The organism is Pseudomonas sp. Pseusp18, assembly GCF_059506005.1.
In genome coordinates, this window is the sequence record NZ_CP169240.1 from 3,146,688 (window position 1) to 3,204,358 (window position 57,671).

Here is a 57,671-nt window from a genome sequence, read left to right on the forward strand (position 1 = left end):
AGGGCAACTCGCTGAACTCGCCTTATCCGAGTCTGGCCGGACAGCCGGCCGCGTACCTGTCTGCGCAGTTGCACAACTTCGCCAGTGGGCAACGGGCTGCACCCAATATGGGGCCGTTGGCGATGACCCTCAGCCGCGATGATATTGATCTGCTGGCGAATTTCTATTCTCGGCAATCCGTCAGCGCGAATGCGGCTTTCAGCCCTGACGAAGGTCTGAAGGAAAAGGGCAAACAACTGGTGCAAACGAGAGGCTGTGCAGCCTGCCACGGTGGCCAGTTGATGGGGCACGACGCGTTTCCTCGCTTGGCCGCGCAAGGGCACGACTACCTTTTAGCGCAGCTCAACGCTTTTGCCACAGGTGAGCGCAATGAGCCCAGCGGCGCAATGAAAGCAATGGCGGCCGCGCTGTCAGCGGATGAGCGTAAGGCGATTGCCACCTACCTTGCCGCACTGGCTCCTCAACCCAAATAAATCATCAAATTTTCTGTCAGATGTATCGAGGCTATCGTTATGGAACCGAGAAATATTGTGCTGTGCCTTGCCTGTTTCTTGCTGCTCGCGAATGGGCTGACCTTCGGCATCAAGTTTCTTAAAAAAAGAAACCTGCTACTGGCTCTCGAGTGGTTTGTGGTCGCCTTTTCCGCGACAAACTTCCTGATATTTTTCCTCACCGGATCGGAGCATTCGTACCTCATTTCATACTTTTGCGATGCGTTCTCCAGAGCCTTCGGGATCCCGATCATTACGGTACTCGGGTTGATGGCGGTGACGCATACCTACAAGCCCTCAGTGCGCAAGGAACTCATGATGTTTGCCGGTGCCCTGGTGGGCACATTCGCTTTGATTTCCACCAAGGTTCTGATCACGCTCCTGCCGTATTTCTACGTGATGATGTGGGTGATGTTTTCGGTTTATCTGGTCTATTTCGCAGTGAGGCTCGCAAGCGCCGGAGAGTTCCTGCACGCGATCGGGGTGATATTTGGCATGCTCGCCTCACTGACCATTGCTTGCATTTATGACTTCTACAAAATCCCTGGGGACGACACTAACGTGCTGCTGAACTTCTATGTTCTTGCGCTGACTACTTGGGCTTATTTACTGGTGCACTTGTACTACGCGTATTGCGCCTTAGAGCGTTCGAAGAACTCAATGGCGCTTTTGCAGACACGCTGAGAGATATGTTTTTCAGGTATGCGAAGCCGCCATTCTGGCGGCTTTTGGCGTATGAAAGAGGAGGGCGGCGGGCATCCTTGCCCAGCGGGATCAGGGCACCAGATTCGCCAGATAGTGCGACAAGGCCTTGATATCCTCGTCGGACAACGCACCCGCCATAGCATTCATGGCTTGAGTCGGATCTTTGCGTTGGCCAACTTTGAAGGCTTTCAGTTGGTCCGTCAGATAAAGCTGCCCTTGTCCCGCGATGCGCGGAGCCAACGGGCCGCCAGACAATTTTTCGCCGTGACAGGCTGCACATCCATTGGCGACGACCACACGCTGACCTTGCTGTTGAAGAGCATCATCTTTCGTCGTGACTTCAGTTACGCCTGGTTTCTGTTCGGCGAAATAACTGGCCAGACGCTTGATCTGCTCATCTGTCAGATTCGCCGCCAGCGGACTCATCTGTGCACTGTGTCGGCGTCCTTCGGCAAACGCATGTAACTGGCTTTCGATGTACGCTGCGGACTGACCCGCAAGAGCGGCATACTGGGCGTCCCGCGGCTGGCCTCTTGCGCCATGACAGAGTGCGCAGGTGTCCTGCAATTGTGGCCACGCACCACCATCGGCCTGGTAATCAGCGTCATGCTGATCCACGGCATTCATAAAGCGGTATCCCGCCAACAGTTCTGGCCCATAGATCACTGTCGATCCCGCCAGCGCGGTTGTCACAGCGATTGCCCCAATCACGATAGTCCGCTTCATCAGACGTTCCTCCCCGGTTGAACCAACGCCTGTAGCGCTTCCATCGCCGCTCGATGGCCTGCGCGGATTGCGCCATCCATCGCCCCAGCCCAGATCTCCGCCGTTTCGGTGCCGGACCAGATCAGACGGCCAACGGCCGGGGTCAGGTATTCGCCCCATTGAGTCCAGAAACCGGGGGGCATTGGAGAAATGCAGCTCAGGGTCCATGGGTCGACTTTGCCCCAGTCCTGATCATGGAACTGGATCGGATGCAGGGCTTGCTCGCCCATAGCTTGGGCGTAGATCTCCGACAAGGTGTCCTGCGCCGCTTTGGGGTCATGGGGTAATTGCCCAGGCCTGATAAAGCCGCTCAGGACGCCCAGACTACCGTCCGCAGGGGAGTTGTCGTAGGCCCAGATCAGGGGGCCCTCCACTTGTACGATCTGCCCGTTAAGGCCTTGGTCTCGCCAGAACGGTCGCTCATAGACGTGTACGGTCTTGCGCATTGGCGCATGGGCCGGCCAACGTCGCTGCAGCTCGGCGCGCTCGGTTGGCAAAGGCGGATCGAAGATGATCTGATTGCACAGCGCCGGGCTCAGGGCGGCAATCACCTGCCGCGTGCGGATGATGCCCTGGTCGGTATGCAATTCGACGACATCACGATCCCAACCGACAATTTTGCGCACCGGACACGCCAGCCGGACTTTGTCACCCAGAGCCTGTGCCATCTTCAAGCTGAGGGTCTGAGAACCACCTACCAGCCGTGATTCCTGCGCGCCACCTTTGATGCCTTCGAGCTTTTCGAGGCGGCAGTCGGAGGAGTTGATCATCGCCAGGTAATGCAGCAGGCCCATGCCGGCCGGCGCCGTACCGAAGGTCAGACTCACGGACATGTTGAATCCGATCTTGTCTACGTTGCTGATGCCTTGTTCGGCTAGCCATTGGCCAACCGAGAGTTTGTCAAGCTCAGCAGCGTCCTTGGCTTTCCAGGGCGCTTTACTGGGAACACCTTCGGCCAGCTTGTTCAGTTTGCCGACGATTTCAGTGTTGGAATTCGGGCCATCGCTGACATCCTCTTGGATCTTTTCGTCGCCCATCAGATAAACCGCCTTGCCCTTGTAATAAGTAGGGAAGGTTGCGACATCGAGCTGCCTTGCCAGATCCGCAATCGATGTTTGGCCAGGACCGATCCATTGGCCGCCGGCCTCAGAGATGACGCCGTTGCCCAAGTCATGGTTGTACGTGCGGCCACCGACGCGATCGCGGGCCTCAAGGACTACAAACGACTCGCAGCCGGCGGCCTGAAGATCCCTGGCTGATGTAAGCCCGGACAGCCCCGCGCCCATGATCACCACGTCCAGTATCGAAGCGTCTGTCGCAGGTTCGGTTTGAGCCATGGCACGCCCACTGATGCCAAGTCCTCCGGCGAGGGCGGCGCCTCCGATCGCTTGCAATAACAATCGTCGCTGCCGTGATTGCGTCGACAGCTCATCGAGATCCGAATCCATCTTCACCTCCTTTTTCTATTTATAATTACAGATGTTATGTGAATATATGACGGAAGAGGTCTTCAGCAAAGTGAAATCGAGAGGATGGCGATAAAGAGTGGATTTGAGCGTAAGGAAGATGCAGATATGCTGGGTTCGCTCCCCGAATGAAGCGAACCTTGTTGATGGTATGAAGACAGGGTAGGGGGATTTATCGAGAGGGGCTGATCAGCGTGATGACGGCATCCATCAACGCCTTGCTGCGTTTGGGTTCAAATCGTTCCGGCTCGATCGGCAGCATCATCATCCAGCCGTCACTCAGTGCGCTGAGCTGGTCAGCGAGTAGATCGGCAGGAATGTCCTTGCGGATGATGCCTTGGGTTTGCCCCTTGGCCAGAATGGTCGCGAGATCCTCTCGGAATCGCGAGTAACGTTTCTGGATCACATCGGCAAACACTGGCTCGTGCCGGGCGTGGGCGAGCATTTGAAACAAGGCAAGCCAGCGGGCTGAGTCGTTGGCTTGAGTCAGGTTCAACCACTGCTCGATCATTGCCCTGACGTCGACTTTTTCTTGATCGGACTCCAGCAGATCGTCGAACTCGTCGAACAGACTCTGCGCGGCCGCAGTGATCATCTCTTCCTTGTTGGCGAAGTAGTAGGTCACGGCGCCAGTCGTGCAGCCAGCATGACTGGCGACTTTGCGCAGAGAAGTCCCGGCATAACCCTCCTGGGCAATCACCTCGATGGCAGCGGTCAACAGTTCTCCGCGTTTTTCCAGGCGATTGCCTACCGGGCGTCCTCGGCGTGGGGCGTGTGCGGAATCACTGTCAATGGGTTGCTGACGATCCGTGGAAGGCGCTTGGGCATCATGCATGAGAGAAAGTGATTCCGTTGGTTGAAGGCGTTGAGCCGACAGCGGCTGCGAACGCCATTTTGGCTTGGCATGTCGAGAACATGCAATCCTTCAGATTCGACCGCTATTAATCACAGCAACGGCTCGTACTTCCACTCGCAATCCGGGAAGTGCAAGTTGTGAAATACCGACAGCGGTCCACGCTGGATAGCGCTCGGGGAAGTACTCGTCCTTTACCTGCCCAAAGGCATGAACTTCACCCTGAAGATCCGTGTGGAAGGTCATCAACTCGACCACATCGGCCAGGCTTGCGCCTGCGGCCTCAAGGATGGTTCTCAAGGACTGAAACGCCAGATGGGATTGTGCCTGGATACCTTCGGCAGGAACCATGGACGCGTCGATACCGACCTGGCCGGACACCCAGATCATGTTCCCGACACGCGTCGCCTGGGAAAAATGGAAGGTGTCGTAGATGGCCTGGGTGTGACCAGGATTGATCGATTGACGCTGCAGGTCTTGAGTACTCATGGCGTTACTCCTCTTATATTAATTGGCGGAACGTTGGGTGGCGGAAAGGATCTCCGGCTTTCAAGGTCGACAGCTCCTCACTGAACAGCACGCCCTGTTGCGGGTAACCGGCGGCGCTGTGCTCTGGCAGAGGTCGAAAGGTTGCGTCGTCTCCAAAGAAACGGAAGACGAAGGTATGGCGGTCCGGGAAGGCTGCATCCACCGGCGCACCGCCGTGTAGCGAACCAGGATGCAGCAGGACGATATCGCCGGGCTCGGTGGCCCACGAAATGATGTCGAACGCCTTGGGATTGTTCTGACGCAGAGCCTCAATGTCAGGCAGACGCGGCAAGGCATCGCCGCCATGCAGAGGTTGCGTCGGATCATTTGGGTCGCGAAACGTGGTGCCGTCGTAACGCGGCCCTATGTGTGAACCTCGGACGATCTCCAAAGCGTTTTTCTTCGGGACCGATTCAAAACTGATCCAGGCATTGGCCCAGTGGTTTCCCGCCCACGGCAGGTAAGACGTGTCCTGATGCCAAAGTGTGCGAGATCCGCGCCCACCGGCCTTGAGAAATACTTCTTCGGCGAAATACCACACATTCTCCGAGCCCCAGAGCTGTGCAAACAGCTCGCCAAAGGGCAGGGAGGTCACCAGTTCTTCGAGACGGGCCTTGGCGACCGGATTCGCATTGTCGACGTGCGATTGTTGCTCAGTTCCGTCGAACATTCGGGTCGCATGAGGGCCATGATTCTCGACAGCCCAGTCGTAGGCTGCCCGGCACTTGGCCAATTGATCTTTGTTCAGAAAACCTTTGATCAGGACGGCCCCGTCTTCCAGGAACGCCTTTCGCACAGAGGGTTGCATGAGAGCTTTCTCCTCGAAAATGCCACTTGGCGATTTGGATGCTAGCAGTCACTCAGATTAAACACAACACCAGTTATGTTTAATCTATGGCAGCCTATAATGTCCTCCCGCCGGGAGATTCCTAGAGCTAGGTAAAGGCGTGCGGGTAGCCATTGCATGGTTCATGGCAAGCTAGATCGTAGATAGCAGAGATGGGCCAAAATGAACGGGGGGCAGAGGCCTGCTTTCGGCAAATAGCGGTCGTTAACGCCTTGCCCAGCTAGTGAAGCTCTCCGCAATGTCAGCCCCTTACTCGCTGATTCATACTTAAATGGGGTTTCAGAGCAATGCTTGGTGCATGGGTCGCTAGGAGCGTAATTTTCGACGGCGTCGCCAGACATTGGCCAATTCCTGTATGGCTGTCCTTGAAATCCGCGCACCAACCCATGCCGAAAGCCACAGATTTCACACAGCGTCGTGATTGCTGACATTCCTGGAAGCATTGTTCATGCAGACCGATTAGGTGCGACGGATGCGGCAAGATCAGTGCTAGACCTCTGAGATATCAAACGACTACTGGGCAGGCGATCTGCAAACAACTCCGGCAACGAAGAATTTCCGATCCCGGTATGAAAGCTGATGCGCATATTTAAATAATATTTTTTGGAGGATGCAGTGAGCAGAATTCACTAAGGGGCTGATTGTTCGGCTGTTTCATATTTAGCTGCTTATACGCATATTTAAATAATCTCGACAGTGCAACCGGGCCAATCCTGAAACATGATGTTACGTGTAATGTATATTATGTTAAATGATGTGTCTGGGCGGAACTTTCATAAAAGCACCGCCTGCACTCCTCAATTACTTGTCGCTCCACGAGCAAGGGTCTTAGCCAGCTCATTCGCTCGCCTTTGGATTGAGTTGGCGTATCTACTGATGGCTGGTGCTTCACATGGGCAATCACGGCTTGAACAATGTAAAACGGCGCCTACAAGCTGATGCTAGTCTTGATAGAGACACTGTCAGGCAGGTGCTGTTTGCGACTCCAGTGGAGTTGCCGGTTAAGCACGGGGGATTGAGCCAACACGCTTCGTATTGGCCGTGGGGGGACTAGTCGGCACTGTGCCGGCAGGATGGGAATTGTGAGTAGCCCCCAAACGATTCACCCGATTTGGCTCCGGCTGACCCATTGGGTCAACGTCATCGCTGTGTTCATCCTGGTGATGAGCGGCTGGCGTATCTATAACGCTTCACCGATTTTTTTCTTTCGGATTCCCGACAGCATCACCTTGGGTGGTTGGTTGGCGGGCGCACTGCATTGGCATTTCGCAGCGATGTGGATACTGGTCATCAACGGCACCCTTTACCTTCTGCTCAATGTGTTCTCCGGCCGCATCGCCCACAAGTTTCTCCCGATACGCCCTGCCGAAGTTTTGCATGATTGCCTGGCGGCCCTCAGGGGCAAGCTCGCCCATGCCGACTTGCGGCAATACAACTCCCTGCAAAAGCTCGCCTACCTCTTTGTCGTGCTCGATCTCATTGTGCTCGTGCTATCGGGTCTGGTGATCTGGAAACCGGTGCAGTTTCCGCTGCTGAGGGAACTGATGGGCGACTATGACTCAGCGCGCATCGTGCATTTTGTCTGCATGAGCCTGCTGGTGGCCTTTGCCGTAGTGCATCTGGTGATGGTGGCTCTCGTGCCACGCACCCTGATCGCCATGCTGCGCGGACGCTAACTCATGAACAGAAAAGTAGACGGGCTAGATGACTCCGTCATCATCAAATCGGTAGCGCAGGAACTTGATCTACCCGCACGCAGACAGTTTCTTCGTCATGCTTGGACACTGGGCGCAATTGCCTTGTTGACGGGTTGTCGGCTGGATGACAGTGATTCGGTGGAGTCCATGCTGAAAATGGTGTCGCGCTTCAATGACAAGGTACAAGCGGCTCTATTCGATCCGAGCAGGCTGGCACCGACCTACCCTGAGTCGATGATGACGCGCCCGTTTCCTTTCAACGCCTACTACGACCGCAACAGCATCCCGAACATTGACGGAGCTGCTTTCAAACTCGCGGTTGGTGGCATGGTCCAGGATAAGCACAGCTGGCCCCTCACTGAACTGAACCAACTGCCGCACACCAGTCAGGTCACGCGACTGATTTGTGTGGAGGGCTGGAGCGCCATCGGTAAATGGGGTGGTGTAACCTTATCGACCTTTCTGCAACGTGTGGGCGCCGATATCAGTGCCAAATATGTCGGACTCAGATGCGCCGATGACTATTACACCAGCATTGATATGCCCACGGCCTTGCACCCGCAAACACTGCTCACCCTGCGCTATGACGATCAGGTCTTGCCAGCGGAATACGGTTACCCCCTGCGATTGCGGATGCCGACCAAACTGGGCTTCAAGAACCCCAAACATGTCGTGGAGATCTTCGTGACCAACGATTACCCCGGTGGCTATTGGGAGGATCAGGGTTACAACTGGTTCAGTGGCAGTTGAGCTATCGAGCGTCCTGATAACCGACGCATTGGACACATGACATCCATGATCGCGATGTCATGTGACTACCCTCTCCCACCGAAGTAACACCACCCCACCAGCTACACTCATTCGATACATTTCCGCACCGAGACTTCGACCATGGCGACCAAAACCGCAATCGTATTCGCTGGCGGCGGCAGCTTGGGTGCGGTCCAGGTGGGGATGTTGCGGGCCTTGGTCGAGGTCAATGTTCGATTCGACATGGTGGTTGGCGCTTCGGTAGGCGCAATCAATGGTGCCTACTTTGCCGCAAGGCCCGATTCCGATGGCGTCGAGGCGCTCGCCGGGTTCTGGCGCGGGCTGAGTAAAACGGACATCTTTCCCCTCTCCTGGCTCGATACCTGTAGAGGACTGCTCAAACGGCGTGGTTTTCTGTTGCAGCCGGCGGCCTTGCACCGATTGCTGGGTCAGGCACTGCCCATTCATCGCATTGAGGATGCGGCGCTGCCCCTACACATTGTCACCACCGACCTGCTCAGTGGTGCCGAGACGGTGCTGTCCAGTGGCGAACTTGAGCAGGCGTTACTGGCCAGCGCTGCCATCCCGTTGGTGTTCCCCTGCGTACAAATCGCCGATCGGTTCCTGGTTGACGGCGGCGTGGCAAGCAATACACCTATTTCGACTGCCGTAGCCTTGGGAGCCACCAACGTCGTGGTCATCCCCACCGGGGTGAGTTGCGCCCTGACACAACCGCCCCGAGGCCTGGTCGCCTTGGCCCTGCACACCGTCAATCTGATGAGCATGCGCCAACTGGTGAGCGACATCGAACACTTCCGCACGCTTACCAGCCTGCACATCGTCCCGCCCTTGTGTCCTGTGGATGTCTCGGTGTTCAACTTCGACCAGACCGAGTCTTTGCTGCAGCGTGCCTATGAGCAGACCCTCCGGTGGCTGGAACATGGGGGGCTCGAACGCACCAAGGTACCGGGGGCCCTGACCATCCATTCACATGCCCATGAGCATTGAGAAAAAACATCGGGTGTCACTGGACGAGCAACTTCACCCGATGTAACGGTCGACGGTAATTAGCTACTTTGATGGCTCAACCCATTTCATTGATGCAGACCACTTTGGGCTGTGTCATGTCCTCATAGGCAAACCGGACACCTTCTCGCCCCAGACTTCCGTACTTGAAGCCACCGAAAGGCATGGCATCAAAACGATAATCGGAAGAGTCATTGATCATCACGCCACCGGCTTGAATTTGCCGAGCCAATTTCAAGGCCTTGGAAAGATCACGTGTGAAGAGTCCCGCATGCAAGCTGTACTCCGCAGCGTTGGCCAGAGCAACAGCATCATCCAGGTGGTCAAAAGGCTCCAGGATGACAACCGGCGCGAAGACTTCCTGCTGCCAGATCCGACTGTTATGGCTTACACGCTCCAGCACGGTCGGCGCATAGCTTCCCACTTCACGATGGTGCCCACACAGAAGAACGGCCCCCTCGGCCAGTGCTTCATTTACCAATTGTTCGGTACGACGGGCCGCCTGTTCCGTAATCATCGGGCCTACATCCGTTGCTCGCTGGTCAGGATCCCCCACTACCAAGGCACGCGTTTGGCTGACAAAACGCTCACGGAAGTCCTCATAAATTGAACGATGTACAAGGATGCGTTGAGTACCGATGCAATTCTGCCCTGCTGCCCAAAAGGCGCCAGACACGCAGGACTCAACAGTCGGTTCGATATCGCAATCTTCAAGCACGAGAACCGGGGCATTTCCTCCCAGATCCATCGCTAGCTTCTTCAACCCTGCACTACGAGCAATGGCCTCACCCGTGGCAAAACCGCCCGTAAAGGAAATCATCCGAACTTCGCGAACCTCCACCAATGCTTTACCCAGATCGACGCCTCCGGTCGCCGGGGTTACCACAGACGGAGGCAGACCCGCTTCCACCAGGCACTCAACCAGCTTGAGAGCAGACAACGGTGCGAGCTCTGAGGGCTTCAGGATCACAGCATTACCACCGGCGATGGCCGGGCCAAGTTTATGGGCGACCAGGTTCAGTGGATCGTTGTAGGGAGTGATCGCGACGATAAGCCCCAACGGTTCCCGAGTGAACCAGCCCTGGCGCGATTCGGAGCCTTCATATGCCTCAAATGGAATCACTTCCCCGGCGTTACGACGAGCCTCTTCCGCCGATAGCTTCAGCGTATTCACACAACGCTTCACTTCCTTCTCTGCTTGTCGCAGCGTCTTCCCCGCCTCTGCAACAATGAGTTTGGCAAACGCTTCAGCCTCAAGCTCTACACGCCGGGCCGCCTCCTCAAGGATGCGTGCACGAAGGTGACGAGGCATTGCCGCACTCTCGCGCACGCCGATTCGCGCGCGTTCCAGCAAGCCAGGAACTGCGGTTGCATCGAGGCAAGGGACGCTTCCCACCAGGCGACCATCGAATGGACTGAACACATCAATCTGTTTGGCTTCAACAAGCTGGATACTGGCCATGCTGGATACGCTCATGACTATCTCCTGTTATTTGCCGTGGGCGGTGTGGATGGCGACGATGTCCGACAGCAATGCGAAGGCCGTCTCGATGCGCCCTGCCCCAGGCCCGGAAACCGTAATAGCTCCCAGCAGTTCGGTCTTGAATGACACTGCATTCGTAGCACCGCTGATTCCGGCAAGAGGATGTGAGTTCGACAGTAACCGAGCTTCCACACTCGCTCGAACCGAGCCATCTGCTTCACGATCGGCTGAGCCAATCAGCTTCCAGCTCGCGCCATTGGCACTTGCCTGGGCAATATCTTGCGCGCTGATATTGCTGATACCCGAGCACGCTACATCGCTGACATTCAGTCGTGCGTTGAGCAGTTCGTTGGCCAGGATCACTACCTTGAGGCGTACGTCAAACCCTTCCACATCGGCGGTTGGATCTGCTTCGGCGTAGCCGAGTTGTTGCGCTTGTACGACGGCATCGTTGAACGCCAGGCCGTCTTTCATCCGGGTGAGCACGTAGTTGGAAGTGCCGTTCAGGATGCCTTCGAAGCCTTGCACGTTGGCACCCGCCAGAGCCTGCCTGGCCAGACGAATCACGGGGGTGCCACTCATCACCGCTCCCTCGTATTCGAAGGCGACCTGGTTGCGACGGGCCAACGCCTTGAGCTCGGCACCGTGCAGCGCAATAGGTCCCTTATTGGTGGTCACTACATGAATGCCGCTTTCCAAGGCCCAGCGGCAAAAGGTAGTGGCGGGCTCGCCATCCACCGGATTGGTGAAAGTGGCTTCAGCGATGATGTCTGCACCGGAATGCTTGATCACGGTTTCGTTGAAGGCCTCGGCATTGCCGCCGGGCAGTTGAGCGAATGCGCCCTTCTCAACCGGCAGCGCCACCAACTGCTTTGCATCCAGACCGTCTTTGGCAACGATTGAGCCGAGGAACAGATCGGTGACCCCGACAATTTTAATGGTGAAGCCCAGGGCCTCTTTCCACTCGGCATTACGATCGGCGACCAATTGGGCGAAGCCACGGTTCACGCCACCAAACCCTACCAAGGCAATTTTGTACTCAGTCATAAGCGCTGTTCCTATATTGATGTTGTTCGATAGGAACATCCTAAGAGCCGGGCTTTGGCAGTTGAATATGGCAGAGTGCTGTATTAGTTGAGCGTTTTGCCCACGCACGATGTTGTCAAAACACCGCAGAAAGGACGAACGATGTCACGGTGTTTTCCACCCCCGGCATGGCCGCGATTTCCTTCCACACGAGATGGACGCGTTCAGGTGTGGCGGCATTCACACGCAGCATTAAATCGAACTCACCACTGAGTACTTCACATTGCACCACTTCGGGAATGGAGCGCAGCGCAGTCAGTACTTCTTCGCCACGCATGCGGTCGTAGCGATAGACAAAGATCACCGCGCTGATAAGCGACGTAGGCCGCCGGGACTCGCCGAGAAGTATCGTATAGCCCTGGATCGCACCGTCGCGCTCAAGACGCTCGATGCGCTGGCGCACCGCATTGCGTGACAAGTTGATCTTGGCACCCAGTTCGATATGGGCTATTCGCGCATTGGCGGTAAGTTCGGCCAGTATGCGTTCGTCCAACGGATCTAGAATGCGCTTCATGCAGACCTCTGCTGCGCCAGACGAAGAGCCTGGCACAGACCGTCAAGATCGCCCTTGGCCAGGTACGGTGGTTGCGCGCGCACCTCGACAGTGCTCGGAACGCTTGCTTGCCAGACGCCCAGTTCGGCCAACAGCGCCGCTGACTTGGCCGGCGCAATTTGCCCGAAGGTGACCATCGGCGCACCCAGGCTGCGTCGATGAAGCCTGCCGGCCAGTACACCGACAGCGGTGTGAGGATCGATGGCCGAGCCTGTCTCTCGGAACAGTTCGACTACTTCATCGCGCACCTGGGATTCGTGTACGGCATAGGAATCGAAGAGTACTCGAGCACGTAGCCATTGCTGGTTGCCGATGCTCATTTCTCCGCAACTTTCAAAATGCTCCATCAGTGCTTTTGTTGAGCAGCCATCGTGTTCGTAAACCTCCCAGATAAACCGCTCCAGGTTGGAAAACAACGAGAAGTCCATCGCCGGCGACACGGTTCGATTAGTCATCCGGGTGGAGTAGCGATTGCAATGAAAAAACTGGTGCAGGGCATCATTGCTGTTGGTGGAAATGATCACCTGATTGATCGGTAATCCCATTTTCTGCGCAATGTAACCAGCGTAGATTTCGGCCGAGCTGGCAGCTGGAACGCTAAAACCAACGGGACGTGAGCCACCGCCCAGTTGCAAGGCCGCGTGGAAGTAAAAAACGATCTGGGCCAGGACGCCGATCCAATTGGTCGAGTTGAAACAGACCGGCAACACTCCATCCAACGGCCACTCACGCAAGAGCCGGGAGACCAGCGTCTGGCAATCATCGAAATGACCGTCAACCGGAAACAGCTGAACCCGCTGCGGGTCGGCTGCCTGCAAGGCACTGAGTTGCTCAGGCGCAAGCCCGTCGCGCGGATACAGTATCGCCATGCGGGCGGCCGGGCAGTTAGCAAAGGCTTCAAGCGCCGCGACGCCGGTATCACCGTTAGTTGCACCGACTACCAACGCTTCCCTACCGACCTCTTCCAGAAAATGCTCAACCAGGCGCGACTGCAATTGCGCGGCGAAATCCTTGGAAGAACCGGTCGGGCCATGAAACAGCTGGAGTATCCACTCGTTGTGCCCGATTTGCTCAAGCGGCGTAATAGCGCGGTGCTTGAATTGTTGATAGCTGTCACTGAGCAAGGCACGCAGGGTGCTTTCGTCTATGGAGGAGCCAACAAAAGGCGAAATCACTCGCCAAACCAACTCATCAAACGGCAGCCACGACCAGCTGGCAATTTGTTTCTCGGTGAAGACAGGCAAACTGGCTGGGACATAGAGACCACCATTTTCGGCGAGCCCAGACAGAACCACACTGCGAAAATCAGCACGCATGTCGCCGCCGCGAGTGCTTACATAATCCATGGCAACTCCAAATCAGTTTTACAAAAGGCGATGGGCTTGAGCCACCAGCCAGGTAGAAAAATGTGCGGCATCAGGCGAGAGCACTTCGCTCTGTTCGTGCACCAGATAAAAGGATTCGCTTGCCTCGATTCGGTGATTGAATGGCGCAACCAATTGCCCGTTCTTAAGCAAATCCTCGACCACGGAAGACCGTGCCAGCGCAACGCCCTGCCCCAATTCGGCCATGCGGATCGTGGAAATCAGCGTGTCAAACTGAAGGCCACGGGAGTAGTCGACGTCGTCTGCTCCAACTCGCTTCAACCAGTAACCCCAACCTTCTTCGTACCCCAACACATGAAGGAGTGAATGGTTCATCAAATCGCGAGGCTCATGTATGGGTGAGCTGGCCATGAGCGTTGGGGAGCAAACAGGCTGAAGGATGTCCCAAGTCAATCGCTGAGCGCGCAAGCCCGACCACTCACCGCATCCCCAGCGAATCTCCAGGTCATCCTCGCCGTCCGGTTCTTTCACCCAAATATTGCTGATGTATCGAATATCAATCTGGGGATACTCCCGACAAAAATCTGCGAGTCGGGGGGCCAACCAATAGTGAAGAAAGGAAAGGCTGCCACGCACCTTCAAATGTCTTCGATTGCGCTGGCCGAAAATCTCGTTTGTGCCGACTGCAAGGCGACTGATCGCGTCTTGTACGACAGGCAGATACGACTGCCCTTCCTCGGTCAAGCCAAGTCCTCGAGGTAAGCGCTTGAACAGCGCCACACCGAGGTGACTTTCTAACTGACGGATCTGCTGACTCACAGCCCCTTGAGTCAAATGGAGTTCTTGCGCCGCGTGGGTAAAGTTTAAACAACGCGCCGATACTTCGAATGCCCTCAACCAGTTCAAGGGTGGTAGTGACTTTTGACTCATCGGCGCAACCTCATCAGGGCTTTATCTATGCTCGATCATTGCCTGAAAAACTCACGCGGTGCCAGAGGAATGAACTGCTGCGGCTAAGGCCAACCGCTCTGCTCTCTTGTTTCGAGTGATCCAGTAAACGAAGTAACACCACGCGATAAAGGGCAGGCCGAAGTAAAGCGCCACTCGCTGCTCAGGATCAAAAGCGATACCCACACAGGCCAGCAGACAACACAACAGTGCACCGATAGGCACCCATGGATAGCCGCGTACACGGAAATGCAGGTCTTCAACTCGTCCGCCATTAGCAACGTATTGACGACGGAACGCGATCTGGCTGGCAGCAATGCTCATCCACACGACTACGACCGCCAGACCGGAAATGGACACCAAGGCCAAGTAAACCGTATCAGGGGCAAACACACTGCTGAGCAGAGAAGCCACTGCGCCCGCCATACTAAGCACGATGGCGTTCACCGGTGTGCCACGACTGGAGAGCCTGGCGTAGCGCTTAGGCATATGTCCTTGATCGCTCAATGTCCACAGCATGCGCGATGCTGCATACAGCCCCGAGTTAGCGGCGGAAATCAGTGCCGTGAGAATGACGAAGTTCATAATGTCGGCAGAGTATGGGATGCCAATCAGCTCAAATACCATCACGAACGGACTTTCTACGAGCCCCGCTTGTTCTCGTGGCAGTAACGTCGCAAGGACGAAAATGGTCCCCACGAAGAACAGCGCCAAACGTACCACTGTCGTGCGGATTGCCTTGGGCACGCTAGTTTGTGGATCTTGCGCTTCACCTGCCGCAATCCCGATCAGCTCAGTTCCGGAAAATGCGAATGAAACAGCCAGGAGGGTCATTGCAATGGGTAGAAGTCCGGTGGGGAAAAGCCCCTCACGTGTGAAGTTGGAAAGTCCCGCCCCCTGCAAACTCTGTACTTGAATAAGACCGAAAATTGCCGCTCCGCCAATCGCAATGAATGTGATAACGGTCAGCACCTTAATCAGCGAAAGCCAAAATTCAGTCTCCGCAAACCACCGAACAGAAACAACATTGCTTAAGAAAACGGCGATGGCAAACAGCGCGCTCCAAATCCAGACCGGTGTATCAGGAAACCACCGAACCATCAGTATGCCCGCAGCTGTGAACTCTGAACCGATAGCTACTGCCCAAGTGAGCCAGTAAAGCCAGGCCACTGTATAGCCTGTGCCTGGGCCCAGGTATCGCGTTGCGTAACTACTGAAAGATCCGGTTTCTGGCATCTGTACAGCCAACTCACCGAGACAGACCATGACTAAATACACCATCACTGCACCGATGATGTAAGCAATCACTGCACCGAGCGGCCCTGCCTGATTAACCGTGTAACCGGAGGTAAGGAATAACCCCGTACCGATCACACCGCCCAGTGCCAACATAACGATGTGGCGTGTTTGCATTTCCTTTTTGAAACGCGAGTTTGGGTCGGACTGATGATCTTCAATATGCGTGGACATAGTTTTATTCTCATGAAATGTTCGGACAAACGCCTTATAACTGGCTGTTGGGCAGTACAAATTTGTCGTCGCTGGATTTTATTATTTTCATTCTTCATGAAGGGCTTAAGATGAATCTCGAGCGTCCTGCCCGTATTCAGGTTTCTACCTCAATGAAACGTTGGGCACTATCAGCGTTAAAGCTCGTATCACCATGTTTACCTCGCACTAAAGCGAAAGCTTGTTTTAGGTCAGCCAATAAATCTGCTGAATCTTCAATACCTACGGATATTCGAACCAAACCTTCGGAGATTCCAAGTGCCTGACGTTCTTCCAAGGTATTTTCCACGTGACTGGTCGTCCGAGCCGGCCCATAGATGGTCTCGACAGCGCCCAAATTACCCGCCCGATGCGCGTATCTGAGCAGCGGTAGCAAACGAGTCACTGTGTCCATGCCTCCTTTCAGCACGAAGCTGACGATGGCGCCGAATCCGTTCATTTGCGAACGAGCGATGTCATGACCTGGATGTTGAGGCAACCCCGGATAGTTCACCGACTCAACCAGCGGTTCGGTACAGAGGTACTCGGCCAAAAGCATCGCGCTCGCCTGTTGCTGGCGAAGACGCAGAGCCAGAGTCTTGATGCCTCGGATGATTAGATACGCCGAAAAAGGATCCAGCGAGGCACCATTGATTTCGCGGTAATGGCGAACTTGAGACATCAAATGCTCGGCGCCGCAGACCACACCACCGAGGACATCACCATGACCGGACAGGAATTTGGTCGCGCTGTGCACAACCACATCAACGCCTAAAGCGAGAGGATTCTGATTCAGTGGCGTCGCGAATGTATTGTCCGCAACAACCAAAGCGCCCACTCGCTTCGCCGCTGCCACAAGGCGCCGGATATCAACGATTTTCAGCGTTGGGTTCGTGGGTGTTTCCAGGTACAGGACGCTGCAGCCTTTAGCGATCTCCAGCTCAAGTGCCACAGTGTCGAGCGTATCGCAAAGGGTTACCTCCACACCCATACGTGGAAGGAACTCCTCAAAAATCTTGTTCGTACCACCGTAGCTGTCACGTGTAGATATCACACGCTGCCCATAGGACAGGAAGGTGTGTAGTACACCGCTGATAGCAGCCATTCCGGTACTGAAAGCTACAGCCGACTCTGCGTTTTCGAGCTCACAGAGTTTATCTTCCAAGACGCAGACAGTGGGATTGCTCATCCGGCTGTAAATGAAGCCTGGCTCTTTTCCCAATGCCACGTCATACCATTTATCGATATCGTCATAGCCATAGGCAGCACTGACCACGATGGGTGTCTGCGTGGAATTGTAGGGATGTTGAACCTGCTCTCCTCCCCATACGACTCGAGTCCCCATCCCAATCTCTGAAGCCTGGACGGCGCGTTTCTTATTTTCCATAAAGTTCTCTCGCATCAAGGGAAACACAGCCGTGTTCCAAGTGGGCTTGGGAGGACTATATGGAAAGCTCATGCTTGTGAAAAATCATGATATCCGGGAGTAAGGGGGGCTTTTTTTAATGGCTGGGTACCGGGTGCCCTGACCATCCATTCACATGGCGATGAGCATTGAGTGAAGTAAATTACCGATAACAGATACCCTCTTAGCTGCGCGCCCTTCCCCGCTACACGTGCTGCCATCTGCCATCAATCGAATAGCTTCCCTGACTGCCCGGCAGGCAGCATACGGAGCTGCTAGTGTTAATCCGCATGCCGTCAAAGTCCCAGCAGTCGGGTGGGTGTGAGCCGCCGTTTTGTTCGTGACCGAGTGCTACGCCTGCCGCTGCAGTTCGTTGGCAGTGGTGTAACCCAAGATCTTCCTAATCCATCGAATGGCGCTTAATCCAGGAGAAAAATCATGGCGAAGGTACTGGTTCTCTATTACTCAATGTACGGTCACCTCGAAACGATGGCCGGCGCAGTGGCCGAAGGCGCACGATCCGTACCCGGCGCAGACGTGACGCTCAAGCGTGTCGCTGAAACCATCCCGGCCGAACAGGCAGCAGCCATCGGCGTCAAACTTGACCAGAAGGCACCGGTGGCGACACCTGACGAGCTGGGCAATTACGATGCAATCATCTTTGGTACACCGACGCGCTTCGGCAATATGGCGGGACAGATGCGCACGTTTCTCGACCAGACCGGCGGACTGTGGATGAGCGGCGCGCTGGTCGGGAAAATCGGCAGTGTCTTTGCATCGACCGGCACCCAGCACGGTGGCCAGGAAACCACGATCACCTCGTTCCACAGCACACTCTTGCATCAAGGGATGGTCATCGTGGGTGTGCCTTACACCTGCGCGGGGCTGACCAACATGAGCGAGATCACCGGCGGTACGCCCTATGGCGCGACCACCCTGGCAGGCGCCGACGGTAAACGGCAACCGTCACAAAATGAACTGGATATCGCGCGTTTCCAGGGTAAACACGTTGCTGAGCTTGCAATAAAGATCGCGGGTTAACGCAAGCACCTAAAATGGCTTGGGCGGCGTTAGCCGCCCTGCCAATGCTGCCGCACCGATAAAGATCACAAGCAGGCTTAACTGAATTGACTGCTATGCATTCCCTGCAGGTGCCGCCCGCTCCGGCTGACCATGCTGACTCGCGGTCACAAGGCCGATGAAGGAAATCACCAGCGCCAGGACCATGGTCGAAGAAACCTCCAGGCGGTGTTCCGGTGTCACCATCATCACTGCCAGCGCGGCACAGATGAAAACGATGACCAACCAGGTGAGCCAGGGAAACAACCACATCTGGAAGCTCAGCTCAACGTTTCGACGGCGCAATATTTTGCGCATACGCAACTGCGATACCGCAATCACCAAGTACACCAGCAATGCAATCGCCCCAGAGCTGGCAAGCAAAAACTGGAACAAGCCTGCGGGCATGAAGTAGCTGAACAACGTCACAGCGGCACCGAGCACCGTACTGGCGATCACGGCAGCCCTTGGCACGCCCGCCGACGATGTCACTTTCAGCAGCTTCGGTGCATCGCCTCTGCGGCCAAGCGAAAACAACATGCGCGACGAAATATAAATCGATGAATTCATGCAGCTGGCCACGGCGATCAGCACTACTACATCGACCATGAACTTGGCATGGGGAATGTTCATCAGTTCCAGAGCCCGTTGGTAAGACCCCACCGACGCCAACAACGGATCATTCCAGGGCACAACGGAAAGGACCACAAAAATGGACAGCAGGTAAAACACGCCGATTCGCCAGATCACTGAGCGAGTAGCTTTAGCGATGTTCTGCGCCGGATTATTGGATTCGGCCGCAGCGATGGTCACTGCTTCCGTGCCAATAAAACTGAACATGATGGTGATGAACGCCCCCACTACCGCTGACAAGCCGTTGGGCGCAAATCCTCCATGCTCCTCCATGAGTCGACTCAAGCCGCTGGCTTCGCGCTCGGGAATCCAGCCCATCAACACGGCAAAACCAAGGCCGATAAAACCGATGATCGCCACGACCTTTGCCATCGCGAACCAAAACTCGAATTCACCGTATTTGGACACACTGAACAGGTTGGTCACGACTAACAAAATGATCGACACCAAGGCAAACAGCCAGGTATCGATCTGAGGAAACCATTGGTTCAATACATGCCCGGCAGCCAGCGCCTCAATCGGTATCACCAGCACCCAGAACCACCAGTAGAGCCAACCGATGGTGAAGCCGGCCCATCGTCCGATAGCTTGGTCGGCGTAGGTTGAAAAAGAACCGGTGTCCGGGTTGGCAACCGCCATCTCGCCTAGCATGCGCATAACCAGAACGACCAAAAGGCCGGAGAACAGGTATGCAAGCAAAACCGCCGGCCCGGCAGCAGCGATAGCGTGGCCCGAGCCAACAAACAAACCCGCGCCAATAATGCCGGCTATAGAAAGCATTGTGACGTGTCGCGGCTTGAAACCCTGCGCTAACTGACCGTTCGAATCTTTTGAATTCAGGCTATCCATTATTTTTTTGTTCTCTGGTGATCGACGTTAGAGCGTACTGACTGAGTGTCAGGGTCTTCCTGTTGCCGCTACTCGAAAGCGGCGTACCTCAAACGCTCCTGAGCGTCTAAATCGGCAATCACGACGACATACCGCCATGAAATGACGCGTCACCTTACGCGTCTTGTCTTGAAAACAAATAGCCTGAGTGCGCCACGTACGAGTCTGATTTCGACATGCATTGCTGACTGCTGCGGATACACAGCGGCATCGCGCGCTGTCAGAGCAAGCGCCAACAAACTGTTACTTTTTTGAAACACCCCTCCAACCGCTAATCAGTTAGTCCGGTTTTTTGACACATCCCCGATATGTGGTCATAACTTTTGCACTCCGCTGGGTCAAAACACGGTGGTTGTCGATGGAATATTGGCATCTTCCGAGGTTCTTGCCTGATACGGAGATAAGCTCATGATTTTCAATGTACAAAATTTTGGCGCCAAAGGAGATGGCATCACTGACGACACAGCGGCGATACAACGTGCAATTGATGCGGCGGCTGCCGCAGGCGGGGGGCAGGTGTATATGCCGACCGGAACTTACATCGTTTCGGGAGGGGCGGAACCTTCCGACGGTTGCCTGATGCTCAAGAGCAACGTCTACCTGTACGGCGACGGCATGGGTGCAACCACCGTCAAGGTGGCTGACGGTTCCGACACCAAGATCACGGGAGTCATCCGCTCCGCCTACGGCGAGGAAACCCACGATTTTGGCGTCAGTAACCTCACCATCGACGGCAACCGTGACAGCACCACGGGCAAGATCGACGGTTGGTTCAACGGCTACATTCCCGGGCAAGCAGGCCACGACTCCAACGTTACCCTCGACAGCGTCGAGATCAAGGATTGCTCCGGGTATGGTTTCGACCCCCACGAGCAGACCGTCAACATGGTCATCAAGAACAGCGTGTCCCACGGCAACGGCCTGGACGGCTTTGTTGCTGACTTCCTCAGCAACAGCACCTTCGAAAACAACGTCGCCTACGACAACGACCGGCACGGTTTCAACATTGTTACCAGCACCCACGACTTCACGCTCACCAATAACGTTGCCTACAACAACGGCGGCAATGGCATCGTGGTGCAGCGCGGCAGCGAGAACATCCCCTCCCCCAGCAACATCACGATCACCGGTGGCGAGGTGTATGGCAACGGCGCCGAAGGGGTGCTGATCAAAATGTCCAGCGAAGTGACGGTCAGCGGCGTCGACATTCACGACAACACCAGCGCCGGGGTCCGTATCTACGGCAGCAACCACGTCGAGCTTATCGACAACACGCTCAACAGCAATTCCCTGGGCAACCCCGTGCCGGAGATCATCATCCAGTCCTACAACGACACCCTGGGCGTCTCCGGCAAGTACTTCAACGGCAGCGATAACACCATCCAGAGCAACATCATCACCGGCAGCAACCTGTCGACCTACGGCGTTGCGGAACGCAATGAAGACGGCACCGATCGCAATGCCATCATCGGCAACACCATCAGCCACACCAGCAACGGTGCCACGCTGGTCTATGGTGACGGCAGCTACGTCAGCGACACGGTGCCGATGATCACGGTGCAAGGCACTGCTGGCAACGACACCCTCCTGGGCAGCTCCGCCAGCGAGATTTTCTACGGCGTTGCCGGCAACGACACCATCAATGGCGGGGCCGGTGACGACATTCTGGTAGGCGGTGCAGGCATCGATAAACTCACCGGCGGTACCGGCGCCGATACGTTCCGTTTCACCACTCAGTCCGACAGTTACCGCAACGCAAGCGCAAGCTTCGATGACACCATCACCGACTTCGATGTCACCCAGGACAAGATCGACCTCGCCGGCCTCGGTTTCACCGGCCTGGGCAATGGCCATGGCAGTACCCTGCAAGTCAGCTACAGCGCCAGCACTAACCGCACCTACATCAAGGACTACGATGCCGACGCCAGTGGCAATCGCTTCGAATTGATACTCTCGGGCAACCTCGCCAGCACTCTGACCGCGAGCAATTTCATCTTCAATCGTGTGCTCACCGGCACCAGCGGCAACGACTCGCTGCTGGGCAGTGATTCGGCCGACACCCTGCTCGGCCTGGCGGGTAACGACAGCCTCAGTGGCGGTGCGGGTGACGACAAACTCGATGGCGGTGCCGGTATGGACACCCTCACCGGTGGCGCCGGAGCGGACACCTTTGTGTTTTCCAATCGCCTGGACAGTTATCGCAATTACAACACCGGTGGTGCCAACCTTGCCGACCTGATCACCGATTTTGATATCACCGCCGACAAGATCGACCTCTCGGCCATGGGGTTCACCGGCCTGGGGGATGGCAAGAACAACACCGTGTACGTGGTGCTCAACAGTACCGGGACCAAGACTTACATCAAGTCCCTTTCTGCCGACGCCGATGGCAACCGCTTCGAAGTGGCACTAAACGGTAACTACCTCGACAAGCTGACCAGCGCCAACTTCGTCTTCGCCACGTCGTCACCGACCAACCACGCGCCGGTTCTGGCCACGCCGCTGCTGGATCAGAACGCAACCGAAAACGCCCCGTTCAGCTACGTGGTGCCAGCCACCAGCTTCACCGATGCGGATAATGACAACCTCAGCTACACCGCCACCCTGGCCGATGGCAGCGCCCTGCCCGCGTGGCTGAGCTTCAATGCCACCAACCTGACCTTCACCGGCACGCCGACCAGCACCGCGTCCGGCAATTACGACGTGCTGGTCAAGGCCACAGACCCAGCCGGTGCTTCGGCCAGCGATAGCTTCGCCTTGGGAGTGGCCAACACTGTCACCGGCACCAACAATGCCGAAACCCTCAACGGCACGGCGGGTGCGGACCTGATCCTCGGCCTCGGTGGCAACGACACGATCAAGGCCGGCGCTGGCGCCGACACCGTCGACGGTGGTGCCGGACGCGACTCGCTGTATGGCGGCGACGGTGCTGACACCTTCCGCTATAGCAACCTGCTCGACAGCTACCGCGACTACGACACGGGTGGTGTCACGGCCACCGATACGATCTATGACTTCACCGCGGGCGTCGACAAGATCGATGTGTCGGGCCTGGGCTTTGTCGGCCTTGGCGATGGCCACAATGGCACGTTGTACATCACCCTCAACGCGGCGGGCGACAAGACCTACATCAAGTCCGCCGAAGCGGATGCCGATGGTAATCGTTTTGAGATAGCCCTCAGCGGCAACTACCTCAACACCCTGACCGCCAGTGACTTCGTGTTTGGCCAGCACGCCCAGCAGGACATCCTCTACCTGCCCACCCTCGGCCAATCCAATGCACGCCTGCTGCGCATGACGGAGGACGACAATCAGTCCGGCACCTCGATGCTGGTCAACGACCTGGACCGCTACACCCCCTATGACGTGCGCAGCCAGTTCACCGATGCCGATGGCAACGGCATCGACATCGCGGTGGGCGGCAGCACGGTCACCGGCCTGTCGACGCTCAGCGCCGAGGAACTCAAGTTGTGCTGGTGGCTGACCGACACCAACCAACCCGGGGCTGCGCTGTTGCGCGCCGTGACGCTGCTGAGCGAACAGCGCTCCGAACTGCAATCGATCAATAACGTCACCATGGGCATCATTTGGGGCCAGGGTGAGGAAGCCGCTCAGGAGATCGCCCAAGCCACGGACAAAGCAGCGGCAGCAGCGGCCTACAAGGATGCGACCCTAAAGGTGTTTGACTACCTGCATGCCCAGTTCGGCAACTTCGACGTGTACATGATGGAGACCGGTCACTACGAGCAGGACGCGGCGCGCGCCCGTGGCTATTCGGAAGAGAAGATTGCCTCCATCGTCGAGGGGGTTGGCTATGTCCACGCCGCCCAGGAAGCCATTGCCGCCGAGCGCGCCGACGTCAAGCTGGCGGTGGACTACAACGACCTCCCCTTGCGACACGAAGTCGATCCGCTGACGTATCCCGACGACGTCTGGCACCTGCATGAGGAATCGGCGGAAATCGTCGGCCAGCGCCTGGCCGACTACATCGCCAATGACCTTGGCTTCCAGGGCAACCCCAACGACAACAACAGCGTGCAGGACATTTTCGACAACAACCGGAAGATGATTTCCGGTACCGACCAGGCGGATACCCTGGTGGGCAGCTCGGGCAACGACACACTGGATGGCGCCTTGGGCGCCGACACCATGACCGGTGGCGATGGCAACGACATCTATGTGGTCGATAACGCGCTCGACCGCGTGATGGAAACCAACACCTCGACCTCGCAGATCGATACGGTGCAAGCCTCGGTCAGCTGGACCCTGGGCGCCAATCTCGAGAACCTGGTGCTCACCGGCGTGTCGGGCATCAACGGCACCGGCAATGAGCAGCACAACTTCATCACCGGCAATGCCGGCAATAATGTGCTCAATGGTGCCGCAGGGGCCGACAGCATGAGCGGCGGCGATGGCAACGACACCTACTATGTCGACAACGCCGACGACGCCGTGATCGAGACCAACAGCAATGCGGCGGCTGGAGGGATCGACAGCGTGCACAGCAGCCTGGCGGCCTATACCCTCGGCAACAACGTCGAGCATCTATATATCGATAGCCCTGGCGCCGCCAATGGCACGGGCAACGCGTTGGACAACACGCTGTTCGCCGGAGCCGGCAATAACGTGCTGGACGGACGCGAGGGCAATGACACGGTTTCTTTTGAACGCGCCGCGTCTGGCGTTACCGTCAGCCTCTCGACGTCAGCGCAACAAAACACTGTGGGCTCCGGGCTCGACACCGTGAAGCTCTTCGAAAACCTCACGGGAAGCGCCTACGCCGACACGCTGTCGGGTAACAGCGCCGCGAACGTTCTGAACGGTGGTGCGGGCAACGATACGTTGGTGGGCGGTTCGGGCGATGACCGGTTGATCGGCGGTGCCGGCACCGACAACCTCACCGGAGGCACTGGCGCGGATACCTACGTGTTTGATGCGCTGACAGACATGGGCGCCGGCGCTTTACGCGATGTGATCAACGGCTTCAAGAGCACCGAGGGTGATCATCTGGACTTCACCGGACTGGACGCTAACCCGATGACCACCGCTGTCGACGCCTTCACCTTCATCGGCAGCAACGCCTTCGACCCTGCCGACGCCACCGGCCAACTGCGCTTTGCCGATGGCATTCTCTACGGCAGTGTCGATGCCGACGCCGCCCCCGAGTTCGAGATCGCACTGGTGGGCGTCACGGCGTTGCACGCCAGCGATTTCACAGCCTGAGTCAAGCCGAGAGGGGATTTGCAGTGCTCGAAAAATCGAGGACAGCCACAGGTCAAAATGCAAGAGCGGGCTTGCCCGCTCCTGCATTTTGCATTCTGGTACGGGGGCAGGCGTCAATTTCGCCAGCGAGAAAAAAACTCGGTCAAGGTAGGTTTTAGAAAGGTGATCCAACCCCTGCCCTTCAGTCCTTGCTCGATTTGGGTATCGCAATACGGCTACTGGTCTTGACCTCGCGTAATGCCAGGCTGGACTGGATGGAGGCAATACCCACCTGGCGCCTGAGCACCTGCTCGATAAAGTCACTGTAGCTATCAAGATCCTCCGCCAACACTTGCAGCACGTAGTCGGCATCCCCGGTGATCTTGTGGCAGGACAACACTTCGGGCAATTGCGCGATCACCGCCTCGAAGTCGTCGGGGGCGTGATCGGCGTGGGTGGAAAAACGGATGTGCACGAATGCCATGATGTCCAGCCCCAACATTCGTCGATCAAGGTTAGCCTGATAGCCCTTAATCACGCCCGCCTCCTCCATTCTCTTACGCCGCCGCCAGCAAGGCGTCAGGCTTAACGACAGGCGCTCACTGAGCTCGGCGTTGGAGATACTCGCATCCTCCTGCAGCAATGCGAGAATCGCCAGGTCGGTGTCGTCGAGACTGATGCGCTTGGATGTTTTTTTCTGCATTGCGCCATTCCTGAGTAAAACCTCCCGTAATATCTACCAAACACCGAAAACAAAGCAAAGAAATCGCATCCGTACCAGAACAAAATATTTGCACTGGTTCACATCAACGGATGCGCACAATGTTTACAGTTTTCAGTGATTCCCACCGTTTACACCACGGCACCGAATTGAAAGACGGCGTGCTCAAGCCGTCCTTCGAACAGCCCAGTCGGGCCGATACCGTCCATCATCGAGTCAAGCAGGTCGGGCTTGGTCAGGTCATCGAGCCGCGAGCCTTTGACCGGTCGTGCTATGTCAACGCGCACAGCGAGCGCTACGTAACCTTTCTGGAATCCGCCTGGTCTGAATGGAGCGCAACCGGACGCACCCACGATGCCTTGCCGCTGGTGTGGCCAGTGCGCGATCTGGCCAACGAGCAAGTGCCGACCTACATCGACGGCAAGTTGGGTTTCTACGCCATGGACGCTGGCTCCCCTATCACCGCCACTACATGGCAAGCGGTAAAAACCAGCGCCGATATCGCGCTGACCGGACTGGCACTGATCGATGAAGGCCACGACAGTGCTTTTGCCCTGTGCCGCCCGCCCGGCCATCACGCAGCACGTGAATACATGGGCGGCTATTGCTATCTCAACAACGCCGCCATTGCCGCACAGCACGCCATTACCCAAGGCGCCAAACGTGTCGCGGTACTGGACGTCGACTTTCATCACGGCAACGGCACCCAGAACATTTTCTACGGGCGCAGTGACGTCATGTTTGTCTCGCTGCACGGCGAACCGACGGTGTCCTATCCGTACTACTCAGGCTACAGCCACGAAGTCGGCGCCGGCCACGGCGAAGGTTACAACCTCAACTACCCATTGCCGAAGAACACCACCTGGGACAGTTACCGTAACGCCCTGCTCCACGCCTGCAAGAAACTTCAGCAATTCGCCCCTGAAGTGCTGGTTATTTCACTCGGCGTCGACACGTTCAAGGACGACCCAATCAGCCACTTCCTGCTGGAAAGCGACGATTTTATCGGCATCGGCGAGCTGATAGCGGGCGTGGGCTGCCCCACCTTGTTCGTGATGGAAGGCGGCTACATGGTCGATGAAATCGGGATCAATGCGGTCAACGTGCTGCATGGTTACGAGACCAAACGCGCCTGAGTCATCCCCTGAATCGCAGCGTTCAACTACTGAATCGGAGAATAAAAACATGACTCTTTTTATAGACGTCGATCATGCCGCACGCCTGTTCGCCAAGGTAGGAATCCGCCGGGCAATCCGCGAAATGGCGGCTTACATCGAAGCTGACTACTCACGCTGGGCGCAGTTTGATAAGTCGCCGCGCACCGCCAATCATTCGGCCGATGGTGTGATCGAGTTGATGCCGACCGACGATGGTCAACAGTACTCGTTCAAATACGTGAATGGTCACCCGGACAATGGTCAAAGCAACTTGCTGACGGTCATGGCCTTCGGTGTCTTGGCCGATGTCCACAGTGGCTATCCAACCTTGCTCAGCGAACTGACGTTGACCACCGCCGTGCGCACCGCCGCGACCTCCGCCCTGGTCGCGAAGTCCCTGGCGCGCCCTGATGCAAACATCATGGCAATCATCGGCAATGGCGCCCAGAGCGAATTTCAAGCCATCGCCTTCTACGAAATGCTCTCCATCAAGGAAATCCGCATTTTCGATATCGATCGCGACGCTTCACTTAAGTTGAAGCACAACCTAGCCGCATTCCCGGATATTGAGGTGATTCTGGCCAGCTCGGTACAGGACGCGGTCAAGGGTGCACACATCGTCACCACGGTCACCGCAGACAAAGCCTATGCAACGATTCTGACGCCCGAGATGATCGAGCCCGGCATGCATATCAATGCCGTCGGCGGTGACTGCCCGGGGAAAACCGAACTGCACGCCGACATCCTGCGCAATGCCCGGGTCATCGTTGAGTTTGAACCTCAAACCCGGATTGAAGGCGATATTCAACAACTGGAGGCCGACTTTCCCGTCGTCGAATTCTTCCGGATTGTTCAAGGTGAATTAGCGGGCCGTGAGAGCGACGCCCAGGTCACGGTTTTCGATTCCGTGGGCTTTGCCCTCGAAGACTTTTCGTCACTGCGCTACGTGCACGACCTGGCACGCGAGCATGCCATTGGTGAGCGCATCCATCTGGTGCCGACGCCGGCCAACATAAAAAACCTCTACCAACTGCTTGATCAGCAGCCAGCAGTTCCCTCGCGCCTGCGCACAGTCAGCTGATCGCCATAGGTGAGGCCTCCTGAGCAAAGTGCCAAGGGGCTACTCACCGTGTGACCGGACGAGAAACCCTGCCACACGCAAACCACCACCGTCAGTAGCCGTTGCATCTCTAACAAGAACGCTAGACACCCACTTTCTGCCAAAACTCAAAAACATAAAATCAAGAGGTTTTGTAATGAAAACGACTCCGTCCGGGCTGCCTGAACAGCCCGCGCTGCAGCGCACCCTCAGCAATCGTCACATTCAGTTAATGGCCATGGGAGGCGCCATTGGCACAGGCCTGTTCATGGGCTCCGGGAAGATCATCGCCCTTTCCGGTACGTCGATCATCCTCATCTATATGATCATCGGCCTGTTCGTCTACTTCGTCATGCGCGCCATGGGCGAACTGTTGCTCTCCAACTTGAACTTCAAAAGCTTCGCGGATTTTGCCGGTGCCTACCTCGGCCCGCGAGCGGCATTCTTCCTCGGCTGGTCGTACTGGCTGAGTTGGAGCGTCGCGGTGGTGGGCGATTCCGTAGTGGTCGGCGGCTTCTTTCAATACTGGTTCCCTGATGTACCCGCCTGGATACCGGCCATTGGCATGCTACTGACGCTGTTCGCCTTGAACGTGCTGACCGTCAGGCTTTTCGGTGAGGTGGAGTTCTGGTTCGCGATCATCAAGATCATTGCCGTCGTCACCTTGATTGGCGTCAGCATGGTGCTGATTGCCAGTTCATTTGTATCGCCCAATGGCGTCACCGCATCCCTGAACCACCTGCTGGATAAACAGGCAGCCTTCCCCAATGGCCTGTTCGGTTTCTTTGCCGGTTTTCAGATGGCCATCTTTTCCTTTGCCGGCACCGAGCTGATCGGCACTGCAGCCGCCGAAACCCGCTCCCCCGAGAAGACCCTGCCTAAAGCCATCAACTCGATTCCGCTGAGAATCATCTTGTTTTATGTGCTGGCACTGGCCTGCATTATTGCAGTGACTTCCTGGCAACAGGTTTCGCCCAACAAGAGCCCTTTCGTCGAACTGTTTCTGGTTGCAGGGTTTCCCGCAGCCGCCGGTATCGTGAACTTTGTGGTGCTGACGTCTGCCGCCTCATCGGCCAACAGTGGCGTATTTTCATCCAGCCGCATGCTGTTTGGGCTGGCCAGTCACGACAATGCACCAGGGATTTTTCGGCGTTTGTCGGGCAATAGCGTGCCTCTGCTGAGCCTGGCGTTCACCACACTGTTGATGCTGGTGGGTGTACTGTTGCTGTTCATCGTTCCGGAAGTCATGACAGCGTTCACCATCGTCTCTACCGTATCGGCGATCCTGGTGATTTTCACTTGGTCGACCATCCTCGCGTCGTACATTGCCTATCGCAGAAGCCGGCCCGACCTGCATGCGCAATCGGCCTACAAGATGCCTGGCGGCGTGCCGATGGCCTGGTTCTCTTTGGCATTCCTGGGCTTTGTTCTCTGTTTGCTGGCATTAAGACCTGACACCCGTATTGCTTTAATGGTCATGCCGGGGTGGTTTATATGGTTGGCAATTGCCTATCAGCTGACCCACACCTGGAGGCCCAAACCCGCAGCTGGATCGATAAGTCAGTACAACTGATTTTACCTGGAGCCTTTGGGGGCAACGCCCTTGGGTGATGTGGCATTTGTGGGGCACCTGCGGGTCGAATAGCTGCAAGCGAAGGCCGTCAAATATCACTGGCGGCCAACTCGCTCCTGCAACCCAACCACCGCCGAGCGGTATGGCAAGTTCTGAGCACTGACTTACACTGCGATACACCAATGCGAACGAATAACTATTCAACGCATCGATCAATCCCACGGCAATCCGGGCATCACGTAATGATCTGGGTGAAGCCAACATGAAAACGGTCACGGCCCTTTTCACCTGTCTACTCGCTGCCAGCGTATGCGCGGCGGCGAGCACTTGTGTTAATGCTGCACCAACCTTCAAGACCAGCTTCGACTGCGCCGAGGCAAAGGCGTCCGTCGAAAAACTGATCTGTCGTGATCCGCAACTGGCGCAGATGGATATCGAACTGACACGTCTTTATCGCCTGGCGCTCACGGATGAACATTCAGTGCCGCGTCCGGACAAAATCATGATCGACCAGCAGTTTTGGGTCGATGCGCGCAATCAGTGCGCCTCCACACCTGTACCCAAGACGTGCACAGTCCGCAGTTATGCCGAGCGCGCGTACCAGCTGCGCCAAGGCTCGGCCATCGTGAGAACCAAGGACCCACACAGACTCACCGAGGGCCCCCTGGCTTTTCGTTGTACAGGGCTTGACCCGCTGGTTGCCGCCACCTTCTTCACCACGCAGCCTGGTGTCGTGTACCTGAAATGGGCGAACACCTCGATCGTCCTGAACCAGGAGCCGAGTGATTCGGGAACCCGATACACAGGCAAGGACTCCCAGGGGAATTACAGTTTCTGGCAAGACGGTGACGTGGTGCTATTCCAGAAGCCAGGCTCAGGGTCAATGAGTTGCAAGGCTGAGCCGGTCGGTTGATGTCGCTGGCGCAAGTCCGACGCCCTACTCCCTGCCCCAAAACCTGCACGCAAAAAAAAGCCCCGAAACCACATAAGGTACGGGGCAAAAAATTGGTTGGTTGCGGCCAACCAAAGGAGCGTTCTTCAAAGCAGTTACGGGTTACAGGCATTCCTGCGCGGCACGTTCGAAACTCGAAGGCATGAAGTTCGATGCCAGCAAGTGACGCTCGTACAAAAACACCTTGCCGCCGTTCGGGGCTTTGTAGGCTTCCAGAACGTTGTCCGCGGCGACTTTGCTCGGCACCACGATCCGGTAGCTACGCTGGGTTTGCGAGACCGTCGGGTGCAGTGCGCTGCCCTGCAACTTCGGCACCACGCAATCGGCGTACTCGGCAGGCGTTTTTTTCGTCTGCAAGGTCAGCGTCGGGTCGTTCGGCGCGGAGGCACAACCGGCCAGCAGTAAGGTGGCGAAAGCCATGACAGGAACAAATAAAGGGCGCATCGGCGAAGTCCTGAAGTAAAAAATCTGTTTTGTTGCGCAACGGGTCACTGTCGTTGCGGTTATGGTCTGGGTGTTCAGCCAGCAGTCACCAGGGTTTTGAGCGAGTCATCGAACTGCTTCAAGGCGCTGAGTTGCAGGTCGCGTTGCTGGTCGATCTGGGCGGCAATCTCGGCTGCAGCTTTACGGTGTACCCAGACCGAAGGCATTTGCTTCTCGACGGCGCCTTCGGCCTTGCCGATGTATTGCAGGTTGGCGTCGTAGAACCGTGCGGCGAAACGCGCTTCGACCTGACTGTTGCGTTGGGTCAGCAGACGGTTATGCGTATCGAGCATCACCACTACATCCGGATGGGCCTGCACCAGCGCATCGAGGTTGTTGTAGACGGTCACCGACAGGAACTGCTGCTGTAACGAACTCATCAGCCAGTCGATTGCAAACTCTGGGTCGGAGCTGTTGATGAACGCGTCGCGAATCCGCGCATCCAGCGCATCGCGCGCGCCGTTCACCGCCACATCGTGGTAACGCTCGAGGTATTGCAGGTTGTCCAGGGTGTTTTCGCTGTACAGCACACCGACGGTTTGCGAATGCTGCAACCCGGTACTGGCGCCGGCGATGGGCAGAAAATGGCACGATTGGGCGTCGTCTGCGTAGGCGGTTGCAGCAGTAGCAACCCCGCCCATCAACAGGGCGACAATTGCCAGTCGGGTCAATGTCTTCATCGCGCAAATTCCTTGAGCTGCGTCTTCGATGGAGGCGATTTTCCGCCTTTACCCGACCCAGCAGAACTTGCGTTCCTTGATTGTCACTATCACTTGAACCGATAGTTGCGCCGTCCTCGATCACGCGACGCTCAACTGATTTCTCCCCTGCGACTTCGCCGCGTAAAGCGCGCGATCTGCACGACCGATCAGTGCCTTTTCATCAGGGTCGCTGCCGTCGGCGACATATGTCGCCAACCCCAGGCTGACGGTCACGATACCTAACGGGCTCGACAAATGCGCAAGCTGCTCGGCCGCAATACCCGACAGGATCGCCTCGGCAACCTTGCGCGCTCCTGACTCGTCCGTATTGGGCATCACCACGGCGATTTCTTCCCCGCCATAACGAGCCGCCATGTCACCCGGGCGACGTACACAGTGCTTGATCGCCTGACTGATGATCCGCAGGCATTCGTCTCCAGCGAGATGGCCGTAGTGATCGTTGTAGCGTTTGAAAAAGTCCACATCGATCAGAATCAGTGACAACGGGCTTGCGAGTCGCTTGGCGCGTTTGAGTTCGACATCCAGAAACTGATCGAAATGCCGGCGGTTGGCGAGGCCGGTGAGTTTGTCTACGCTGGCGAGAACTTCCAGTGTCTGGTTAAGCTCGATCAGTGCGGTTTGGGTCGCGAGCAATTTTTCCTCCGCCCGAATACGCCGGCTGATGTGGGAAATCAGCCTGCGCCCCAGTGCGACCAGGAGCCCCAACAACAGCAGCACCACAGCGACGGATTGCTTTGTCTGACTGAGCCACGCTTGCATTGCCTCGGCCTGCCCCACCGCAACCGTCGTGACGACAGGATATTGATCGTTTCTCTTGAACGCGTAGAGGCGATGGATGCCATCTACTTTCGACGCAAAGTCCACGGTGCCTGATGAGGTGTTGCGCAAGTATTCGGAGAATATGGGTGCGTGAGACAGGTCACGGCCGATGTCTTCCACTTGAAAGGGATACCGCACCAGCAGGCGCCCTTCGGATGAAGTCAGGCTGATGGCGCCGAATTGCCCCACGTGGATGCTTCGATAAAGTTTGAGGAAGTGTTCGAGGCTGATGGTTGCGGCGATCACCCCGGCAAAACTTCCATCGGGGTGATCGATGCGTCGGCTGACCGAAATCACCCAGGTGCAAGTGACACGGCTGAGAATCGCCGGGCCGATATAGATACCGCGATCCGCGACGTCTCGGTGATGCTTGAAGAACGCCCGATCTGCGTTGTTGCTATTGGATGAGATCAGCATGTTGGTCGAGAATAGCCAGTCCCCTTGGGCGTCATATAGCACCACATTATTTAATTGCGGGAGCGCATCCATCTGCTGGGCAACCAACTTGCTCAGCCGTTCGAGTTGCTCCGGGCCGGTGCCGTCTTTCTCGATCCTTTCTGTCAGGCCCAGCAACAGCACTTCACTTTGCTTGAAGGTGCCCTCGGTGTAAGTGTTGAGCGCCTGAGTCAGGTTCAATGTATCGGTATTGATGTCGCTCAAGGTGTTCTGTCGGGCTGTCCATGTCTGCCAGGCCGTCAGCAGCACCACGGAGACACACACCAGAAAGATCAGAAAAGTGGCAAGTCGAAGATCGCGTTTCAAGGAAGTACCGGGCTGTTGAGTACACTGGCGTCAAAGGCTGCGCATTATAGAAGGCTTTTAGCCATCACTGCTGATGCATATGCATAGGTCAGCCTTGCGCCGGGAATGCCTCCACCCTCAGTTTCTCCATCACCAGTTCAATGAAGGCCGATACCGCCAACGGCAGATGCTGCCGGCTCGGGTAAAGCACGTGCAGGCCAAAGCCCGCACGCTGGAAGTGTGGCAACACGCGTACAAGTCGGCCCGCCTGAAGATCGAGCATGGCGAGCGTCGGCGGCAGCAGTGCGATGCCCAGGCCGGCCACCGTAGCCTTGCGCAGTGCCTGGGCCGTGTTACCGGAAAAACGGCTGGCGATTTGCACCTCTTCCTCCACGCCCTCTGGTCCGGTCAGACGCCAGGTGGTGAAGCCGCTGGGATGGGCGAAACTCACGCAGTCATGGTTCACCAGGTCCTGCAGCGTACCGGGCATACCGCGAGCAGCGATGTAAGCCGGACTCGCCACCAGGCCCTCGCTGCCTGCACTGAAGAGCTGGCGCCCGACGTAACCTGAGTCTTGCAGCGGACCGCCGCGAAACGCGATGTCGATACGCTCGGCGATCAAGTCGGCGCGGGCATCACTGAGCACGAAGTCAAGCCGCACCCGCGGATGCGCGGCGAGAAAATCAGCCACCCATTCCATGGGGAAGAAGTCGAAGAAATCCGCCGTCGCCGCGACGCGCACCAAGCCGCTGGGTTCCTGGCTGCCCGTCATCAACTCGTGCCCCGCCTCGATCAGCCCGTCCACCGCGCCCACGCAGCGCTCGTGAAAAGCCTGCCCGGCATGGGTCAGCGTCAACTTGCGCGTGGAGCGTTGCAGCAGTCGTGTGTCGAGTTGTGCCTCGAGCTGCTGGACACGCCGGCTGACGGTGTTGGGCGGCATGCCCAGCCGCCGCGCCGCTTCGGCGAAGCTGCCGCTGCGGACCACTTGGACAAACAAGGCAATGTCATTCAAGTCGAGCATGAGGCGATAATTCCAGCAAAAAATGGATGGGCGCAATCCAATTGTGCCATCTAATCAACCAATCCGGGCGCGCTTATCCTTCTTGCATCGCGGCAGTTAGCCCTCTAACTGCGTAAACCACAGGCAAGGACATCGTTCCCCATGACTCAAACTTCATCCCTCTCCCCTATTCAAAATCGCATCCTTTGGGGTGTTCGCATCTTTCTGGCCTTGGCGTTCGCTGCGGCCGGCATCGCCAAGCTGGCCGGCGCTCCGCAGATGATTCAGGTATTCGATGCCGTCGGCCTTGGGCAATGGTTCCGCTACCTCACCGGTGCCATTGAAGTGGCTGGCGCTGTGTTGCTGCTGATCCCGGTCACGAGCTTTTTCGCCGGGCTGCTGCTGACGGCGACCATGACCGGCGCAGTGGTCACGCATCTCTTTGTGATTGGCGGCAATCCCGCCCCTGCCCTGGTGCTGCTGGCAATGTCTGCCTTCGTGGCCTGGCGTCGGAAGCCTGCGACCTTGCTCGGTGCCGCGCGCTGATCCATCCCAAGGCGATCGGCTCAAGACTTGAGGAAAACCTATGAACAGCATCGTTGCAACACCAACGCGCGCCATCATTCACCGCACATCCGGCAGCACTCACGGGCCGATCACGCGGCTCATGAGCCCTGGCGACCTGGGCCAGTTGTTGAAACCTTTTGTGTTTCTTGATCTCTTCGGCTTCAAGCCCCAAGGCGGGCAGAAAGGTTTCGGCATGCACCCGCATTCAGGGATCGCAACACTGACCTACATGATTGAGGGCGGCGTGAAGTACGAAGACACCACGGGCAAGACGGGCGTGCTGCCCACCGAAGGTGTGGAGTGGATGCGCGCCGGTAATGGCGTGTGGCACGACGCTAAGCCAATCGGTGACAGCTCAATATCGGGCTTCCAGCTCTGGGTCGCGCTACCCGTTTCGCACGAAAACACACCGGCGGAAAGTCTCTACCTGGCGCCCTCGCAGATCCCGCAAGCAGGCCCGGCGCGTGTGCTGCTCGGACGCTATGGCGCAGCGCAAAGTGCGATTGCGGCACCTTCGGACATGAACTACCTCGTCGTGCGCTTGAAAGACGGAGAACGCTGGCGCTACACACCTCCCGCCGGCCACAACGTGGCGTGGCTGGCGGTCAATGCCGGTCGGCTGGACGTCGGTGGCCCGGTCATTACTGGCGAGTTGGCGGTGTTCGAGGAGTCAGACCAACCCATCGATTTCGTGGCGCACGGCGACACGTCTTTCGTGCTGGGCTCGGCGGTGAAGCACCCACATGATTTGGTGATGGGTCGTTATTCAGTACACACCAGCCGAGCGGCACTGGCGCAGGGCGAAGCTGAAATTCAGCGTATTGGCGCGCGTCTGTTTCATGAGGGACGGCTGGCCTAGCACTCGCTAATGCCATATCTGCATCACTTGGTAAAAACCTGATATGTTGTACGATGACAGATGAGTTGGCGTAATTCATCTGTCATCCTCGCACCTATAACAACAAGGAATTACCCATGAAAAAAGTGAAACTGATTATCGGTTTTTTATGCCTGTTCAGTGGCTACGTGGCGGCCTCCCCCACATCGAGCGAGAAGGATGTTGCCGCTGCGGTAGACCATCTGACTCAAGCGATGCTGACCAAAAACGTCCCACAACTGAATGCGCTCACCGCTGAAAACCTGACCTACGGGCATTCCAGCGGGAAAATCCAGGACAAGAAAGAATTCATCGCCGATATCGAAACCGGAAAAAGCGCTTTCAAAACGCTGGAGATGCAGAACCAGAAAATCACCGTCTCGGGTGATGTGGCGTTGGTCCGCCATCATTTTTCGGCGCAAGCCATCAAGGGCACCGAGATTGTTCCCACGGAAATCGAGAACTTTCAGATCTGGCAAAAGCAGCAAGGAAAATGGTTACTGGTAGGACGACAAGCGTTCCGGCTCTGACTGTCGCATAAGCCGGTTTTCGGCCAACGCGTGGCCACTCCTCAGTCCCTTGCGGCAAGAATTAAGTGGGGTGTCAGGCAGTTGCAATGCTGGATCGCGAGCAAGCCCGCTCTCACACTGGATTGCCTGTGAACACATTATTTGTGCACGTCAGCGATCACATATGGGAGCGGGCTTGCTCGTCCGTCGCTACACCGCTAGACAGCAGCCTTGAACCCCTCCTCCCTTTGCAACGCCCGAGCCTGTGCGCCACGTTCCTACGATTTGCCCGGGAGCGAATGCGGTATGTCAGGCAGACCGCATCAGTTGGATACACGACTGCTTCGCAGCCGAACGCAGCCTTCGGCAGCTGCTACAGATCGCGCTGGGAGCCAGGTAATCAGCCGTCAATCATCCTCATGCAACTTGATCCCACGCTTATGCAGCAGATACGGCACCAGCAGCACCAACAACGTCACCGCCAGCACCGACGCCGCAATCGGTTGTGTCACAAATATCATCCAGTCGCCCTGGCTGATGGATAAGGCGTTACGCAGTTGTTTTTCCGCCATTGGCCCCAGCAGCATGCCGACGATCACCGGGGCGACGGGAAAATCGAAACGCCGCATCAACACCCCCGCCCAGCCGATGCCCAGCATCAGTAACAAGTCGAAGGATGAGTGGCGCATGCCGTACACGCCGATGGTGGCGAACACCAGGATCCCGGCGTTCAGGTACGGCCGAGGGATTTGCAAGAGTTTGACCCACAGCCCCACCAGCGGCAGGTTCAGCACCAGCAGGATGACGTTGCCGATGTACAAGGAGGCCACCAGGGTCCAGACCAGTTCGCCCGAGGTCTGGAACAGCAGCGGCCCCGGTTGCAGGTTGTAGTTCTGGAACGCTGCCAACAGAATCGCCGCCGTGGCGGAGGTCGGTATGCCCAGGGTCAGCAGCGGCACCAGTGAGCCGGTGGCGCTCGCGTTGTTTGCCGCTTCGGGACCTGCGACGCCTTCGATGGCGCCTACGCCCTTGCTGGCGGCGAATTCTTTCGGGTACTTGCTGAGTTTGCGTTCAGTGGAATAGGACAGGAACGTCGGGATTTCCGCGCCACCGGCCGGAATCGACCCGAAGGGAAAACCGATCAAGGTGCCCCGTAACCACGCCGGGACCGAGCGTTTCCAGTCGGCGCGAGTCATCCATAACGAGGTCAGGCGGTGTCGGCTGGCCGTTTCTTCCTTTTGGTAAAGCACGCCGTACAAGGCCTCACCGACGGCAAACAACCCCACCGCGACCAGCACCACTTCGATGCCATCGACCAGCTCGGGAACCCCCAAGGTGTAGCGGGCAATGCCTGACGTCGAGTCGAGGCCGATCAAACCGATGGTCAGCCCGATGCCCAATGAAGCAAAGCCGCGCAGCATCGACGCGCCGAGCACTGCCGACACGGTGGTGAAGGCCAGCACCAGAATCGCGAAATACTCCGCCGGCCCGAATTTCAGCGCCAGCGTGGCCACGAGGGGCGCGAACAACGTCAGCAAGATCGTTGCGATGGTGCCGGCCACGAATGAACCGATGGCGGCCGTTGCCAGCGCCGGACCTGCCCGTCCGTTGCGGGCCATGAGGTTGCCTTCCAGGGCCGTGACCATGGAGGACGATTCCCCCGGCGTGTTGAGCAGGATCGAGGTGGTGGAGCCGCCAAATTGAGCGCCGTAATAGATGCCGGCGAACATGATCAGTGCCCCGGTCGGGTCGACCTTGGCGGTAATCGGCAGCAGCAAGGCGACGGTCAGCGCCGGGCCGATCCCCGGCAACACACCAATTGCAGTGCCCAGCAGACAACCGATAAAACCCCACATCAGATTGATCGGCGTCAGCGCGCCAGCGAAGCCGACTGCCAGATTCGAGAGAATATCCACCTTGTCGACCTCCTTCGGCCTGGATCAGATCCAGGCGTTGATCAAGGGCGGAAGGGAAACCCCTAGCCCGGCGGTGAAAAGCCAGTAGATCGGCAGTGCCAGAGCGATGCCGATGGCCAGGTCCCGCACCGGGCTGCGGCTGCCGAAGCCTCGCGCCGAACAGGCAAACAGCAATGCAGCAGCCAAGACGAAGCCGATGTAGGAAATGAGCAACGCCACGCCCAGCAGCCCTGCCGTAACCCAGGTCGCCCCGGACTTGCCGCCGGGCTCGGCCCCGGAAGTCTCATGATCATCGGCGAGGTTGCGAAAACCACCGGTGAGCGCCTGATAGCCCATCAACAGACCGACGGCGCCCAGAAATGCCGCGACGGCATAGGGGTAGACGTAGGCCGGCATGATCACGAACCCCATCTCGGCGGGAAACCGCGAGGCGCCGACCGCCAATACCGCACTGATCACGACAATACCGACGCCAATCGCCAGTTGGGCCGGCCTTACGCTCCAGCGCCCGGCCATCTCAAAGCAGCCCGACCTTGACCAGCATCGCGCGCAGGCGTCCGTGCTCCTCATCGACGAATTTGCCGAAATCATCCCCGGTCAGAATGCTCGGCGACCACGCATTGGTTTTTACGTTTTCCTGCCAGACGGCGCTTTTGGTGGCGGTCAGCACGGCTTCCGTCAGTGCCTTGCGCTGTTCAGGCGTCAGCCCCGCGGCGCCGTAAACACCCCGCCAGTTGCCGATCGTCACGTCGTAGCCAGACTCTTTGAGCGTCGGTGCATCGATGCCTTCAACGCGGTTGGGCGCGCCGACGGCCAGTAAGCGGAACTGTTTGGACTGCACGTATTTGGCCAGCTCGGCGTAGCCGCCGGTGATCACCGTGATGTGCCCCCCCAGCACCGCGGCAACGACTTCGCCGCCACCGGCGAAGGCAACGTAATTGACCTTGTTGACGGGGATGTCCATTTTGCTCGCCAGTTCGGCGATGCCGATGTGGTCGATCGAACCCTTGGAGCCACCGCCCCATTTGATGCTGGACGGGTTGGCTTTGAAGTCCTTGAGCAAGTCCTCAAGGTTTTTGTACGGCGAGTCGTCGCGTACGGCGATCACGTTGTATTCGGTAAACAGCCGGGCGATCGGGGTTACGTCCTTCAAGGTGATTTGCGGTTTGTTCTGCTCGATGGACGCGACCATGATCGCGCCGACCACGATCAGCGCATCGGGGTCGCCCTTGGTGGCGTTGGCAAATTGCGCCAACCCCAGGGTCCCGCCGGCGCCACCCTTGTTCTCGAAGGTGGCGGCTTTGGCCGTTTGGGCCTCGACCATGGCTTTGCCCAGGACTCGCGCTGTCTGGTCATAACCGCCACCGACGGAACCTGGGGCCATGAACTTGACGGTGTCCAGGGCAAAAACGGGTGATGCGAGTGCGGCGGCGGTAATGAAAGCGGCGAGGTTGCTGCTGAATCGACGGGCCAGTGCAAACATGAGACGTCTCCGGATAGCCGTTCTTGTTGTTTTCGATCAGGGAGAGCCCCTGTTCGGTGAGCATTCGTCTGGAAACAAGCGTAGGTCATAGATGTGTTTGTTGACGGCCTTTGTGCTGATGCGCCGTTAATCAAAGACAGCACATCGACTCAATATCCGCATCGAAATCTACGCAACCATAGGCCTTGTGAACCCATCCACAATCCACTCGCAAGGACATCATCATGGCCATCGCAAAAGCAGCACCTGGCAAAACCCTGCTGAACCCAACCGACCACACCCTGATCATGATCGATCACCAGTCGCAAATGTCCTTTGCGACCAAGTCGATCGATGCCGTCACCCTGCGCAATAACGCCGCACTGGTGGCCAAGGCAGCCCGGGGCTTCAACGTGTCGACCATCCTCACCACCGTCGCCGAGAAAAGCTTCTCCGGCCCGATCTTCGACGAAATCAAATCGGTGTTCCCGGAACACAAGGTGATCGACCGTACTAGCATGAACACCTGGGAAGACGAGCGCATTGCCGTTGAAGTCAACGCCATCGGCAAACAGAAAATCGTCCTGGCCGGTCTGTGGACCTCCGTGTGCATCGTTGGCCCGGCACTGTCGGCCCTTGACCAAGGCTTCGAGGTGTACTTCATCGCCGATGCCTGTGGCGATGTCTCCATCGAAGCCCATGAAATGGCCGTGCAGCGCATGATCCAGCTCGGTGCCCGCCCAATGACTTCGCTGCAATACCTGCTTGAACTGCAGCGCGACTGGGCACGCACCGAGACTTACGACGAGACGGTGAAAACCTCCATCGCCAACGGTGGTGCCTATGGTCTGGGCCTGATCTACGCCAAGACCATGTTCCATGCCTCTGAAGGCCATTGAGAATAAATAGCGACTCTTCGGAGTCGCTGTTTCAGGCGGGAGATCAATCATGTTTTCTATACAAACCCTCCCGCGCATTTCCGGTCGGAAGGACGTACCCAGGGCGTCCTTCTGGCTCTGCGTGTTTTTTGCCGGAACAGCCCTGGCGGATGAGGCACCGGATTCCGCGCAAGGATTTCTCGAGGGCGGGAAGCTTGAGGTGCTCAGTCGAAATTTCTTCCTCAACAGCGACTACCGCTCACCCCAGCCTTCGGGCAAGAACTACAAACAAGAGTGGGCTCAAGGCTTTATCGGCTCATTTGAATCCGGATTCACCCCCGGCACGTTAGGTTTCGGCGTCGACAGCCACGCTTTTATGGGGCTGAAGCTCGACGGCGGCAAAGGGCATTCGGGAACCGGGTTACTGCCGCTGGACAGTGACGGTCGCAGCGAAGACAACTATTCCAGTGCCGGTGGCGCGTTGAAAATCAGGGCCTCCCGAACCACCCTGGCCTTCGGTGAAATGACCGTGGAAACCCCGGTGTTCGACACCTCCGACAAACGCCTGCAACCGGAATACGCCACGGGCTTTCTGTTGAACAGCAACGAAATCGACAACATGAAACTGGTGGCGGGTCATTTCACGGCGTTCAAGAATCAGGACAACACGACAAGCAAGGGCAACTTTTACGGCTACGGCGCCAACACCGAAGCCGGTGGCATCACGTTTCTGGGCACCGACCTGTTCACACACAGTCCTGTCGGCGGCGCGTTGTACGCCTCCGAGCTGAGCGACACCTGGCGCCAGTATTACGCCAACCTGCACCTGAAACAGTCCGCCGTGTTCCTCGACGCCAACCTGTACCGGACGCAGGACACCGGCAAAGCGCTGGCCGGCGCCATCGACAACACCGCCTACAGCCTCTCGGGCAAATACACCCTTGATGCCCATGCCTTCACCCTGGCCTGGCAACGCATCAATGGCGATACACCGTTCGACTTCGTCGGTGGCGACTCGATTTACCTGGCCAACTCGATCAAGTACGCCGACTTCAACGGCGCCCACGAACGCTCCTGGCAGGCACGCTACGACCTCGACCTCGGCGCTTATGGCATCCCCGGCCTGAGTTTCATGACGCGTTATGTCCGGGGCAGCGACATCGACGGCACCCGTGCGCCCAAGGGTGGGGCTTACAACCCGTTCGACCCGACCATCGGCGAGTACGTGCCTCAACAGGGCGATGGCGGGCGGCATTGGGAGCGCGACATCGATCTGCGCTATATCGTGCAATCAGGTTCCGCCAAGGGTCTGTCAGTGCAACTGTCCCATGTGTCTCATCGGGCCAACACCGCTCAGGCGGGCGATGACATCGACAGGGTTTACGTTGTCATCCAGTACCCGTTGACCTTCGGGCACCTGTGATCGAGGTCACCGTGGAAATGGCGGAAGGCAGCCGGAGTCGAACCTGCCCGGGAACGGATGCCGTCCCCAACCGGGTTTGAAGCCCGGCCGCGCCACCGGGCGCGATTGCCTTCCTTGAAGTCAGACTGCGGCTTGTTGGGCCAGTGCATTGTCGAGCCGGATATGGCGTCGATCGCCAAAGCGGCGGGTCAGTCCGAGCCGGTCGAAGTATTCAAGAATCTGAATACTGCGCTTGCGCCCCAGGCCCACGGCATCGCGAAACCCGGCAACCTGGATCACCGGGTTATCGCTGGCCAGTTGCACCAGCATAGCCGCCAATCGGCGCAGCAGCGTGTCGGTGTAAAACAGGTCGCGAACGATTTGATGCAGCAGTCCCAACCGGGCCATCTTGCGCAGCAGCAGGCGCACGGCAGCCTCGTCATGGCCAGTGGCTTTGGCCAGATCACGCACCCACGGCGGATCGAAACCCGCCTGTTCGAACAACGGCTGCAATTGTTGCCAGAGGGTTTCGTCGTCCTCGCTCAAGCGCACCTGGTGATCGGGTAAATGCAGCCACGGGCCGCTGGCCGCCATTGCACCACTGGCCAGTAATTCGTCGAGCAGGCTGATAAAGGTCGACCGTTCCAGCACGCTGCCGGCGAAACGACGCAGGCGATCCCGGTCCGGTCCCATCTGGTCCGGTTCGAGTTGATGAAAGCGTGCGAGGTGTTCCAGCAGCGGCGTTTTCAGGGCTTCCCAACGCACCGCGCTGAACAGCAACGGCCCCTGCCGCGTATCGATGAAGCGCACGTCATCGGGTAACTCCCAAGTCTGGCGCGGACGGTTGAACTGACGCTCCAGTCGCTGCGGGTCAAGCCCGGTGTCGCTGTTGGTCAGCAACGCCGGCAGTGCCGCTTCCAGACTATTGGTGGTGGCCAGCGCTTGTAGCTGCGCCAATCGCTCAGGGCTGCGACGATGTCGGGCTGGGGCGAACGGGTCCAGCACTCGGCCACCGCCAAGGGTGCGTTGGGCGCTTTGGTCGCGCAGGATCAAGCGGTCGCCCTTCACCGCCAGCACCGGCGCATTGACCAGCAGTTGCGCGAACATCTGCCCGCCCGGTGCCAGGCTGGAACCTTCCAGCAAAGCCACCCGCCCCGTCACGTCCTGAGTTCCAAGATGCACATGCACCGGTTGAAAGTGTTCGAAGCTTCGCGCTTCGCTGGTCAACACGCTCATCCGGATATCCAGACGCTGGGTCGGCGCATGCAGCCATTCGGCCACCAGCCAGTGGCCACGGTGGATCTGCTCCAAGGCCAAACGCTCGGCACTCAGGTTCAGCGCGACGCGCTGCCCGGCCATTGCGTTGTCAGCGGCCTGGTTCTGCGCATGCAGGCCACGTACTCGCACCGGTTTGCCCTGCGGGCTCAACATCAGCGTATCGCCCACTGTCACCTGACCGGACAACGCCGTACCGGTCACCACGATGCCGGCGCCGGCCACGCTGAAGGCCCGATCAATCGCCAAACGGAAACCGCCGCTGGCGCTGCGTTGAACAACCTCATGCTGTGCATCCAGCAAAGCCTGGCGCAGAGTCTCGATGCCCTCGCCAGTGGCACTCGACAGCGGGATTTGCGGCGCACCGGAATAAGGGCCGGGCACCAGCAATGCTTCGATCTGCTCACGAACAGCCTGCACCCGAGCCGGGTCAACCCGGTCGCACTTGCTGATTGCAATCAGTGCCCGAGGGATGCCCAGCAACTCGACAATCGCCAAGTGTTCACGGGTTTGCGGCATGACGCCGTCATCGGCCGCTACCACCAGCAACACCAGATCAATCCCCTGAGCACCAGCCAGCATGTTGTGGGTGAAGCGCTCATGGCCGGGCACGTCGATAAAACCGGTCAGGGCGGCGCCCGGCTCCAACGCTGCATAGAGGTAGCCGAGGTCGATGGTCATGCCGCGTTCGCGTTCTTCGCGGCGACGATCACCGGCCTGCCCGGTCAGTGCCTGGAGCAAGAAAGTCTTGCCGTGATCGATGTGCCCCGCCGTGCCGACAATCACCCGTCCCGGCCCTCCTCCTGCAGTTGATCTAATTGCGCCAGCTGATTGAGCTGCGCCAGCCACGCGGCTTCGTCATCGAGTTGGCGTAAGTCCAGCCACAAGGCGTCATCGTCGATACGCCCGAGCACGGCAATCGGCAACTGTCGCAACGCTGCCTCCAGCCCCAGCAATCGCCGCCCACGCAGGCGTTTGGAAACGTTGGGCCGCAGGCATAACGCGGCGCTGGGCAACCTGGCCACCGGTTGGCTGCCGCTGCCGATCATGCCCAGCGCCGGCACCGCGCTGACGCTCCAGGCATCGCCCAGCACCTGCGCCAGTGACGGTTGCAGGCGTTCGGCCTGGGCGAGGATGTCGGTTTGAGGGCGAGTCAGCAGACGTAGACTCGGCAGGCGTTCCGCCAGCCGATCGGGATCGCGATACAGCGCCAAGACGGCTTCTAGGGCGGCCAGGGTCAGTTTGTCGACTCGCAAGGCACGCTTGAGCGGGTTCTTTTTGATCCTGGCGATCAGGTCTTTGCGGCCGACGATCAATCCGGCCTGAGGCCCGCCAAGCAATTTGTCGCCGCTGAAGGTGACGATGTCCGCGCCATCGAGCAGGGCCTGGCGCACCGTCGGTTCGGCGGGCAAACCCCAGCGTGTCAGGTCCAGCAGGCTGCCGCTGCCCAGGTCTTCGAGCAAGGGCAGTCCGTGGCGGTGAGCCAGCTGCGCCAATTCCGCCGTCAGCACTCTCGCGGTGAAGCCTTCGATGCTGTAATTGCTCGCGTGTACGCGCATCAGCAGACCACTGCGCGGGCCGATGGCGGCCTCGTAATCGCGCGCATGGGTGCGGTTGGTGGTGCCTACCTCATGCAACCGCACCCCGGCGCGGGCCATGATGTCGGGAATGCGAAACGCACCGCCGATTTCAATCAGCTCACCTCGGGAGATGATCCCTTCCTTGCGTGCGCCCAGGCTGTTGAGCGTCAGCAACACGGCGGCGGCGTTGTTGTTGACCACGGTGACTGCTTCGGCGCCGGTCAGTTCGCGGATCAAGCCTTCGATCAAATCGTCCCGGTCGCCGCGCTTGCCGCTGTGCAGGTCGAATTCCAGATTGAGCGGATAGCGCGCAGCCAGTTGCACCGCTTCAATGGCTTGTTCCGGCAACAACGCGCGACCGAGGTTGGTGTGCAGCACCGTGCCGGTGAGGTTGAACACCCGGCGGACCTGGCTGCGATGCTGGATCGCCAGACGCTCGCCCGCCCTGCCCGCTAATACATCGGGAGCAATTTCAATGGCGGCGAGTTCACCGTTGTGCACCGGCTCGCGCAAGTCATCGAGCAATTGCCGCAGGCCGGCCAGCAGTGCGTCGCGCCCGTAACGCTCGGCCAGCGTTTGGCAGGCGGGATGGCGCAACAAGCTGTCGATGGAAGGCAGCCGCAAGGTTTGGCCGGCGAGTGTTGCGGGCATCAGAGGCTCCCGGAAGCGAGTGACCGTCGCGTCTGAGTGTAGCCCCTGAGCTCCCCGCTCGAGTGCTGTTCACTTTCAGCCGCGACGCACTCCTTGTAGCAGCTGTCGAGCTTGCGAGGCTGCGTTCGGCTGCGCAGCAGTCGTGAGTCCGGCAGCCATGGTGCACCTGACGCACCACAATGGTGATTTTACGACTGCTGCGCAGCCGAACGCAGCCTCGCAAGCTCGACAGCTGCTACCGCCGAACGCAGGCTTCGCCAGCTGCTACACATCGCAGCGTTGGAGCTACTGTTCGCCTGTTACCAGCAGCAGATTGGGCGCTGGCCGCTGATAGCCTTCCTGCTCCAGACGCATGTCCAGCATCAGGCTGGACAGGTCCGCCGACAGGGCTTCGGCTTCGGCGTCGTTTTCCAGGTAGATCAGTTTCAGGTAGCTGTTGCAGCCGGGGCAGACTTCGGCCCGCAGCGGTGCCTGATTGGCGGCGTGCCGATCATCCTCGAAGCTGACGTATTCAAGCCCCTTGCTCTGTTCGCAATACACACATTTGACCCGCACCACATGCCATTCGCAGGCGCACAGCGAGCACACCAGATAACGCAAACCGTTGTATTTGCCGCGATGACGAATCACCCCGGCCATCGCCGGCGAACCGCAGGCTGGGCATTGGCTGAGGCTGTCGCCGCGCGTCAGTTCAAGGTTGGGCGTGTTCAGCAGCCAATAACTCCAGGCCACTTGCAGCGCGGCACCGAGAAACGGCACCAGTGCTGCCGGCAGCATTGAGTACTGGCCGCTGACCAAGGCAATCGCCCATGCCTTGAGCAATCCCGGATTTGCGCTGCGCAACGTCGCCACGGCGTTTTCTACCGCAGAATGTGGCAATGGCTGATAGCGCTGCAACAAGGCCTCGAGGTAAGGCAGCCAAACGTTTTCGCGCACCAGACTGTCGGCGGCGAACGGCGGTAAGCCATGTTCTACGCACAACCGCAGGCGTTCGGGGTCGGGCATGGTCGCCACGGGCGGATCGTCCATCAGCTGCTGCTGGACATGACACAACCCCGCGATCAAACGCAGATAGTCCGCCATGGGATGGCCGTCAGCCAAACGTTCCAGGCGCAACGCGCGCAGGGTGAACAGGTTGTTCGGCGGCAGGTACAAAAACGGCGGTGAACTCGCCGCCGCTTCTATTTGCCCAGGTTCGAGGATCGTGGCCAAGGGATCATCCTTTTTTGCTGATCGGTCGCTCAGGCGTCTCGTCACCGGTCACTTCCCGGTACCAGAGCCCATGGTGTTTTCTCGCCCAGGCGCGGCTGACCCGGCCATGCACCATGGCGTCGACCGAACCGCGAATCCAGATACCGGCGTAGACATGGACGATGATGCTCAGCACCAGGATGAATCCCGCCAATGCATGCAGCAGCATCGCCCAGCGAATACTGGTGATACCGAAGTACGCACTGAACCAGGCGCGCCAGATCACCAGCCCGCTGAACAGCAACACCAGCATGCAGATCAGCAATACCCAGAACAGCAGCTTTTGCCCCGGATTGTATTTGCCGATCGGCGGCACACCCTCCTCCTCGTTACGGATCACATGCCCGACTCGCCTGAGCCACAGCCGGTCGTTGGTGATGAAGTAGTTCGCCCGCCAGAAACTGCACACCAGGCCGAGGAACAGCACAAACATCGTCAGGCCCAGGTACGGATGCAGAATGCGCGTCCACGGTCCGCCGCCAAACAGGTTGCTGAGCCAGAACAAGCCCGGATGAAACAAGGCCAGCCCCGACAGCGCGGCCATCAGAAACACAATCGCCACCAGCCAGTGGTTGGTGCGCTGGTTGACGGTGTAGCGCACGATCGGTTTGTCGTTCATGGCCTGTCCTCCCCGCCGGGTTTGCTTGGGTCGAAGGTGTGTACCGACGGATCGAACTCATGCACGGCAGGGTCGACGGTGGTCGGATGTTCGTCCTCCTCGACCAGTTGTGGCCCGACGCGCACGTAATGGAAGAACCCGGCCAGCACCGCCGCGCCCATGGCCAGCAACGCCAGGGGTTTGCTCAGGCCTTTCCACAGGTCCACCAGCGGACTGATCGCCGGGTGATCCGGCAAACCGGCATACAACCTGGGCGTGTCGGCATGGTGCAGCACATACATCACGTGGGTGCCACCGACGCCCGCGGGGTCATACAAACCGGCGTTGTCGAAGCCGCGGCTCTTGAGGTCGACGATGCGTTCGGCGGCGTGTTCCTTCATGTCTTCCTTGCTGCCGAACACGATGGCGCCGGTCGGGCAGGTTTTCACGCAGGCCGGTTCCAGCCCCACCGCTACCCGGTCCGAACACAGCGTGCATTTATAGGCCTTGTGGTCCTTTTGCGAGATGCGCGGAATGTTGAATGGGCAACCGGTGATGCAATAGCCGCAGCCGATGCAGTGGTCCTGATCGAAGTCGACGATGCCGTTGGCGTGCTTGATGATCGCACCGGGGCTCGGGCACGCCGCCAGGCAGCCGGGCTCGGCGCAGTGCATGCAGCCGTCCTTGCGGATCAGCCATTCGAGGTTGCCGGCGTCGGTTTCATGCTCGGTGAAGCGCATCAGGGTCCAGGTGTCTGCGCTGAGGTCGTGAGGGTTGTCGTAGGTGCCGAGGTTGTGACCGACATCGTCGCGTAGCTCGTTCCATTCCGAGCAGGCAACCTGGCAAGCCTTGCAGCCGATGCACTTGGTGGTGTCGATCAGCTTGGCCACTTCCTCTTGGGTGCGCACCGAGGGCGGCACGGTGGTGGTGGCCGAACGGGCGATGATGTCTTGGCTGGCCATTTAGACTTTCTCCACGTTGACCAGGAATGACTTGGATTCCGGGGTCTGTGTGTTGCCATCGCCGAGGAACGGCACCAGGGTGTTGGTCAAGTAACCGTGGCGAGTGGCGCCGGTGAAGCCCCAGTGCAACGGGATACCGATCTGGTGCACCACCTGATTGTTGACCTGCAGCGGACGAATCCGCTTGGTCACCACCGCCACTGCTTCGATATGTCCGCGCTTGGAACTGACCCGCACCCGGTCGCCGGCGGCAATCCCCTTCTCCTTGGCCAGCGCCTCGCCGATTTCGACGAACTGCTCGGGCTGGGTCACGGCGTTGATCGGGCAATGCTTGGTCCAGAAGTGGAAGTGTTCGGTCAGCCGGTAGCTGGTCGCCGCGTAAGGGAAGTCCTTGGCCTGGCCCAGGGTGTCCCAGACCGAATCGAAGATCCGCCCGGCCGGGTTGCTGGTCGCCTGTTTGTTGTTGGGGTGCATCGGGTTGATGCCGATGGGCGTCTCGAACGGTTCATAGTGTTCGGGGAATGGCCCTTCATTCATCTTGTCGAGGGCGAAGAACCGCGCCACGCCTTCGGGGTTCATGATGAACGGGTTCATCCCGGCTTCCGGCGGCACATCGACCTTGTAGTCGGGCACGTCGGTGCCAGTCCAGACCTTGCCGTTCCACCACACCAGCCGTTTTTTCGCATCCCACGGTTTGCCTTGGGGGTCGCAAGAGGCGCGGTTGTAGAGAATCCGTCGGTTCGCCGGCCAGGCCCAGGCCCAGCCGAGGTTCTGCTTCATGCCGTAAGGATCACTGTTGTCACGACGGGCCATGTTGTTGCCCTGCTCGGTCCAACTGCCGCAGAAGATCCAGCAACCGGAGGCCGTGCTGCCATCGTCCTTGAGTTGGGCGAAACCGGACAGCTGCTGACCGGCCTTGACCACCGCGCCCGAAGCGTCGGTGACATCGGCGATGGCGTAGCCGTTGAATTCCCGGGCCAGTTCTTCCGGCGTCGGGTCATCGGGGATCTTGTACGGCCAGTCGAGCTTGAGGATCGGCTCGGCCCAGGCGCCACCATTGGCCTGATAGCGCTGACGCAGGCGCATGAACAGCTCGGCCATGATTTTCACGTCGGTGCGCGCCTGTCCCGGGCCGTCGGCCCCCTTCCAGTGCCATTGCAGCCAGCGGCCGCTGTTGACCAGCGAGCCGTTTTCTTCGGCGAAACAGGTGGTGGGCAGACGGATGACTTCGGTCTGGATGTCGGCCGTCTGCACATCGTTGTAAGGCCCGACGTTGCGCCAGAACTCCGAGGTTTCGGTGGCCAGCGGGTCCATCACCACCAGCCACTTGAGTTTGGCCAGAGCCTTCATCACCCGGTTCTTGTCCGGCAAGGCGGCAATCGGGTTGAAGCCCTGGCACATGTAGCCGTTGACCTGGCCCTTGCCCATCATGTCGAACATTTTCAGGATGTCGTAGCCGGGAATGTCCAGTTTCGGCAGCCAGTCGTAGCCCCAGTTATTCTCGGCGGTGGCATTGGCGCCATACCAGGCTTTCATCAGGCTGACATGGAACTTGCCGTAGTTCTGCCAATAGGACATCTGCCCGGGACGCAGCGGTTTGAGTGCGCGCTTGGCGATGTAGGCGTTGTAGTCCTGTTCGCTTTCGGATGGCAGGGTCAGGTAACCGGGTAGCAGGTTGGACAGCAAGCCGAGATCGGTCAGGCCCTGGATGTTGGAGTGCCCGCGCAATGCGTTGACGCCTCCGCCCGGCATGCCGATGTTGCCCAGCAATAGTTGCACCATCGCCGCGCTGCGGATCATCTGCGAGCCGATCGAGTGCTGGGTCCAGCCCAGGGCATAGAGAATGGTCATGGTCTTGCCCGGTTGCGCACACGTAGCAATCTCTTCCCAGATTTTCTTCATCGCGTCGGTGGGCATGCCACAGACCTGACTGGCCAGCTCCAGGGTGTAGCGGCTGTAATGCTGCTTCATCAATTGATAGACGCAGTGTGGGTCCTGCAAGGTCGGGTCGACTTTGGCAAAGCCGTCCTCGCCGATCTCATACCCCCAGCCGGACTTGTCGGTGTAGCTGCGCTTGCTCGCGTCGTAACCGCTGAACAAGCCGTCCTCGAAACCGTAGCCGGCCTTGACGATGAACGACACGTCCGTATAGGCCCGCACGTATTCGTGCTGGATCTTGTCTTCGGTCAACAGGTAATTGATCAGCCCGCCCATGAAGGCGATGTCGGTGCCGGTGCGGATCGGTGCGTAATAGTCCGCTACCGAGGCCGTACGGGTGAAGCGCGGGTCGACCACAATCAGCCGTGCCTTGTTGTGGGCTTTGGCTTCGGTCACCCATTTGAAACCGCAAGGATGCGCTTCTGCTGCGTTGCCGCCCATCACCAGAACCAGATTCGCGTTGGCGATATCGGTCCAGTGGTTGGTCATGGCACCACGGCCATACGTCGGGGCAAGACTTGCCACCGTCGGGCCATGTCAGACACGTGCCTGGTTATCGAACCCCAGCATGCCCAGACTGCGAATGACCTTGTGGGTGATGTAACCCGCTTCGTTGGACGAGGCCGAGGCCGCGAGGAAACCGGTGGTCAGCCAGCGGTTCACCGTTTGCCCCTGGGCGTTCTTCTCGATGAAGTTGGCATCACGGTCGGCCTTCATCAGGTCGGCGATACGGTCCAGCGCTTCATCCCAGGAGATCCGCGTCCACTCCTTGGTGCCGGGCTTGCGCACCTGCGGGTATTGCAGACGGCTGGGGCTGTGAATGAAGTCGAGCAGGCCTGCGCCTTTTGGGCAGAGGGTGCCGCGATTGACCGGGTGGTCGGCATCGCCTTCGATGTGAATGATGCTCTGGGCGACATTCTTCGCATTGTCGCCCTGGCTGTACATGATCAAGCCGCAGCCGACCGAGCAGTACGGGCAGGTGTTGCGGGTTTCATGGGTATGGGCGAGCTTGAAATGACGCACTTGTTCGGCGAAGGCTGGCGTCGGGGCCATGCCCAGCGCGCCAAGGGTGGATCCTGCAAGGCCGAGACCAGCGACCTTGAAGAACTGACGACGGTTGAGGTCCATCGTGCACTCCTGATCAGGTGGAAACCCGGTGCGTTGGCCGGGTTTTTCTGGACGATCACGGTGACGGCAACGGAACTACCGCCAATTAGAACTTTAGACAATGTTGTGCTGTGCGGTCTGAAAACCGACCGTCGGCGGCTTGCCGGTCATGCTCCGTTGCACAACTCGCCAGCGGTGAAGGTTGGCGCTTATCATGGCCGCCGGATTACCCCCTCTGCCTTTTATGAGACTGAGCATGACTTTCGATTTTGATCAGGTGTTCGACCGCCATGGCACCGGCAGTACCAAGTGGAGCCGCTACCTGGCCGACGTGTTGCCGATGTGGGTCGCCGACATGGACTTCGCCGCGCCGCCGGCGATCATTCAGGCCCTGCAAAAACGCCTGGAACACCCGATGCTCGGTTACAGCGTGGCCCAGGATGACTTGCGTGACGCCATCGTCGCCGACCTGTGGGACAAGTACGCCTGGCGTGTGCAGCCCCAGGAACTGGTGTTTCTGCCGGGTATCGAATCAGGCTTCAACATGGCCCTGCATGCACTGGTTCAGCCGCAACAGAACGTGGTCGTGCAAACGCCGAACTATCCGCCGCTGCGCCATGCGCCGGGCCACTGGCAGCTGAACAAGGTCGAACTGGATTTCAACGTGCTGGCCGATGGCACGTACGCCACGCCACTCGATGCCTTGCGCCAGGCACTGCAAGGAGGCGGCGCGCTGTTGCTGAGCAACCCGCATAACCCGCTGGGCAAGGTCTTCCCTCGGGAGGAACTGCAAGCGGTCGCCGACATCTGCCTGGAACAGGATGCCTGGATCATCTCCGACGAGATCCATTCCGAGCTGTGCTTCGATGGGCGCGTGCATATTCCGACCGCCTCGCTCAGCCCGCAGATCGCCAAGCGCACCATCACCTTGATGTCGGCCAGCAAGGCCTACAACATCGCTGGCCTGAAGACTGCGTTCATGATCATTCAAGACGCAGCGCTGCTCCATCGCGTCAACCATGCCCGCTGCGGCATGGTCGACAGCGTCAACCCGCTGGGCCTGGAAGCCACCCGCGTCGCCTACAGCGAAGGCCACCCATGGCTGACCGAACTCATGGCCTACCTGCAAAGCAATCGGGACTATCTGGTGGAAGCAGTTCGCACGCGGCTGCCGGGCGTGACCATGAACGTGCCCCAGGGCACTTATCTGGCGTGGCTCGATTGCACGGCACTGGGGCTGGACAACCCGCAGCAATTCTTCCTCGAACAGGCCAAAGTCGGACTGAGCGCCGGGCTGGATTTCGGCGATCACGCCCAGCAATTCGTGCGCCTGAACTTCGGCTGCCCACGGGCGTTGCTGGAAGAAGGGATTGCGCGGATGGAGCGTAGTTTGCGCAACCGCTGACTCGTGCGGCAACACGGATAAACTGTAGGAGCTGAGCTCCTACAGGGCGGATTATCGGTATACGTATTTGACGATGTAGGCGTACAGCTCGTTGTAGACGAAGTTCGGGACATAGCGGGCATGAGTCCGGGACTTATGCAACGCCACATGACACTCTTTGACCATTTCGTCCCGGTCGGTCATCGCGAAGACATGCTTGTCGATGATGCCGGAATAGACGCCGTGCGAAAAAAGCGTGTTGAGTGTCGTCGAATCGATCGTTCCGTTGGCGGCCTTGGTGTAGGTGCTCTGAGCGCGCAAGACACGGTCTTTCAAACCACCAAACCCACGCTCGTACAAGATGATTTGCGAGCCGCTGATCGCCTTTGCGGCTGTCTCGAAGGCCGGGATGATCGCTTGTGCATATATCATGCTGGCCTCCAGCCTTGATGCCGGGAGAAATCTTTCCATTTCCTGATCTTCCAGGCTTTTCAGTGCTCTTTTGATGCTCGATACATGAGCGAACTCCTGATTGCAGGCGACGATGTGAGTTTCGAACTGGTAGCCGGCAGCCGTCGCCGTCGGTGGGAAAGCCGCGAAATCGATGCTGTCGAATGCACATTCCATGATGATGTTGTATTTGTTTTTAAACGCCTCGGTGAAGATCTTCGTGCTCACATCCCGGACAAAAGCCTCCGTATGTTCATAAGCGTGCAGGACACCGAGTTTGATCATTTCTGCGTATTGAGGGTGTTTTTTTCGGTATTCGGGCAAGTACAGCCGGACATAATTGGCATAGCGCTTGGTGGGCAAAAGGCTTTTTTCCAGCAAATAGGTTTTACCCGAGCCCTGTACCCCCGCGACAATCAGCATTTTGGGGAGTGTTTCGGCGGTGATGCCACTGAATAATGTGGTGGTGATTTCAGTGAACGCTGCGATGACTTGTTCTGGCGTATAAGCGTAATTCGGTGCTACTGACATACCTTGATTTCCTTATCAAAGATTCGCTTGAAAGTGATTGCCTGCCCTTTGAATAAAGCGGTGTTTCGTTGTTTGTTCAAATGAGCGTGTCTTTCAAGATATGTCACTGTTTTACAAGGTAAAAACTCCTACAAGCCAGAAGAAAAATGTGTCAGCTCAACGGACCACCAACGCGGCAGTAATTGCTTGACCTTACTCTCGCCAAACCGGTCGTCGATCAGCATCACCACCCCTTGATCTTCCCGGGTACGGATCACCCGCCCCGCCGCCTGCACCACTTTCTGCAGACCTGGAAACAGGTAGGTGTAGTCATAACCGGCACCGAAAATCGCCGCCATGCGCTGTTTCAGCTGTTCGTTGACCGGATTGAGTTGCGCCAGCCCCAGGGTGGCGATGAAGGCGCCAATCAAGCGGGCGCCGGGCAAATCGATGCCTTCACCGAACGCGCCACCCAGCACCGCAAAGCCGATGCCCTGCCCGTCGGCGGTGAACTGGTCGAGAAAGTCCTGACGCTGCGCTTCCCCCATGCCCCGGGACTGCGACCACAGCGTGATCTGCGGATACCGCTCGGCCAGCAACTGCGCCACTTGCTGCAAATAGTCGAAGCTGCTGAAAAACGCCAGGTAGTTGCCCGGACGCTGGCTGAACTGTTTGGCGATCAGCTCGACGATGGGCGCAAGGGAGGCCTGACGGTGAACGAACCGCGTGGAAATCTGGCTGACGATGTGCACTTGCAGCTGATCGGCGTGAAATGGCGATTCCACATCGATCCACACCGTATTCGCCGGAGTGCCCAGCAAGTCGGCGTAGTAATGCCGAGGGCTCAGGGTCGCGGAAAACAGCACCGTGCTGCGCGCTGCAGTCAGGCGCGGGCGGATGAAACCGGCGGGTACCACATTGCGCAGGCACAGCTGCGACAGATTGCGCTTGCGCTCGAGGTCGCGCTTGCTGATGTCGAATAGAAAATGCTCGTCGAACAGTTCAGCCACGCGGCCGAATTGCAGCATGTCGAAGTAAAAATTCTGCAACCCGCTGTCCAGCCCCTGAGGGTGATCATTCAGGTAGTCACCGATGCTCGCGCAGCACAAGGACAAGGCCTGAAGCAGTTTTTCCGGCGCTTTGTCGTACGCCTGATAGGGGCCGAGTTGCTGATCGTGCAAGGCATTCCATTCACGATTGACTCGCTGCAAGGATCTCTTCAACGACTCAGGCGCGGTTTTTCGTACGCCGTTCAAAGTCGCCTGGTCGAGGCTGGCGCTGTACATCTGCCGGCCGCGCTCCACCAGGTTGTGGGCCTCGTCCACCAGCACCGCGACGTTCCAGTTATTGACCTGGGCCAGCCCGAACAACAACGCGCTGAAGTCGAAATAGTAGTTGTAGTCGGCGACCACCACGTCCGCCCAGCGGGCCATTTCCTGGCTCAAGTAATAAGGGCAAACCTCGTGCTGCAGGGCAACCTCGCGCAAGGCACTCTGGTTCAACAGGCGCAATTGACTGGCGGCCTGACGCGCGTCCGGCAGACGATCATAAAAACCCTGCGCCAACGGGCAGGATTCGCCATGACAGGCCTTGTCCGGGTGCTCGCAAGCCTTGTCCCGGGCGATCATCTCGAGGACTCGCAACGGTTGCGTATCGGCGCTGTCGAGGATCACCTGAGCGGCGTCCAGCGCCAATTTGCGCCCCGGGGTTTTCGCCGTGAGGAAAAACACCTTGTCCAACTGCTGCGGCGCCAGGGCCTTGAGCATCGGGAACAGCGTGCCGATGGTCTTGCCGATACCGGTCGGTGCCTGGGCCATCAGGCAGCGGCCAGTGCTGACCGCCTTGAACACCGACTCGGCCAGATGCCGTTGGCCGGGGCGAAAATCGGCATGGGGGAAGCCCAGCTGTTGAGCCGCCAGATTGCGCCCTTCGCGATGGGCCATTTCCTGCTCGGCCCAGTGCAGGAACAACCCGCAGTGGTGCTCGAAGAACAGCTGCAAGTCGGCGGCGCTGAAGGCCTCGACCAGACGGGTTTCCTTCTCGCTGACGATGTCGAAGTACACCAGCGCCAGGTCGATCTGCGCCAAATCCAGTTTCTGACACATCAACCAGCCATAGACTTTCGCCTGCGCCCAGTGCAACTGCCGGTGGTTGGCCGGTTGCTTACTCACGTCGCCCCGGTAGGTTTTGACTTCTTCGAGGCAGTTTTGCGCCGGATCGTAGCCGTCCGCCCGGCCTTTCACGCTCAAGGTTCGATACTGGCCCTCAAGTGCGACCTCGTTCTGGTAACCCTCGCTGCGTCGTGACGCCACGGTGCGATGGCCGACAATGCCTTCCAGCGCGGTTGGCGACGGGGTGAAGCGCAGGTCGAGGTCGCCGACCTTGGCGGTGAATTCACACAACGCCCGCACCGCGATGCTGTAGCTCAAGCGCCCTGCTCCACCCATTGCACGTAGCAAACGGCAATCGGCATCTGGTGCTCATGACAGAACTCCAGCCACCGCAATTGGTTGTCTTGCAGGCGATCGCCGGGGCCTTTGACTTCGATCATTCGGTAGGTTTTGTGTTGCGGCCAGAACTGGATCAAGTCCGGCATGCCGGCGCGGTTGGCCTTGATGTCGAGCAGCAGTCGATTGAACCAGTGCTTGAGGTGTTCGGCGGGCAGACAGTCGAGCGCCTGCTCCAGCAGCTCCTCGCTCAGCGCGCCCCAGAATACGAACGGCGACTGCACGCCCCACTTGGCGTTGTAACGCTCGCGGATGGTCTGGGCGTAACGCCCGTCATCGAGTTCGGCGAGGCAGGCCTGGAACAGATCCGCGCGCCGGGCATGAAAGTCTTCGTTGTGCAGGTCCACCGGGCCGCGCTGGAACGGGTGAAAAAACGCCCCCGGCAACGGGGCGAAGATCGCCGGCCAGCACAGCAACCCGAACAGCGAGTTGATCAGGCTGTTCTCGACGTAATGCACCGGTGCCGCCTCGTCCGCCAGATGCGCCTGAACGTAATACTCCACCGACAATGCCGGGTCGTGCCTGGGCAATTGCAGGTCCAGGCGCTGCATGGGCCGAGGGGCTGGCCGCTTGATCGGCGGCCCGCCCAGTTTGCGCCGCAGCCTGGGCAGCACACGCAATAAATGCTGATGTTCGGTGGCGCTTTCCGGGGTTTGCTCGGCGTGGCTCGCCAAATCCATGGCCAGTTGAAATTCACCACAGCGCTCCAGCACGCGAATCAGCCGCAGGCGTGCGCCGGGATAGGCGCAATCGCGGTAGAGGCTCAGGGCGGTGGAAAAATCCGCCATGCGTTCGCAGTGCTGAGCGATCTGGAACAGCAGTTTGGCCCGACGTCTTTGCAGCCAGGGATTGGCGAGTTCCAGCTTGTTGATCTGCTCGACAACCACCGCCACCTCTTCACCGGCCTCGAAATACTGCTGACAGCTGTGCAGGAACAGGCAGGCGTCGACGTCTTCGCGACTGCGCAAGCCGCGGGACTCGGCGCAAAACTCGACTTTCTCGTAGGTGTAGATGCCGAGGTCAGCCAGAACGAATTCCGACCAGTCCTGGTAAAGATTGCCGAAGAACATCAGGCGCAACCGGTCGCACAGGCCCATGACGGTCAGGCTGAACAGTCGGTCATCCAGTGCCGGGCACCACTGGGCAAAACTTTGCTCTTCAGGAAACTGCTCGCTCAGGGCCGGCAGCCAATCGCTCTTTTTGCCTTTCGGTTGATCGATGGCGTCGCCAAAACACTGGAGAATCTCGGCCTTGAGCAGCACCTCGAACACCTCCTCGACAGGCAGCGGCAACTGCTCGTCAATCCAGCCCAGGGCCAGGAGCGGCACCGCGGCGCTAGCGATGTCGCCGATTTCGACGTAACTCAGTTTGCCGGCCCTGAA

Annotated in this window: 47 protein-coding genes and 1 tRNA gene (2 of these 48 cut by a window edge); 17 read left to right on the forward strand and 31 right to left on the reverse strand. The window is 58.3% G+C overall.

All coding sequences use genetic code 11. The annotated features are described in order from the left end of the window. Positions 1-473, forward strand: the 3' portion of a protein-coding gene (locus ACEN9A_RS14160; RefSeq protein ID WP_258674081.1) for a c-type cytochrome. 184 nt of this gene lie to the left of the window's left edge; 473 of the gene's 657 nt are visible here — the last part of the coding sequence; its start codon lies beyond the left edge, outside the window; its stop codon occupies positions 471-473. A 39-nt stretch (positions 474-512) separates the two neighbouring features. Further along, positions 513-1,175, forward strand: a complete 663-nt coding sequence (locus tag ACEN9A_RS14165) for a hypothetical protein (protein ID WP_258674082.1) — start codon at positions 513-515, stop codon at positions 1,173-1,175. Positions 1,176-1,265: 90 nt separating this feature from the next. On the opposite strand, the gene ACEN9A_RS14170 is transcribed toward ACEN9A_RS14165, so the two are convergent. The 5 genes from ACEN9A_RS14170 to ACEN9A_RS14190 form a co-directional block, all read right to left on the reverse strand. Beyond that, positions 1,266-1,922 carry a c-type cytochrome gene (locus ACEN9A_RS14170; RefSeq protein ID WP_019578919.1) on the reverse strand — a complete coding sequence of 219 codons (657 nt, stop codon included), beginning with the start codon at positions 1,920-1,922 and terminating at the stop codon, positions 1,266-1,268. Then, positions 1,922-3,409, reverse strand: a complete 1,488-nt coding sequence (locus ACEN9A_RS14175) for a flavin monoamine oxidase family protein (RefSeq protein WP_258674084.1) — start codon at positions 3,407-3,409, stop codon at positions 1,922-1,924. Before ACEN9A_RS14175 ends, ACEN9A_RS14170 begins: the two co-directional genes overlap by 1 nt. A 190-nt stretch (positions 3,410-3,599) precedes the next feature. Then, positions 3,600-4,262 carry a TetR/AcrR family transcriptional regulator gene (locus ACEN9A_RS14180; protein WP_258674085.1) on the reverse strand — a complete coding sequence of 221 codons (663 nt, stop codon included), beginning with the start codon at positions 4,260-4,262 and terminating at the stop codon, positions 3,600-3,602. A gap of 90 nt (positions 4,263-4,352) precedes the next feature. Further along, on the reverse strand, positions 4,353-4,769 hold the full coding sequence (locus ACEN9A_RS14185) for a RidA family protein (protein WP_019578922.1): 417 nt from the start codon (positions 4,767-4,769) through the stop codon (positions 4,353-4,355). A 13-nt stretch (positions 4,770-4,782) separates the two neighbouring features. Beyond that, positions 4,783-5,616, reverse strand: coding sequence for a phytanoyl-CoA dioxygenase family protein (locus tag ACEN9A_RS14190; protein ID WP_064617876.1), 834 nt, complete (start codon positions 5,614-5,616; stop codon positions 4,783-4,785). A 1,112-nt stretch (positions 5,617-6,728) separates the two neighbouring features. Between ACEN9A_RS14190 and ACEN9A_RS14195 the strand changes: the two genes are divergently transcribed. The 3 genes from ACEN9A_RS14195 to ACEN9A_RS14205 all read left to right on the forward strand — a co-directional run bounded on the left by ACEN9A_RS14195 (position 6,729) and on the right by ACEN9A_RS14205 (position 9,110). Continuing rightward, positions 6,729-7,331: a cytochrome b/b6 domain-containing protein gene (locus ACEN9A_RS14195; protein ID WP_258674088.1), complete on the forward strand. Its 603-nt coding sequence runs from the start codon at positions 6,729-6,731 to the stop codon at positions 7,329-7,331. 3 nt (positions 7,332-7,334) lie between these two features. After that, entirely contained in the window at positions 7,335-8,102 is a 768-nt protein-coding gene (locus tag ACEN9A_RS14200; protein WP_258674090.1) for a molybdopterin-dependent oxidoreductase, read from the forward strand. A gap of 141 nt (positions 8,103-8,243) precedes the next feature. Beyond that, positions 8,244-9,110: a patatin-like phospholipase family protein gene (locus tag ACEN9A_RS14205; protein WP_258674092.1), complete on the forward strand. Its 867-nt coding sequence runs from the start codon at positions 8,244-8,246 to the stop codon at positions 9,108-9,110. Between the two features lie 76 nt (positions 9,111-9,186). Here ACEN9A_RS14205 and ACEN9A_RS14210 read toward each other — a convergent pair whose 3' ends face one another. From ACEN9A_RS14210 to ACEN9A_RS14240, 7 genes are all read right to left on the reverse strand, one after another. Beyond that, positions 9,187-10,605 (reverse strand): aldehyde dehydrogenase family protein, encoded by a 1,419-nt coding sequence (locus ACEN9A_RS14210; protein ID WP_258674093.1) that lies wholly within the window; start codon positions 10,603-10,605, stop codon positions 9,187-9,189. A 12-nt stretch (positions 10,606-10,617) separates the two neighbouring features. Beyond that, the gene (locus tag ACEN9A_RS14215; RefSeq protein ID WP_258674181.1) at positions 10,618-11,658 is read right to left on the reverse strand and encodes a homoserine dehydrogenase; all 1,041 of its coding nucleotides are present in this window, start codon (positions 11,656-11,658) and stop codon (positions 10,618-10,620) included. A gap of 115 nt (positions 11,659-11,773) precedes the next feature. Beyond that, entirely contained in the window at positions 11,774-12,211 is a 438-nt protein-coding gene (locus ACEN9A_RS14220) for an Lrp/AsnC family transcriptional regulator (RefSeq protein ID WP_019649830.1), read from the reverse strand. Beyond that, positions 12,208-13,596, reverse strand: a complete 1,389-nt coding sequence (gene thrC / locus ACEN9A_RS14225; RefSeq protein ID WP_258674094.1) for a threonine synthase — start codon at positions 13,594-13,596, stop codon at positions 12,208-12,210. The genes ACEN9A_RS14220 and thrC overlap by 4 nt, the downstream gene beginning before the upstream one ends. Positions 13,597-13,614: 18 nt before the next feature. Continuing rightward, the gene (locus ACEN9A_RS14230) at positions 13,615-14,505 is read right to left on the reverse strand and encodes a LysR substrate-binding domain-containing protein (protein WP_258674095.1); all 891 of its coding nucleotides are present in this window, start codon (positions 14,503-14,505) and stop codon (positions 13,615-13,617) included. Between the two features lie 51 nt (positions 14,506-14,556). Beyond that, positions 14,557-15,993, reverse strand: coding sequence for an amino acid permease (locus ACEN9A_RS14235; RefSeq protein WP_413386299.1), 1,437 nt, complete (start codon positions 15,991-15,993; stop codon positions 14,557-14,559). 136 nt (positions 15,994-16,129) lie between these two features. Next, entirely contained in the window at positions 16,130-17,398 is a 1,269-nt protein-coding gene (locus ACEN9A_RS14240) for a cystathionine gamma-synthase family protein (protein WP_258674096.1), read from the reverse strand. Positions 17,399-17,854: 456 nt separating this feature from the next. Here ACEN9A_RS14240 and wrbA point away from each other — a divergent pair, with 456 nt between their 5' ends. Continuing rightward, the gene (gene wrbA / locus ACEN9A_RS14245; RefSeq protein ID WP_007938311.1) at positions 17,855-18,457 is read left to right on the forward strand and encodes an NAD(P)H:quinone oxidoreductase; all 603 of its coding nucleotides are present in this window, start codon (positions 17,855-17,857) and stop codon (positions 18,455-18,457) included. A 93-nt stretch (positions 18,458-18,550) separates the two neighbouring features. Here wrbA and gabP read toward each other — a convergent pair whose 3' ends face one another. Next, a complete protein-coding gene (gene gabP / locus ACEN9A_RS14250) occupies positions 18,551-19,957 on the reverse strand; it encodes a GABA permease (RefSeq protein ID WP_258674097.1) in 1,407 nt (468 codons plus the stop codon). 447 nt (positions 19,958-20,404) lie between these two features. Between gabP and ACEN9A_RS14255 the strand changes: the two genes are divergently transcribed. Continuing rightward, positions 20,405-25,219: a M10 family metallopeptidase C-terminal domain-containing protein gene (locus ACEN9A_RS14255; protein WP_413386302.1), complete on the forward strand. Its 4,815-nt coding sequence runs from the start codon at positions 20,405-20,407 to the stop codon at positions 25,217-25,219. A 181-nt stretch (positions 25,220-25,400) separates the two neighbouring features. On the opposite strand, the gene ACEN9A_RS14260 is transcribed toward ACEN9A_RS14255, so the two are convergent. Then, a complete protein-coding gene (locus tag ACEN9A_RS14260; protein ID WP_018925946.1) occupies positions 25,401-25,901 on the reverse strand; it encodes an Lrp/AsnC family transcriptional regulator in 501 nt (166 codons plus the stop codon). Between the two features lie 119 nt (positions 25,902-26,020). Here ACEN9A_RS14260 and ACEN9A_RS14265 point away from each other — a divergent pair, with 119 nt between their 5' ends. The 4 genes from ACEN9A_RS14265 to ACEN9A_RS14280 all read left to right on the forward strand — a co-directional run bounded on the left by ACEN9A_RS14265 (position 26,021) and on the right by ACEN9A_RS14280 (position 30,661). Continuing rightward, positions 26,021-27,055, forward strand: a complete 1,035-nt coding sequence (locus tag ACEN9A_RS14265; RefSeq protein ID WP_258674098.1) for a histone deacetylase family protein — start codon at positions 26,021-26,023, stop codon at positions 27,053-27,055. Positions 27,056-27,104: 49 nt separating this feature from the next. After that, the gene (ocd, locus tag ACEN9A_RS14270) at positions 27,105-28,157 is read left to right on the forward strand and encodes an ornithine cyclodeaminase (RefSeq protein WP_258674182.1); all 1,053 of its coding nucleotides are present in this window, start codon (positions 27,105-27,107) and stop codon (positions 28,155-28,157) included. 175 nt (positions 28,158-28,332) lie between these two features. Next, on the forward strand, positions 28,333-29,748 hold the full coding sequence (locus ACEN9A_RS14275; protein ID WP_258674099.1) for an amino acid permease: 1,416 nt from the start codon (positions 28,333-28,335) through the stop codon (positions 29,746-29,748). Between the two features lie 262 nt (positions 29,749-30,010). Next, the gene (locus ACEN9A_RS14280) at positions 30,011-30,661 is read left to right on the forward strand and encodes an MliC family protein (RefSeq protein ID WP_258674101.1); all 651 of its coding nucleotides are present in this window, start codon (positions 30,011-30,013) and stop codon (positions 30,659-30,661) included. Between the two features lie 141 nt (positions 30,662-30,802). Here ACEN9A_RS14280 and ACEN9A_RS14285 read toward each other — a convergent pair whose 3' ends face one another. The 4 genes from ACEN9A_RS14285 to ACEN9A_RS14300 form a co-directional block, all read right to left on the reverse strand. Further along, positions 30,803-31,144, reverse strand: a complete 342-nt coding sequence (locus tag ACEN9A_RS14285; RefSeq protein ID WP_007938318.1) for a YajG family lipoprotein — start codon at positions 31,142-31,144, stop codon at positions 30,803-30,805. Between the two features lie 74 nt (positions 31,145-31,218). Then, positions 31,219-31,863, reverse strand: a complete 645-nt coding sequence (locus ACEN9A_RS14290) for an ATPase (protein ID WP_258674102.1) — start codon at positions 31,861-31,863, stop codon at positions 31,219-31,221. A 120-nt stretch (positions 31,864-31,983) separates the two neighbouring features. Continuing rightward, positions 31,984-33,486: a sensor domain-containing diguanylate cyclase gene (locus ACEN9A_RS14295; protein ID WP_026345902.1), complete on the reverse strand. Its 1,503-nt coding sequence runs from the start codon at positions 33,484-33,486 to the stop codon at positions 31,984-31,986. A gap of 88 nt (positions 33,487-33,574) precedes the next feature. Beyond that, a complete protein-coding gene (locus ACEN9A_RS14300) occupies positions 33,575-34,486 on the reverse strand; it encodes a LysR family transcriptional regulator (RefSeq protein WP_138867557.1) in 912 nt (303 codons plus the stop codon). Positions 34,487-34,627: 141 nt separating this feature from the next. Here ACEN9A_RS14300 and ACEN9A_RS14305 point away from each other — a divergent pair, with 141 nt between their 5' ends. The 3 genes from ACEN9A_RS14305 to ACEN9A_RS14315 all read left to right on the forward strand — a co-directional run bounded on the left by ACEN9A_RS14305 (position 34,628) and on the right by ACEN9A_RS14315 (position 36,439). Beyond that, positions 34,628-35,011, forward strand: coding sequence for a DoxX family protein (locus tag ACEN9A_RS14305; RefSeq protein WP_258674105.1), 384 nt, complete (start codon positions 34,628-34,630; stop codon positions 35,009-35,011). 40 nt (positions 35,012-35,051) lie between these two features. After that, a complete protein-coding gene (locus ACEN9A_RS14310) occupies positions 35,052-35,891 on the forward strand; it encodes a pirin family protein (protein WP_258674106.1) in 840 nt (279 codons plus the stop codon). A gap of 116 nt (positions 35,892-36,007) precedes the next feature. Further along, positions 36,008-36,439, forward strand: coding sequence for a nuclear transport factor 2 family protein (locus ACEN9A_RS14315; RefSeq protein ID WP_019649843.1), 432 nt, complete (start codon positions 36,008-36,010; stop codon positions 36,437-36,439). 386 nt (positions 36,440-36,825) lie between these two features. Here ACEN9A_RS14315 and ACEN9A_RS14320 read toward each other — a convergent pair whose 3' ends face one another. The 3 genes from ACEN9A_RS14320 to ACEN9A_RS14330 are packed head-to-tail and all read right to left on the reverse strand — an operon-like array spanning position 36,826 to position 39,817. Further along, complete coding sequence (locus ACEN9A_RS14320) at positions 36,826-38,334, reverse strand: tripartite tricarboxylate transporter permease (RefSeq protein WP_019649844.1); 1,509 nt, start codon at positions 38,332-38,334, stop codon at positions 36,826-36,828. A gap of 24 nt (positions 38,335-38,358) precedes the next feature. Next, positions 38,359-38,850: a tripartite tricarboxylate transporter TctB family protein gene (locus tag ACEN9A_RS14325; protein ID WP_111453354.1), complete on the reverse strand. Its 492-nt coding sequence runs from the start codon at positions 38,848-38,850 to the stop codon at positions 38,359-38,361. A gap of 1 nt (position 38,851) precedes the next feature. Beyond that, complete coding sequence (locus ACEN9A_RS14330) at positions 38,852-39,817, reverse strand: tripartite tricarboxylate transporter substrate binding protein (RefSeq protein ID WP_019649846.1); 966 nt, start codon at positions 39,815-39,817, stop codon at positions 38,852-38,854. A 224-nt stretch (positions 39,818-40,041) separates the two neighbouring features. On the opposite strand from ACEN9A_RS14330, the gene ACEN9A_RS14335 reads away from it, so the two are divergent. Continuing rightward, positions 40,042-40,695, forward strand: coding sequence for a hydrolase (locus ACEN9A_RS14335; protein ID WP_019649847.1), 654 nt, complete (start codon positions 40,042-40,044; stop codon positions 40,693-40,695). A 49-nt stretch (positions 40,696-40,744) separates the two neighbouring features. Beyond that, the gene (locus ACEN9A_RS14340) at positions 40,745-42,097 is read left to right on the forward strand and encodes an OprD family porin (protein WP_258674107.1); all 1,353 of its coding nucleotides are present in this window, start codon (positions 40,745-40,747) and stop codon (positions 42,095-42,097) included. A gap of 18 nt (positions 42,098-42,115) precedes the next feature. Here ACEN9A_RS14340 and ACEN9A_RS14345 read toward each other — a convergent pair. The 7 genes from ACEN9A_RS14345 to fdnG all read right to left on the reverse strand — a co-directional run bounded on the left by ACEN9A_RS14345 (position 42,116) and on the right by fdnG (position 51,459). Continuing rightward, positions 42,116-42,211: transfer RNA gene (locus ACEN9A_RS14345), tRNA-Sec, on the reverse strand. Between the two features lie 6 nt (positions 42,212-42,217). Next, a complete protein-coding gene (selB, locus tag ACEN9A_RS14350) occupies positions 42,218-44,137 on the reverse strand; it encodes a selenocysteine-specific translation elongation factor (protein ID WP_258674108.1) in 1,920 nt (639 codons plus the stop codon). Further along, positions 44,134-45,582 carry an L-seryl-tRNA(Sec) selenium transferase gene (gene selA / locus ACEN9A_RS14355; protein WP_413386310.1) on the reverse strand — a complete coding sequence of 483 codons (1,449 nt, stop codon included), beginning with the start codon at positions 45,580-45,582 and terminating at the stop codon, positions 44,134-44,136. The genes selB and selA overlap by 4 nt, the downstream gene beginning before the upstream one ends. A 285-nt stretch (positions 45,583-45,867) precedes the next feature. After that, positions 45,868-46,794, reverse strand: a complete 927-nt coding sequence (fdhE, locus tag ACEN9A_RS14360; RefSeq protein WP_258674111.1) for a formate dehydrogenase accessory protein FdhE — start codon at positions 46,792-46,794, stop codon at positions 45,868-45,870. 4 nt (positions 46,795-46,798) lie between these two features. Then, positions 46,799-47,452, reverse strand: a complete 654-nt coding sequence (locus tag ACEN9A_RS14365; RefSeq protein WP_019649852.1) for a formate dehydrogenase subunit gamma — start codon at positions 47,450-47,452, stop codon at positions 46,799-46,801. Continuing rightward, positions 47,449-48,393 carry a formate dehydrogenase subunit beta gene (gene fdxH / locus ACEN9A_RS14370; RefSeq protein WP_064617966.1) on the reverse strand — a complete coding sequence of 315 codons (945 nt, stop codon included), beginning with the start codon at positions 48,391-48,393 and terminating at the stop codon, positions 47,449-47,451. The genes ACEN9A_RS14365 and fdxH overlap by 4 nt, the downstream gene beginning before the upstream one ends. Continuing rightward, the gene (gene fdnG / locus ACEN9A_RS14375) at positions 48,394-51,459 is read right to left on the reverse strand and encodes a formate dehydrogenase-N subunit alpha (RefSeq protein WP_258674112.1); all 3,066 of its coding nucleotides are present in this window, start codon (positions 51,457-51,459) and stop codon (positions 48,394-48,396) included. A 235-nt stretch (positions 51,460-51,694) separates the two neighbouring features. On the opposite strand from fdnG, the gene ACEN9A_RS14380 reads away from it, so the two are divergent. Further along, positions 51,695-52,843 (forward strand): MalY/PatB family protein, encoded by a 1,149-nt coding sequence (locus ACEN9A_RS14380; protein ID WP_258674113.1) that lies wholly within the window; start codon positions 51,695-51,697, stop codon positions 52,841-52,843. Positions 52,844-52,894: 51 nt separating this feature from the next. Here ACEN9A_RS14380 and ACEN9A_RS14385 read toward each other — a convergent pair whose 3' ends face one another. From ACEN9A_RS14385 to ACEN9A_RS14395, 3 genes are all read right to left on the reverse strand, one after another. Further along, positions 52,895-53,803 (reverse strand): zeta toxin family protein, encoded by a 909-nt coding sequence (locus tag ACEN9A_RS14385; protein ID WP_258674114.1) that lies wholly within the window; start codon positions 53,801-53,803, stop codon positions 52,895-52,897. A gap of 128 nt (positions 53,804-53,931) precedes the next feature. Continuing rightward, the gene (locus tag ACEN9A_RS14390; protein ID WP_258674115.1) at positions 53,932-56,211 is read right to left on the reverse strand and encodes an ATP-dependent DNA helicase; all 2,280 of its coding nucleotides are present in this window, start codon (positions 56,209-56,211) and stop codon (positions 53,932-53,934) included. Continuing rightward, positions 56,208-57,671, reverse strand: partial view of a VRR-NUC domain-containing protein gene (locus ACEN9A_RS14395; protein ID WP_258674116.1) — the 3' portion only. Its footprint extends 204 nt past the window's final position; the window shows 1,464 of its 1,668 coding nt (coding positions 205-1,668); the start codon falls outside the window, past its right edge; the stop codon is at positions 56,208-56,210. The genes ACEN9A_RS14390 and ACEN9A_RS14395 overlap by 4 nt, the downstream gene beginning before the upstream one ends.

Excerpts from the sequence above, each read along its gene's own strand:
- ACEN9A_RS14190 (WP_064617876.1), bottom strand. The coding sequence starts at position 5,616 with ATGCAACCCTCTGTGCGAAAGGCGTTCCTGGAAGACGGGGCCGTCCTG.
- ACEN9A_RS14220 (WP_019649830.1), bottom strand. The coding sequence starts at position 12,211 with ATGAAGCGCATTCTAGATCCGTTGGACGAACGCATACTGGCCGAACTT.
- ACEN9A_RS14240 (WP_258674096.1), bottom strand. The coding sequence starts at position 17,398 with ATGGAAAATAAGAAACGCGCCGTCCAGGCTTCAGAGATTGGGATGGGG.
- ACEN9A_RS14280 (WP_258674101.1), top strand. The coding sequence starts at position 30,011 with ATGAAAACGGTCACGGCCCTTTTCACCTGTCTACTCGCTGCCAGCGTA.
- ACEN9A_RS14315 (WP_019649843.1), top strand. The coding sequence starts at position 36,008 with ATGAAAAAAGTGAAACTGATTATCGGTTTTTTATGCCTGTTCAGTGGC.
- ACEN9A_RS14285 (WP_007938318.1), bottom strand. The coding sequence starts at position 31,144 with ATGCGCCCTTTATTTGTTCCTGTCATGGCTTTCGCCACCTTACTGCTG.
- ACEN9A_RS14255 (WP_413386302.1), top strand. The coding sequence starts at position 20,405 with ATGATTTTCAATGTACAAAATTTTGGCGCCAAAGGAGATGGCATCACT.
- ACEN9A_RS14290 (WP_258674102.1), bottom strand. The coding sequence starts at position 31,863 with ATGAAGACATTGACCCGACTGGCAATTGTCGCCCTGTTGATGGGCGGG.
- gabP (WP_258674097.1), bottom strand. The coding sequence starts at position 19,957 with ATGGATAGCCTGAATTCAAAAGATTCGAACGGTCAGTTAGCGCAGGGT.
- ACEN9A_RS14340 (WP_258674107.1), top strand. The coding sequence starts at position 40,745 with ATGTTTTCTATACAAACCCTCCCGCGCATTTCCGGTCGGAAGGACGTA.
- ocd (WP_258674182.1), top strand. The coding sequence starts at position 27,105 with ATGACTCTTTTTATAGACGTCGATCATGCCGCACGCCTGTTCGCCAAG.
- ACEN9A_RS14385 (WP_258674114.1), bottom strand. The coding sequence starts at position 53,803 with ATGTCAGTAGCACCGAATTACGCTTATACGCCAGAACAAGTCATCGCA.
- selA (WP_413386310.1), bottom strand. The coding sequence starts at position 45,582 with ATGCCCGCAACACTCGCCGGCCAAACCTTGCGGCTGCCTTCCATCGAC.
- ACEN9A_RS14265 (WP_258674098.1), top strand. The coding sequence starts at position 26,021 with ATGTTTACAGTTTTCAGTGATTCCCACCGTTTACACCACGGCACCGAA.
- ACEN9A_RS14380 (WP_258674113.1), top strand. The coding sequence starts at position 51,695 with ATGACTTTCGATTTTGATCAGGTGTTCGACCGCCATGGCACCGGCAGT.
- ACEN9A_RS14170 (WP_019578919.1), bottom strand. The coding sequence starts at position 1,922 with ATGAAGCGGACTATCGTGATTGGGGCAATCGCTGTGACAACCGCGCTG.
- ACEN9A_RS14330 (WP_019649846.1), bottom strand. The coding sequence starts at position 39,817 with ATGTTTGCACTGGCCCGTCGATTCAGCAGCAACCTCGCCGCTTTCATT.
- ACEN9A_RS14175 (WP_258674084.1), bottom strand. The coding sequence starts at position 3,409 with ATGGATTCGGATCTCGATGAGCTGTCGACGCAATCACGGCAGCGACGA.
- thrC (WP_258674094.1), bottom strand. The coding sequence starts at position 13,596 with ATGGATTATGTAAGCACTCGCGGCGGCGACATGCGTGCTGATTTTCGC.
- ACEN9A_RS14260 (WP_018925946.1), bottom strand. The coding sequence starts at position 25,901 with ATGCAGAAAAAAACATCCAAGCGCATCAGTCTCGACGACACCGACCTG.
- ACEN9A_RS14215 (WP_258674181.1), bottom strand. The coding sequence starts at position 11,658 with ATGACTGAGTACAAAATTGCCTTGGTAGGGTTTGGTGGCGTGAACCGT.
- ACEN9A_RS14305 (WP_258674105.1), top strand. The coding sequence starts at position 34,628 with ATGACTCAAACTTCATCCCTCTCCCCTATTCAAAATCGCATCCTTTGG.
- ACEN9A_RS14205 (WP_258674092.1), top strand. The coding sequence starts at position 8,244 with ATGGCGACCAAAACCGCAATCGTATTCGCTGGCGGCGGCAGCTTGGGT.
- wrbA (WP_007938311.1), top strand. The coding sequence starts at position 17,855 with ATGGCGAAGGTACTGGTTCTCTATTACTCAATGTACGGTCACCTCGAA.
- ACEN9A_RS14180 (WP_258674085.1), bottom strand. The coding sequence starts at position 4,262 with ATGCATGATGCCCAAGCGCCTTCCACGGATCGTCAGCAACCCATTGAC.
- ACEN9A_RS14235 (WP_413386299.1), bottom strand. The coding sequence starts at position 15,993 with ATGTCCACGCATATTGAAGATCATCAGTCCGACCCAAACTCGCGTTTC.
- ACEN9A_RS14325 (WP_111453354.1), bottom strand. The coding sequence starts at position 38,850 with ATGGCCGGGCGCTGGAGCGTAAGGCCGGCCCAACTGGCGATTGGCGTC.
- ACEN9A_RS14165 (WP_258674082.1), top strand. The coding sequence starts at position 513 with ATGGAACCGAGAAATATTGTGCTGTGCCTTGCCTGTTTCTTGCTGCTC.
- fdxH (WP_064617966.1), bottom strand. The coding sequence starts at position 48,393 with ATGGCCAGCCAAGACATCATCGCCCGTTCGGCCACCACCACCGTGCCG.
- ACEN9A_RS14185 (WP_019578922.1), bottom strand. The coding sequence starts at position 4,769 with ATGAGTACTCAAGACCTGCAGCGTCAATCGATCAATCCTGGTCACACC.
- ACEN9A_RS14275 (WP_258674099.1), top strand. The coding sequence starts at position 28,333 with ATGAAAACGACTCCGTCCGGGCTGCCTGAACAGCCCGCGCTGCAGCGC.
- ACEN9A_RS14365 (WP_019649852.1), bottom strand. The coding sequence starts at position 47,452 with ATGAACGACAAACCGATCGTGCGCTACACCGTCAACCAGCGCACCAAC.
- ACEN9A_RS14200 (WP_258674090.1), top strand. The coding sequence starts at position 7,335 with ATGAACAGAAAAGTAGACGGGCTAGATGACTCCGTCATCATCAAATCG.
- ACEN9A_RS14210 (WP_258674093.1), bottom strand. The coding sequence starts at position 10,605 with ATGAGCGTATCCAGCATGGCCAGTATCCAGCTTGTTGAAGCCAAACAG.
- ACEN9A_RS14195 (WP_258674088.1), top strand. The coding sequence starts at position 6,729 with ATGGGAATTGTGAGTAGCCCCCAAACGATTCACCCGATTTGGCTCCGG.
- ACEN9A_RS14335 (WP_019649847.1), top strand. The coding sequence starts at position 40,042 with ATGGCCATCGCAAAAGCAGCACCTGGCAAAACCCTGCTGAACCCAACC.
- ACEN9A_RS14310 (WP_258674106.1), top strand. The coding sequence starts at position 35,052 with ATGAACAGCATCGTTGCAACACCAACGCGCGCCATCATTCACCGCACA.
- ACEN9A_RS14300 (WP_138867557.1), bottom strand. The coding sequence starts at position 34,486 with ATGCTCGACTTGAATGACATTGCCTTGTTTGTCCAAGTGGTCCGCAGC.
- ACEN9A_RS14230 (WP_258674095.1), bottom strand. The coding sequence starts at position 14,505 with ATGAGTCAAAAGTCACTACCACCCTTGAACTGGTTGAGGGCATTCGAA.